53 protein-coding genes (2 of these 53 running past the window's edge) are annotated in these 55,694 nt (G+C 71.6%); 27 read left to right on the top strand and 26 right to left on the bottom strand.

Annotation, left to right across the window (positions count from 1 at the left end; genetic code table 11):
* The 7 genes from ACWCQM_RS02485 to ACWCQM_RS02455 all read left to right on the top strand — a co-directional run.
* A protein-coding gene (locus tag ACWCQM_RS02485) for a family 2B encapsulin nanocompartment shell protein (protein WP_450913517.1) crosses the window boundary here: on the top strand, positions 1-535 show its 3' end. 872 nt of this gene lie to the left of the window's left edge; only the last 535 of its 1,407 coding nucleotides appear in the window; its start codon lies off the left edge, out of view; the stop codon is at positions 533-535.
* Positions 536-630: 95 nt separating this feature from the next.
* Positions 631-1,674 (top strand): family 2 encapsulin nanocompartment cargo protein polyprenyl transferase, encoded by a 1,044-nt coding sequence (locus tag ACWCQM_RS02480; protein WP_450913516.1) that lies wholly within the window; start codon positions 631-633, stop codon positions 1,672-1,674.
* 94 nt (positions 1,675-1,768) lie between these two features.
* Positions 1,769-2,365 carry a GNAT family N-acetyltransferase gene (locus tag ACWCQM_RS02475; protein ID WP_450913515.1) on the top strand — a complete coding sequence of 199 codons (597 nt, stop codon included), beginning with the start codon at positions 1,769-1,771 and terminating at the stop codon, positions 2,363-2,365.
* A gap of 78 nt (positions 2,366-2,443) precedes the next feature.
* The gene (locus tag ACWCQM_RS02470; protein ID WP_450913514.1) at positions 2,444-3,112 is read left to right on the top strand and encodes a DUF6304 family protein; all 669 of its coding nucleotides are present in this window, start codon (positions 2,444-2,446) and stop codon (positions 3,110-3,112) included.
* An 84-nt stretch (positions 3,113-3,196) separates the two neighbouring features.
* On the top strand, positions 3,197-4,201 hold the full coding sequence (locus ACWCQM_RS02465; protein WP_450913513.1) for an NAD-dependent epimerase/dehydratase family protein: 1,005 nt from the start codon (positions 3,197-3,199) through the stop codon (positions 4,199-4,201).
* A gap of 9 nt (positions 4,202-4,210) precedes the next feature.
* Positions 4,211-4,564: a DUF952 domain-containing protein gene (locus tag ACWCQM_RS02460; protein WP_450913512.1), complete on the top strand. Its 354-nt coding sequence runs from the start codon at positions 4,211-4,213 to the stop codon at positions 4,562-4,564.
* The gene (locus ACWCQM_RS02455; protein ID WP_450913511.1) at positions 4,561-5,442 is read left to right on the top strand and encodes an SDR family oxidoreductase; all 882 of its coding nucleotides are present in this window, start codon (positions 4,561-4,563) and stop codon (positions 5,440-5,442) included. The genes ACWCQM_RS02460 and ACWCQM_RS02455 overlap by 4 nt, the downstream gene beginning before the upstream one ends.
* A gap of 126 nt (positions 5,443-5,568) precedes the next feature.
* Here ACWCQM_RS02455 and sodN read toward each other — a convergent pair whose 3' ends face one another.
* Positions 5,569-5,964, bottom strand: coding sequence for a superoxide dismutase, Ni (sodN, locus tag ACWCQM_RS02450; protein WP_033298259.1), 396 nt, complete (start codon positions 5,962-5,964; stop codon positions 5,569-5,571).
* Positions 5,965-6,144: 180 nt separating this feature from the next.
* Between sodN and sodX the strand changes: the two genes are divergently transcribed.
* A complete protein-coding gene (gene sodX, locus ACWCQM_RS02445) occupies positions 6,145-6,582 on the top strand; it encodes a nickel-type superoxide dismutase maturation protease (protein ID WP_450913510.1) in 438 nt (145 codons plus the stop codon).
* On the opposite strand, the gene ACWCQM_RS02440 is transcribed toward sodX, so the two are convergent.
* Positions 6,486-7,115: a CGNR zinc finger domain-containing protein gene (locus ACWCQM_RS02440; protein ID WP_450913509.1), complete on the bottom strand. Its 630-nt coding sequence runs from the start codon at positions 7,113-7,115 to the stop codon at positions 6,486-6,488. The genes sodX and ACWCQM_RS02440 overlap by 97 nt on opposite strands.
* A 102-nt stretch (positions 7,116-7,217) precedes the next feature.
* Between ACWCQM_RS02440 and ACWCQM_RS02435 the strand changes: the two genes are divergently transcribed.
* From ACWCQM_RS02435 to ACWCQM_RS02425, 3 genes are all read left to right on the top strand, one after another.
* The gene (locus ACWCQM_RS02435) at positions 7,218-7,973 is read left to right on the top strand and encodes a class I SAM-dependent methyltransferase (protein ID WP_450913508.1); all 756 of its coding nucleotides are present in this window, start codon (positions 7,218-7,220) and stop codon (positions 7,971-7,973) included.
* Between the two features lie 135 nt (positions 7,974-8,108).
* Complete coding sequence (locus ACWCQM_RS02430) at positions 8,109-8,600, top strand: SigE family RNA polymerase sigma factor (protein ID WP_450913507.1); 492 nt, start codon at positions 8,109-8,111, stop codon at positions 8,598-8,600.
* A complete protein-coding gene (locus tag ACWCQM_RS02425; protein ID WP_450913506.1) occupies positions 8,597-9,376 on the top strand; it encodes a hypothetical protein in 780 nt (259 codons plus the stop codon). Before ACWCQM_RS02430 ends, ACWCQM_RS02425 begins: the two co-directional genes overlap by 4 nt.
* Positions 9,377-9,456: 80 nt before the next feature.
* Here the strand turns inward: ACWCQM_RS02425 and ACWCQM_RS02420 are convergent, their stop codons facing one another.
* From ACWCQM_RS02420 to ACWCQM_RS02410, 3 genes are read right to left on the bottom strand one after another with little or no spacing between them, the layout of a single operon-like run.
* A complete protein-coding gene (locus tag ACWCQM_RS02420) occupies positions 9,457-10,218 on the bottom strand; it encodes an amino acid ABC transporter ATP-binding protein (protein ID WP_450913505.1) in 762 nt (253 codons plus the stop codon).
* The gene (locus ACWCQM_RS02415) at positions 10,215-11,156 is read right to left on the bottom strand and encodes an amino acid ABC transporter permease (protein WP_450913504.1); all 942 of its coding nucleotides are present in this window, start codon (positions 11,154-11,156) and stop codon (positions 10,215-10,217) included. The genes ACWCQM_RS02420 and ACWCQM_RS02415 overlap by 4 nt, the downstream gene beginning before the upstream one ends.
* Before the next feature lie 29 nt (positions 11,157-11,185).
* Positions 11,186-12,145 carry an ABC transporter substrate-binding protein gene (locus tag ACWCQM_RS02410; RefSeq protein WP_450913503.1) on the bottom strand — a complete coding sequence of 320 codons (960 nt, stop codon included), beginning with the start codon at positions 12,143-12,145 and terminating at the stop codon, positions 11,186-11,188.
* A gap of 522 nt (positions 12,146-12,667) precedes the next feature.
* Between ACWCQM_RS02410 and ACWCQM_RS02405 the strand changes: the two genes are divergently transcribed.
* From ACWCQM_RS02405 to ACWCQM_RS02385, 5 genes are all read left to right on the top strand, one after another.
* Positions 12,668-13,894 (top strand): NAD(P)-dependent malic enzyme, encoded by a 1,227-nt coding sequence (locus ACWCQM_RS02405; RefSeq protein WP_450913502.1) that lies wholly within the window; start codon positions 12,668-12,670, stop codon positions 13,892-13,894.
* A 149-nt stretch (positions 13,895-14,043) separates the two neighbouring features.
* Positions 14,044-15,009, top strand: coding sequence for a zinc-binding dehydrogenase (locus ACWCQM_RS02400; RefSeq protein ID WP_450913501.1), 966 nt, complete (start codon positions 14,044-14,046; stop codon positions 15,007-15,009).
* A complete protein-coding gene (locus tag ACWCQM_RS02395) occupies positions 15,006-15,551 on the top strand; it encodes a GNAT family N-acetyltransferase (protein ID WP_450913500.1) in 546 nt (181 codons plus the stop codon). Before ACWCQM_RS02400 ends, ACWCQM_RS02395 begins: the two co-directional genes overlap by 4 nt.
* Before the next feature lie 31 nt (positions 15,552-15,582).
* Entirely contained in the window at positions 15,583-15,792 is a 210-nt protein-coding gene (locus ACWCQM_RS02390; protein ID WP_073745141.1) for a helix-turn-helix domain-containing protein, read from the top strand.
* Positions 15,792-16,364, top strand: a complete 573-nt coding sequence (locus ACWCQM_RS02385; RefSeq protein WP_450913499.1) for a Clp protease N-terminal domain-containing protein — start codon at positions 15,792-15,794, stop codon at positions 16,362-16,364. Before ACWCQM_RS02390 ends, ACWCQM_RS02385 begins: the two co-directional genes overlap by 1 nt.
* A gap of 460 nt (positions 16,365-16,824) precedes the next feature.
* On the opposite strand, the gene ACWCQM_RS02380 is transcribed toward ACWCQM_RS02385, so the two are convergent.
* Both ACWCQM_RS02380 and ACWCQM_RS02375 read right to left on the bottom strand, forming a co-directional pair.
* Positions 16,825-17,799 (bottom strand): helix-turn-helix transcriptional regulator, encoded by a 975-nt coding sequence (locus tag ACWCQM_RS02380; RefSeq protein WP_450913498.1) that lies wholly within the window; start codon positions 17,797-17,799, stop codon positions 16,825-16,827.
* Position 17,800: 1 nt separating this feature from the next.
* On the bottom strand, positions 17,801-18,658 hold the full coding sequence (locus ACWCQM_RS02375; protein WP_450913635.1) for a DUF4097 family beta strand repeat-containing protein: 858 nt from the start codon (positions 18,656-18,658) through the stop codon (positions 17,801-17,803).
* Positions 18,659-18,823: 165 nt separating this feature from the next.
* Between ACWCQM_RS02375 and ACWCQM_RS02370 the strand changes: the two genes are divergently transcribed.
* The gene (locus ACWCQM_RS02370; protein WP_450913497.1) at positions 18,824-19,681 is read left to right on the top strand and encodes a hypothetical protein; all 858 of its coding nucleotides are present in this window, start codon (positions 18,824-18,826) and stop codon (positions 19,679-19,681) included.
* On the opposite strand, the gene ACWCQM_RS02365 is transcribed toward ACWCQM_RS02370, so the two are convergent.
* From ACWCQM_RS02365 to ACWCQM_RS02345, 5 genes are all read right to left on the bottom strand, one after another.
* Positions 19,682-19,864: a DUF6104 family protein gene (locus ACWCQM_RS02365; protein WP_003961784.1), complete on the bottom strand. Its 183-nt coding sequence runs from the start codon at positions 19,862-19,864 to the stop codon at positions 19,682-19,684.
* A 90-nt stretch (positions 19,865-19,954) separates the two neighbouring features.
* Complete coding sequence (locus ACWCQM_RS02360) at positions 19,955-23,758, bottom strand: multifunctional oxoglutarate decarboxylase/oxoglutarate dehydrogenase thiamine pyrophosphate-binding subunit/dihydrolipoyllysine-residue succinyltransferase subunit (protein ID WP_450913496.1); 3,804 nt, start codon at positions 23,756-23,758, stop codon at positions 19,955-19,957.
* 257 nt (positions 23,759-24,015) lie between these two features.
* Entirely contained in the window at positions 24,016-25,092 is a 1,077-nt protein-coding gene (locus ACWCQM_RS02355; protein ID WP_450913495.1) for a HAMP domain-containing sensor histidine kinase, read from the bottom strand.
* Entirely contained in the window at positions 25,089-25,826 is a 738-nt protein-coding gene (locus ACWCQM_RS02350) for a response regulator transcription factor (protein WP_014154105.1), read from the bottom strand. Before ACWCQM_RS02350 ends, ACWCQM_RS02355 begins: the two co-directional genes overlap by 4 nt.
* A 232-nt stretch (positions 25,827-26,058) precedes the next feature.
* A complete protein-coding gene (locus tag ACWCQM_RS02345; protein ID WP_450913494.1) occupies positions 26,059-26,742 on the bottom strand; it encodes a spermidine synthase in 684 nt (227 codons plus the stop codon).
* Positions 26,743-27,120: 378 nt separating this feature from the next.
* On the opposite strand from ACWCQM_RS02345, the gene lon reads away from it, so the two are divergent.
* Positions 27,121-29,550, top strand: a complete 2,430-nt coding sequence (lon, locus tag ACWCQM_RS02340; protein ID WP_450913493.1) for an endopeptidase La — start codon at positions 27,121-27,123, stop codon at positions 29,548-29,550.
* A gap of 95 nt (positions 29,551-29,645) precedes the next feature.
* Here the strand turns inward: lon and ACWCQM_RS02335 are convergent, their stop codons facing one another.
* Positions 29,646-30,398 carry a polysaccharide deacetylase family protein gene (locus ACWCQM_RS02335; RefSeq protein ID WP_450913492.1) on the bottom strand — a complete coding sequence of 251 codons (753 nt, stop codon included), beginning with the start codon at positions 30,396-30,398 and terminating at the stop codon, positions 29,646-29,648.
* Positions 30,399-30,577: 179 nt separating this feature from the next.
* A complete protein-coding gene (locus ACWCQM_RS02330) occupies positions 30,578-31,423 on the bottom strand; it encodes a lysozyme (protein WP_450913491.1) in 846 nt (281 codons plus the stop codon).
* A gap of 253 nt (positions 31,424-31,676) precedes the next feature.
* On the opposite strand from ACWCQM_RS02330, the gene ACWCQM_RS02325 reads away from it, so the two are divergent.
* A complete protein-coding gene (locus ACWCQM_RS02325; RefSeq protein ID WP_450913490.1) occupies positions 31,677-32,159 on the top strand; it encodes a MarR family winged helix-turn-helix transcriptional regulator in 483 nt (160 codons plus the stop codon).
* Between the two features lie 89 nt (positions 32,160-32,248).
* Here the strand turns inward: ACWCQM_RS02325 and ACWCQM_RS02320 are convergent, their stop codons facing one another.
* On the bottom strand, positions 32,249-33,034 hold the full coding sequence (locus tag ACWCQM_RS02320; protein ID WP_450913489.1) for a hypothetical protein: 786 nt from the start codon (positions 33,032-33,034) through the stop codon (positions 32,249-32,251).
* A 370-nt stretch (positions 33,035-33,404) separates the two neighbouring features.
* Between ACWCQM_RS02320 and ACWCQM_RS02315 the strand changes: the two genes are divergently transcribed.
* Genes ACWCQM_RS02315 through ACWCQM_RS02295 form a run of 5 tightly spaced genes read left to right on the top strand, consistent with a single transcriptional unit; the run spans position 33,405 to position 39,177 of the window.
* Positions 33,405-36,386: a nitrate- and nitrite sensing domain-containing protein gene (locus ACWCQM_RS02315; protein ID WP_450913488.1), complete on the top strand. Its 2,982-nt coding sequence runs from the start codon at positions 33,405-33,407 to the stop codon at positions 36,384-36,386.
* Positions 36,383-36,862 (top strand): roadblock/LC7 domain-containing protein, encoded by a 480-nt coding sequence (locus ACWCQM_RS02310; protein WP_450913487.1) that lies wholly within the window; start codon positions 36,383-36,385, stop codon positions 36,860-36,862. Before ACWCQM_RS02315 ends, ACWCQM_RS02310 begins: the two co-directional genes overlap by 4 nt.
* Positions 36,859-37,272, top strand: a complete 414-nt coding sequence (locus tag ACWCQM_RS02305) for a DUF742 domain-containing protein (RefSeq protein ID WP_073745173.1) — start codon at positions 36,859-36,861, stop codon at positions 37,270-37,272. The genes ACWCQM_RS02310 and ACWCQM_RS02305 overlap by 4 nt, the downstream gene beginning before the upstream one ends.
* A complete protein-coding gene (locus ACWCQM_RS02300; protein ID WP_450913486.1) occupies positions 37,253-37,903 on the top strand; it encodes a GTP-binding protein in 651 nt (216 codons plus the stop codon). Before ACWCQM_RS02305 ends, ACWCQM_RS02300 begins: the two co-directional genes overlap by 20 nt.
* 35 nt (positions 37,904-37,938) lie before the next feature.
* Complete coding sequence (locus ACWCQM_RS02295) at positions 37,939-39,177, top strand: styrene monooxygenase/indole monooxygenase family protein (protein ID WP_073745177.1); 1,239 nt, start codon at positions 37,939-37,941, stop codon at positions 39,175-39,177.
* A 68-nt stretch (positions 39,178-39,245) separates the two neighbouring features.
* Here ACWCQM_RS02295 and ACWCQM_RS02290 read toward each other — a convergent pair whose 3' ends face one another.
* The 5 genes from ACWCQM_RS02290 to ACWCQM_RS02270 form a co-directional block, all read right to left on the bottom strand.
* Complete coding sequence (locus ACWCQM_RS02290; protein WP_450913485.1) at positions 39,246-40,400, bottom strand: NlpC/P60 family protein; 1,155 nt, start codon at positions 40,398-40,400, stop codon at positions 39,246-39,248.
* A 187-nt stretch (positions 40,401-40,587) separates the two neighbouring features.
* Positions 40,588-43,236: an outer membrane protein assembly factor BamB family protein gene (locus ACWCQM_RS02285; RefSeq protein WP_450913484.1), complete on the bottom strand. Its 2,649-nt coding sequence runs from the start codon at positions 43,234-43,236 to the stop codon at positions 40,588-40,590.
* A gap of 71 nt (positions 43,237-43,307) precedes the next feature.
* Positions 43,308-43,583, bottom strand: coding sequence for a hypothetical protein (locus ACWCQM_RS02280; protein ID WP_073745183.1), 276 nt, complete (start codon positions 43,581-43,583; stop codon positions 43,308-43,310).
* Between the two features lie 24 nt (positions 43,584-43,607).
* Entirely contained in the window at positions 43,608-44,369 is a 762-nt protein-coding gene (locus tag ACWCQM_RS02275; protein WP_450913483.1) for a TetR/AcrR family transcriptional regulator, read from the bottom strand.
* A gap of 35 nt (positions 44,370-44,404) precedes the next feature.
* The gene (locus ACWCQM_RS02270; RefSeq protein WP_450913482.1) at positions 44,405-45,340 is read right to left on the bottom strand and encodes an AurF N-oxygenase family protein; all 936 of its coding nucleotides are present in this window, start codon (positions 45,338-45,340) and stop codon (positions 44,405-44,407) included.
* 189 nt (positions 45,341-45,529) lie between these two features.
* On the opposite strand from ACWCQM_RS02270, the gene ACWCQM_RS02265 reads away from it, so the two are divergent.
* Together ACWCQM_RS02265 and ACWCQM_RS02260 are read left to right on the top strand one after the other, a co-directional pair.
* Positions 45,530-46,642: a ferritin-like domain-containing protein gene (locus ACWCQM_RS02265; protein WP_450913481.1), complete on the top strand. Its 1,113-nt coding sequence runs from the start codon at positions 45,530-45,532 to the stop codon at positions 46,640-46,642.
* Between the two features lie 63 nt (positions 46,643-46,705).
* Positions 46,706-47,596, top strand: coding sequence for an ADP-ribosylglycohydrolase family protein (locus tag ACWCQM_RS02260; RefSeq protein WP_450913480.1), 891 nt, complete (start codon positions 46,706-46,708; stop codon positions 47,594-47,596).
* Between the two features lie 25 nt (positions 47,597-47,621).
* On the opposite strand, the gene ACWCQM_RS02255 is transcribed toward ACWCQM_RS02260, so the two are convergent.
* The 6 genes from ACWCQM_RS02255 to ligD all read right to left on the bottom strand — a co-directional run bounded on the left by ACWCQM_RS02255 (position 47,622) and on the right by ligD (position 55,279).
* A complete protein-coding gene (locus ACWCQM_RS02255; RefSeq protein WP_450913479.1) occupies positions 47,622-48,695 on the bottom strand; it encodes an amidase family protein in 1,074 nt (357 codons plus the stop codon).
* 151 nt (positions 48,696-48,846) lie between these two features.
* On the bottom strand, positions 48,847-50,304 hold the full coding sequence (locus ACWCQM_RS02250) for a peptidoglycan D,D-transpeptidase FtsI family protein (RefSeq protein ID WP_450913478.1): 1,458 nt from the start codon (positions 50,302-50,304) through the stop codon (positions 48,847-48,849).
* Complete coding sequence (locus ACWCQM_RS02245; RefSeq protein ID WP_450913477.1) at positions 50,301-51,689, bottom strand: FtsW/RodA/SpoVE family cell cycle protein; 1,389 nt, start codon at positions 51,687-51,689, stop codon at positions 50,301-50,303. The genes ACWCQM_RS02250 and ACWCQM_RS02245 overlap by 4 nt, the downstream gene beginning before the upstream one ends.
* Before the next feature lie 83 nt (positions 51,690-51,772).
* Entirely contained in the window at positions 51,773-52,090 is a 318-nt protein-coding gene (locus ACWCQM_RS02240; RefSeq protein ID WP_450913476.1) for a zinc-ribbon domain-containing protein, read from the bottom strand.
* The gene (locus tag ACWCQM_RS02235) at positions 52,087-54,213 is read right to left on the bottom strand and encodes a HEAT repeat domain-containing protein (RefSeq protein ID WP_450913475.1); all 2,127 of its coding nucleotides are present in this window, start codon (positions 54,211-54,213) and stop codon (positions 52,087-52,089) included. The genes ACWCQM_RS02240 and ACWCQM_RS02235 overlap by 4 nt, the downstream gene beginning before the upstream one ends.
* 172 nt (positions 54,214-54,385) lie before the next feature.
* A complete protein-coding gene (gene ligD / locus ACWCQM_RS02230; RefSeq protein WP_450913474.1) occupies positions 54,386-55,279 on the bottom strand; it encodes a non-homologous end-joining DNA ligase in 894 nt (297 codons plus the stop codon).
* A gap of 59 nt (positions 55,280-55,338) precedes the next feature.
* On the opposite strand from ligD, the gene ku reads away from it, so the two are divergent.
* On the top strand, positions 55,339-55,694 hold the 5' portion of the coding sequence (gene ku / locus ACWCQM_RS02225) for a non-homologous end joining protein Ku (RefSeq protein ID WP_450913473.1). 751 nt of this gene lie beyond the right edge of the window; only the first 356 of its 1,107 coding nucleotides appear in the window; it begins with the start codon at positions 55,339-55,341; the stop codon falls past the right edge of the window.

The following is a 55,694-nucleotide window of genomic DNA, read 5'->3' as shown; positions in this document are numbered from 1 at the left end:
GCGTGAGCGCCAGGAGCACGAGCTCATCAACAACAGGGAGTTCGGACTCCTCAACAACTGCGACTACGGACAGCGGCTCCAGCCGCACGAAGGAGCGCCCGGCCCCGACGACATGGACGAGCTCCTGTCGAGGCGGCGCGGATCGAAGCTCTTCCTCGCGCATCCCCGGGCCATCGCCGCCTTCGGCCGCGAGTGCAACAAGCGCGGCCTCGTGCCGGAGACCGTCGAGGTCGGGGGACAGCATGTGTCCGCGTGGCGCGGGGTGCCGATCTTCCCGTGCAACAAGATCCCGGTCACCGACGCCCGCACCACGTCGATCATCTGCATGAGGACCGGTGAGGAGGACCAGGGAGTCATCGGACTCCAGCAGAGCGGAATCCCGGACGAGATCGAGCCGAGCCTCTCGGTTCGCTTCATGGGCATCGACGAGCAGGCGATCATCTCCTACCTCGTCACGGCGTACTACTCCGCCGCGATCCTGGTGCCCGACGCCCTCGGCGTCCTGGAGAACGTGGAGGTGAGCCGCTGGCGGTGACGCTCCCCGGGGCCCGGGCGGTGCCCGCCCGGGCCCTGGAAGGCCGAGGCCGCGACCAAGGTGCCCCGAGGCGCCCGGAAGGAGTGACCGTGACCATGACCAGTACGGATGCCGCGATGGAGGGGCGCAAGGCCGCCGTGCTCCTGGAGCACACCCGCAGTGCCGTCGACCCGCATCTCAGAGCAGCCGTCGAATCCCTGCCCGGGGCTATCCGCCGGGTCGCCATGTACCACTTCGGATGGCAGAACGCCGACGGAACGCCCGCGTCCGGCCAGGCCGGCAAGGCCATCAGACCCGCGCTCGTGCTGGCCGCCGTCCGTGCGCTGGGCGGCGACCCGGAGGCCGCGATGAGGGCGGCCGTCGCCGTCGAACTCGCGCACAACTTCACCCTGCTCCACGACGACGTCATCGACGAGGACACCACCCGTCGTCACCGGCCCACGGCCTGGGCGGTGTTCGGTGTGCCGGACGCCGTCATCACGGGCGACGCCATGCTCGCACTCGCGCTGCGGCTGCTGGCGGACGACCCGGACCCCGCCTCCGTGCAGGCCTCCGTGCGGCTCGCCACCTGCATCGTCGAGCTCTGCGCGGGACAGCAGGCCGACTGCGCACTGGAGGAGCGTGGCCCGGAGGACGTCACGCTGGACGAGTGCCAGGCCATGGCGATGGCCAAGACGGGCGCCCTGCTCGGCTGTGCCTGCGCCATGGGCGCCCTCTACGCCGGGGCGGACGAGCGGGTGGTGCGGGCCATGGACGGCTTCGGCCGGGAGGCGGGCCTCGCCTTCCAGCTCATCGACGACCTGATCGGCATCTGGGGGGACACCGACCGCACGGGGAAGCCGGCCGGGGCGGACCTGACCGCCCACAAGAAGTCGCTTCCGGTGGTCGCGGCGCTCACCTCGGGCACCCCGGCCTCGGACGAGCTGGCGGCGCTCTACAGGGGCGCCATGAACACACAGGAGGAGGTGAGGAGGGCTGCCGACGCGGTCGACCGGGCCGGCGGACGGGACTGGGCCCAGACCGCCGCCGCCGACCGGATGGCCCGAGCGGTCCACCATCTGTCCGTCGCGGTGCCCGGCACGGCCGCTGCCGGAGATCTGCTGGCCCTGGCCGAGTTCGTCACCCGCAGAACGCACTGACCGTGGGCGCCCGTGACCGGTACCGGCCCACAACTCTAGTATTCCCAAAGTCAGTTGGGTCAACGACAGGGAAGCGATGGGGGTGGGGCCGGTCATGGGCGTACGGATACGCCAGGCGGACGGGCGGGACAGGGACCAGGTCGTAGGGATTCTGGAGGAGGCGTTCCACGACGATCCGGTGAGCAGCTGGGTGTTCCCGGCCGAGGACCACCGGCGGGCGGTGCACGGCAAGTTCCTCGGCGTGTTCGTCGACGTCACGCTGGATGAGGGCCGAATCGACCTGCTGGAGGACGGCACCGCCGCCGCCCTCTGGCTCTCGGTGCCCGCCGGCGCACCGGAGGAGGAGGACGACACCCCCGCGCTCATGAGGGAGACGGCCGACCCCGACAACGAACGGGCGGAGCTGGTGGGCAGACTGACCGGTGCCGTCCATCCCCACGACCGCGCGCACGCCTACCTGTTGATGATCGGTGTCCGTCCTGAGCGCCAGGGGGAGGGACTCGGAGTGGAGCTGATGAGAGGGGTCCTGGAGCGGTGCGACCGGGAGGGGACCCCTGTCTATCTGGAGGCGAGCAGCGAGCGCAGCCGCGGTCTCTACGAGCGGCTCGGTTTCACCTTCATGGGACGGACGGTCGACCTCCCGGAGGGCCCTGCCATGTGGCCCATGTGGCGCGAGCCGAAGGCCTGCTGACCGGGAATCGGTCAACCGACCGGCAAAGGGGAGGGTGCCGCCGGGAAGGGGCGGGGGCACGGGCTACAGTCCCTGCTCATGACAGATGAGTCGTGGGCAGGCTGGTACCGGGACCGTCATGGTTCCGCGGCCGTCGTTTTCACCACGGACGGGCAGCAGCTCCGTATCCGCGTCCGGGGTACGGACTTCGAGGGCGAGAGCTTCGACGCGCTCGGCCCGGTGGCCGGCGCACAGGTCCAGGACGGGGTGTTCGACCTGGTGGACGGTGTGCTCGGCGACTGTGTGCTGGAGTGGGACCTCCCGCTCCCGGTCCTCGTGTCCGGCACGGTCCGCCAGGCCACGCTCGGGTGCCTGCTGTCGCTGCGCAGGGCCGACCCGGACCTGTATCTCGCGCTCCATCTGGACGGCGCGGTCTACGAGTCCAACCGCGCCGAGGGTGACTTCGCCGCCGCGCTGGCCACGGTCCAGCGGATCCTGCCGCCGGACATGCATCTGCAGACCTGCATAGCCTGCGCCTTCTCCGACTACTTCCCGGCTCCGGTCCGGGGGCTCTCCGGCGGGCTCGCCTGCTTCCGCGGCGTGAAGGACGCCTACCGCGATGTGGCGGGCGGCGAGGATGTCGCCGGACTGTGGGACCGGCGCACCGGGTTCGTCCAGGAGATATGGAGCTGCCGGGAGTTCGAGCCACGTCCCGCACACGGCGCGGGCACGGGGCACCGGGGAGCCTTCCCGCTCGAACACGCCTGAAAGGGCCGCGGGCCCGGGAGTTCCCCGTTCTGCCGAGGGCGAGTTCCCGTTTCCCCCGTGCGCGGCGAGGGGCACGCTCACCGCATGAAGCTCTTGATGCTGGGCGGCACCGAATTCGTCGGGCGCGCCGTCACCGAAGCCGCACTCGGCAGGGGATGGCAGGTCACGGTCTTCCACCGCGGCCATCACGCACCACCCGCCGGGGCGCGCACGCTCACCGGCGACCGGACGGAGGGAGCGGCGGGCCTCGCAGCGCTCGCCGACGGCACCTGGGACCTGGTCGTCGACACCTGGAGCGGCGCGCCCTCGGCCGTGAGGGACGCCGCCCGGCTGCTGTCGGACAGGGCAGGGCACTACAGCTATGTCTCCAGCCGGTCCGTGTACGAGTACCCGGCCGCGGCGGGGCTCGCGGAGGACGGGCCGCTGGTCGCGGGGGCCTCCCCGGACGACGGCCCCGACGTCCCGTACGCCCTGGCCAAGCGGGGCGGGGAGCTGGCGGCCCAGGACGCCTTCGGGGACCGGGCACTGCTGGCCCGGGCCGGGCTGATCCTCGGCCCGGGGGAGAACATCGGCCGCCTGCCCTGGTGGCTGACACGGATCGCCCGGGGCGGTGACGTGATCGCGCCGGGACCGCCCGGTGCCGGACTCCAGTACATCGACGCACGCGACCTCGCCGACTGGCTGCTGGACGCCGCGGCGAGCGGACTCGGCGGCGCGTACAACACGGTGAGCCACCCGGGACACACCACCATGGGCGAGCTCCTGGACACCTGCGTCCGTGTCACCGGCGCCCGCGCCCGGTTGCGCTGGACCGACCCCGAGGTGCTCCTCGCTGCGGGCGTCGAGCCGTGGACGGACCTGCCGGTCTGGCTGCCCGCCGGGGAGCTCCACGACACCCTGCACCGCGGCGATGCCACCAAGGCGCACGCCGCCGGCCTCCGGTGCAGGTCCGTCGGCGCGACCGTCGCCGACACCTGGGCCTGGCTGTCCGGGAGAGGAGGCGCGGCCCCGCAGCGGCCCGACCGCCCGCCCGTAGGTCTCGACGCGCGGACCGAGGCGAAGCTCCTCGCCGCGCCCGGCAGCGCTTAGCGTGGCCCGATGACCGGACAACTGCTGCACCTCACGGAAGAACCCCTGTGGGAGGCCGCCCGCAGGGCGGGGACGTACGAGATGTCGACCAGGGGCCGCACCCTGAGCGAGGAAGGATTCATCCACTGCTCGCTGCCCCATCAGCTCCCCGCAGTGGCCCGGGCGTTGTACGGGACCGACGGCCAGGGACTGGTGGTGCTGGTCATCGACGAGGCCCTGATCCCCGCTCCCGTGCGCTACGAGGCCCTGCGGCCCGGCGGCGAGGAGTTCCCGCACATCTACGGCCCGCTGCCGACCAGCGCGGTCGTGGAGGTGCGCCCCTGGCCCTGGGCCGCGGCGCACGAGGAGGACGAGGCACGATGACGGTCCCTCTCGTAGCGGTGACCGGCGCGAGCGGAGCGGTCGGCGGCCGGGTCGCGGCGCGGCTGGCCAGGTCCGGCGCCCCCGTGCGGCTCCTGGGCCGGGACCCCTCGCGGCTGCCCCGGCTGCCCGGCGCGGTCGTCGCGCCTCCCGCTCCGTACGGCGACGGTGAGGCCATGCGCCGCGCACTCGACGGCGCGCACACCCTGTTCCTCGTCTCGGCGCACGAGAGCCCCGGCCGGGTCCTCGAACACACCACGGCGGTGGACGCGGCGCTCGCCGCGGGCATCGAGCGCATCGTCTACGTGTCGTTCCTCGGCGCGGCACCCGACGCGACGTTCACGTTCGCACGGGACCACTGGCACACCGAGGCGCACATCCGGGTGGCGGGCGTGCGCCACACCTTCCTGCGGGACAGCTGGTATCTGGCCGCCCTCCCCGCGATGACGGGCGCCGACGGGGTCCTGCGCGGGCCGGGCGGCGAGGGGCGGGTCTCCGCCGTGGCCCACCAGGACATCGCGGACTCGGCGTCAGCGGTCCTGCTGGACGGAGGAACCGGCCACGACGGCACAGCGTACGACCTCACGGGCCCCGAGGCGTTCACCCTCGCGGAGGCGGCCGAGGAGCTGAGCCGGCGCACGGGCCGCACGATCCGGTACGTCCCCGAGACGCGGGAGGAGGCCTACGCCTCCCGCGCCCACTACGGCGCCGAGGACTGGGAGGTGGCCGGCTGGGTCACCTCCTACGAGGCGATCGCCGCCGGTGAGCTGGAGACCGTCTCGGACGCCGTTCCCACCCTCACCGGCCACCCGGCGCAGAGCCTGGCCGGCTACCTCCAGGAGAACCCGGACAGCTACCGCCACCTCCTGCCGGACTCCTGAGCGTTCCGGGGCGGGAAACACCGCACCCGGCCCGCCTGGACGCCGTTCTCGGCGGCCTGCGGGCCGGGTGCGGACCGGTAGGGAGTCCGACCAGCGAAATCGCGGGTCAGACGGCCTTACCAGAGATCAAGCCTTCTTGGTCTCCCAGAAGATCTTGTCGATCTGGGCGATCAGGTCCAGAGCCTTCTGGCCCGTGGCCGGGTCGTTCGAACCCTTGGCCGCGGAGAGCGCCTTCAGGGTGTCGTTGACCAGCTGGTGCAGCTCCGGGTACTTCTCGAAGTGCGGGGGCTTGAAGTAGTCGCTCCAGAGCACCGAGACGTGGTGCTTCGCGAGCTCGGCACGCTGTTCCTTGATCAGAACGGCGCGCGTGCGGAAGTCCGCGTCCTCATTGGCCTGGTACTTCTCCTGGACGGCCTTGACGGACTCCGCCTCGATGCGGGCCTGGGCCGGGTCGTACACACCGCAGGGCAGGTCGCAGTGGGCGCTGACCTTCACCTTGGGGGCAAACAGGCGGGAAAGCATGGAGCTGTCCTTCCTCGTGATCGTCTTCTCAGGTGGGACATTACTCCGTGGGAAGCCGCTTTTAGCGGCTGCCCCCTTGGGCTTAGGCCAAAAGTCCGGGGTGAGGACGGGACCGCCGGCCGAAAAGACGGACGGTGCGCGCGGCGGTGTACTGGAGGATGGACCCGGGAGGTGCCACACATGCCGGAACCGGTGCAGGGAGCAGGGAGCGGGCGTGCGGAGCGCAGGCCGTTCCAGGTGGTGGAGGTGACGGGGCCTTCGATGGTGCCCACGCTCTACCACGGGGACTGGCTGCTCGTGCAGCACGGGGCGCCGGTGCGCCCGGGGGACGTGGTGATCCTGCGTCACCCGTTCCAGCAGGATCTGCTGGTCGTCAAGCGGGCCGCCGAGCGGCGCGGCAAGGGCTGGTGGGTGCTGGGCGACAACTCGTTCGCGGGCGGCGACAGTACGGACTACGGAGCCGTCCCGGAGGAGCTCGTCCTGGCCAGGGTGCGGGCCCGCTACCGGCCGCTGAGGAAGGATCAGCGATCGGTGCTCGGACTGCTGGGCTGGGCGGCGTCCGCGGTGCGCCGGGTCTCCCCGGAGCGGTCCGTCTCCAGGCGCTTGCGGGCCCGGTAGGCCGCCACGTTGGCCCGGGTGGCGCAGCGGTCCGAGCAGTAGCGCCGCGAGCGGTTGGTGGAGGTGTCGAGGTAGGCGTTGCGGCACGGCGCCGCCTCGCAGAGGCCGAGCCGGTCCACGCCGTGCGAGGTGAGATGGAAGGCCAGGCCCATTGCCGCGATCGCGGCGAACCCCGCTGTCGCGTTCGACGGGTGGTCGGCCAGATGCATGTGCCAGTCCGGTTCGCCGTCCTCGTCCCGGGTGTCGTGGCCGGAGATCTGCGGGCTCACGGGAAACTCCAGCAGCAGCGAGTTGAGCAGGTCGACCGCCAGGGTCGCCTCGCCGCCGTCGGCCGCCTCGAAGACCGCGCGCAGCCGCGCCCGTACGGACCGGAAGCGGGTCACGTCCGCGTCGGTCGCACGGCGGGCCGCCTGCTGGTTGGCACCGAACAGCTCACGCACGGACTCGACCGTCGTGAGGGAGTCCTTGCCACGGGCCGGCTCCTCGGTGTTGACCAGACGCACGGCGTAGTCCGAGTAATAGGCCAGTTCCACTTGTAGTCCTTACGGCGTCGGTCTATGGTCGCTGTGTCGACCAGTGTAATGGGCGGTCGTGCTTAACGAGACTTACACATAGAGATACAGGTGGAGGTTCGGATGACGGCGACGGGCACCGACTGGCAGTCCTGGCAGGAGAGCTGGGACCGGCAGCAGGAGTGGTACATGCCGGACCGCGAGGAGCGGTTCCGGGTGATGCTGGACATGGTCGGGGCCGTCGTGGGGCCCGAACCGAGGGTGCTCGACCTCGCGTGCGGTACGGGCAGTATTACGGACCGGCTCCTCAAGAGGTTCCCGCAGGCCACCAGTACCGGTGTCGACCTCGACCCCGCGCTGCTCGCCATCGCCCGGGGCACCTTCGAGGCCGACGACCGGGTCACCTTCGTCACCGCCGACCTCAAGGACCCCGGCTGGACCGAGTGTCTCCCGCACACCTCGTACGACGCCGTGCTCACCGCCACCGCCCTGCACTGGCTGCACACCGAACCGCTCGCGGCGCTGTACGGGCAGATCGGCGGCCTGGTCAGGGACGGCGGGGTGTTCATGAACGCGGACCACATGATCGACACCGACACCCCCCGCATCAACGCGGCCGAGCGCGCCCACCGGCACGCCGTCATGGACCGGGCGAAGGCCGGCGGTGCCGTGGACTGGGCCGAGTGGTGGGCCCTGGCCGCCGAGGACCCGGCCCTCGCGGCGCCCACGGCCGAGCGGTTCGTCATCTACGGCGAGCACGCGGACGGCGACATGCCCTCCGTCCAGTGGCATGCCCGCACCCTGCGCGAGGCGGGCTTCGCCGAGGCGCGTGCGGTCTGGTCCTCCCCCTCGGACAGTCTGGTGCTCGCACTGAAGTAGGCGCGCGCGACCGGGGAACGAGGGGCGGCTCCGGCCGCCCCTCATCCGTTTCCCCTTCCGCCGCAACCTGTCGGCCGTCCCGCCGCACTGGAAGGGTGAGACGGTCCGCGCCCGCGGACCCGGAGAGGGGCGCCGATGACGCGGATCGACGACGACGCCGCGCTGCACGCCTTCGTGGAGAGCAGACGCACGGCGCTGTTCCGCAGTGCCTACCTGCTGTGCGGCGACCGGCACGAGGCCGAGGATCTCGTCCAGACGACGCTGGTCAAGGTCGTGCTGGGCGGCAGGAGGCATGGACGGCTCGACAACATCGAGGCGTACGCGCGCAAGACCCTGGTCAACACCTACATCGCCGCACGCCGTCGCTTCTGGCGGCGGGAGCGGCCGTACGGCGAACTGCCCGACACCGTCGGCGACCAGGCCGACTCGGACACCGGCCTGATGGTCCGGGCGGCGCTCGCCCGGCTCACGGTCCGACAGCGGGCGGTGCTGGTGCTGCGCTACTGGGAGGACCTGAGCGTCCAGGCCACGGCCGAACTGCTCGGGATGCGGGAGAGCACGGTCAAGAGCCACACGGCACGGGCACTGGCGGCGCTGCGCGCCGAGATGGCGGAGGAACTCGTATGAACGACGTACGCGACCTGCTGGGGCGGGCGGCCGATGACGCGGGACACCCCGGGCTCACCACCGAAGCGGTGTACGACAGGGCGGGGAGGGTGCGCAGACGTCGTCGCGCCGCCGTCTCGGGGGCGGCGCTGGCCGTCGTGGCGGCGGGAGTGGTCGCGTTGCCCGGCTTCACCGCCGGGCCGGGGACGGAGCAGACCTCGGTGGCGGCACCCGCAGAGAAGAGCGGCACGGACAGGGCCGGGCGGCTGACCGCGCTGCTGCCGTCCGGCGTGGGGACCGTCGAGCAGGTGTCCCTCGCCGTCCTGATCAAGAACGCCACCCCGGAGCAGGCCGAGGAGACGTACGTCGGCCCGCTGGACGGGCAGTACTCCGTCCGCAGGGACGGTGGCGTCGGCTTCCTCACCCTCTCGTACATGCCCCGGGCACTGGTCGCCAAGAAGTACGGGGCCGACCCCGCGGCCGACCTGTGCGTCGTCCGCGGGAACGAGCCGCCCCGCGCCGACTGCGTACGCGAGGAACTGCCGGACGGCCGGATCCTGACCATCTGGCACGACTCCATGGACTACAGCGACGGCGGCACCCCGCAGTGGGGGCCCGAGTTCACCGCCCGCCTCGCCCTGAAGGACGGATCGCTGCTGGCCGCGCGTTCCAGCACCGGTTACGAGGGGGACAGGTCGCAGGGGCCGCTGCTCGACAGCCCGCCGCTGGACCGGGGGCAGCTGCGTGACCTGATGCTGCGCCCGGAGCTGCTGCCGGCCAGGGGGACCGCGAAGTAGCGGGCGGCACGGGGAGGGACGACGAGGAGGGCGGTACGGACCGGGTCCGTACCGCCCTCCTTTTCGTCTCCGCGCAGGTGCTAGAGCACCTTCGACAGGAACGACTTCGTCCGGTCGTGCTGGGGACTGGTCAGGACGTCGCGCGGGTGGCCGGACTCGACCACGACGCCGTCGTCCATGAAGACCAGCGCGTCGCCGACCTCGCGGGCGAAGCCCATCTCGTGGGTGACGACGATCATCGTCATCCCCTCCTCGGCCAGTCCGCGCATGACGTCCAGGACGTCACCGACCAGCTCCGGGTCGAGCGCGGACGTCGGCTCGTCGAAGAGCATCAGCTTCGGCTCCATGGCCAGGGCGCGGGCGATGGCCACCCGCTGCTGCTGCCCGCCGGAGAGCTGCGAGGGGTAGTTCTTCGCCTTGTCGGACAGGCCGACCCGGTCCAGCAGACGTTCCGCGCGGGCCCGGGCGACGGCCTTGGTCTCGCCCTTGACCTGGATCGGGGCCTCCATGACGTTCTCGATGGCCGTCATGTGCGGGAACAGGTTGAAGCGCTGGAAGACCATGCCGATGTCCCGGCGCTTCAGAGCGACTTCGCTGTCCTTGAGCTCGTAGAGCTTGTCGCCCTTCTGGCGGTAGCCGACCAGATCGCCGTCGACGTACAGCCGGCCGGCGTTGATCTGCTCCAGGTGGTTGATGCACCGCAGGAACGTCGACTTGCCGGAGCCGGACGGGCCGATCAGGCAGAAGACCTCACGGGGGGCGACCTCCAGGTCGATGCCCTTGAGGATGTGCGCGGGGCCGAAGGACTTGTGGACGCCCTCGGCCTTCACCATGGCGGTCATGCGGCGCCTCCCTTCGGGCGGCCCAGCGACAGCATGGTGGCCCTGATCTTCTGGAACGGGGTGTCCGGCAGGCTGCGGCTGGAGCCGCGGGCGTAGTGCCGCTCCAGGTAGTACTGGCCGACACTGAGCACCGAGGTGAGCACCATGTACCAGGCCGCGGCCAGGAAGAGCATCTCCACGGTGGCACCCGAGGTCTGCGAGACGTTCTGGGTGGAACGCAGCAGTTCGGTGTACTGGACGGCGACCGCGAGTGAGGAGGTCTTCAGCATGTTGATGACCTCGTTGCCCGTCGGCGGCACGATCACGCGCATCGCCTGCGGGACGACGATCCGGCGGAGCGTCTTGCCGTGGCTCATGCCCAGCGCGTGCGCCGCCTCGGTCTGCCCCTCGTCGACCGACTGGAGGCCGGCCCGGCAGATCTCCGCCATGTACGCGGCCTCGTTGAGCCCGAGACCGAGCAGCGCGCAGAGGAACGGCGTCATGAAGGACGACCACTCGTCCTTGTAGACCGGCCCGAGGTTGATGTACTCGAAGACGATGCCGAGGTTGAACCAGACCAGCAGCTGCACATAGACCGGGGTGCCGCGGAAGAACCAGATGTAGCCCCAGGCTATGGAGGTCGTCACCGGGTTCTTGGACAGCCGCATCACGGCGAGCACGATGCCCAGGACGACACCGATGATCATCGACAGGACCGTGATGATGACGGTGTTCTTGACGCCTTCGAGGATCTGGTCGTCGAAGAAGTAGTCCGGGATCGCGTTCCAGTTGATGTCGCCCTGCGCGAACGCGTAGACGAGCGAGGCCAGGAGTCCGAGGGCGACGATCGCTGAGACGTACCGTCCGTAGTGGCGCACCGGGATGGCCTTGATCGCCTCCGGCCCCGCCGACGGGGTGGGCGGGGTGGCCGCCGGGTCCGCCTTCTTGATGTCAGTCACAGATGATGCCTTTCAGCGCCGGAACCCGGTCAGGACCCGCCGTTGATCTTGGCCTCGGTGACCGCGCCGGCCTCGACGCCCCACTTGGCGATGACCTTGTCGTACTCGCCGTTCTTGATGACCGCGTTCAGGGCCGCCTCGATGGCCTTGGTGAGCTCGTCGTTGCCCTTGGCGACGGCGATGCCGTACGGGGCCGCCTCGACCTGCTCGCCGACCAGCTGGAAGTCCTTGCCGCCGCCCGAGGTCTTCACCGCGTACGCCGCGACGGGGAAGTCGGAGGAGCCGGCGTCGGCGCCACCGCCGCGCAGCCGGGTCTGGGCCTCCAGGTCGTTGTCGAACGCCTCGATGGAGATCTTGCCCTTGCTGCCGCACTTGGCGCTCTCGGCCTTGGCGAGGTCGTGGGAGACCGTGCCGCGCTGCACGACCAGCTTCTTGCCGCAGAGGTCCGACCAGGCGCTGATGCCCTTGTCGTCGCCCTTCTTCGTGTAGATGGAGACGCCCGCGGTGAAGTAGTCGATGAAGTCGACGCCCTCGCCGACCTTCTTCTTCGTCTCGGAGTCGACACCCTCCTGGCGGTCCTTGGTGTCGGTCATGGCCGACATCGCCAGGTCGTAGCGCTTCGAGCGCAGGCCCGTGAGCAGGGTGTCGAAGGTGCCGTTCTCGAAGACGAACTTCACGCCGAGCTGCTTGCCGAGGGCGTCCGCGAGATCGGGGTCGATGCCGACCGTCTTGCCGGACTCGTCCTTGAACTCCACCGGCGGGTAGGCGATGTCCGACCCGACCTTGATCTCACCCTTGTCCTTGATGGCCTTGGGGAGCAGGTCGGCGAGCGGCGCGTCCTTCGTGGCGGCCGCGCCGGACTCCTTGGTGCTCGCACTGTCGGTCTGGTCGCCGCACGCGGTCAGCAGCAGGGTGCCGGCGACCGCGACTGCGCAGACCGCGGCAATCCGGGACTTCGCGGACGTACGGCAGAGGGTGCTTGCGGTCATGATCGGAATCCTCCGGCGGTGAGGGAATGCTGGTCAGGCGGGCAAGCACGCACCTTCGAGTGTCGCCACCTTGTGTGATTAGGGCATCTTGCCATTCGGACTCGCCCATTCAGGGGGCCGGTCATGTCAAAATCGGGTAACGGGCGACCCCCGAACCTCAACGGCGTGGCACGGCAAGGCCGGACCATCTGCTGAAAAGCGAGCACTCCTCCGGAGAATCTCCGGTGCGTCTCAGTCTTCGGACGGCCTTTGTGGTCCTTAGTGGACTTGTCCAGATATTCGGCTATGAGTCATGTCACCGAGTCGATACCGACTCGTAAGAGGACCGGTCCGTCCGGTAAGAAAGACCTTTACACCCCTCATCCGGGGCTCAGGGCGCGTGTGCGGCGCGCCCGCGCGTATGTGACTCCCCTGCCGGAGCGGGCCAACCGCTCAGTGCCGGGAACGTACGCGGTGCCCGCCCACCCCTCCTCAACCAGGAGTGGCCACCCTCAACTGATGAAGACTTAAGGGGTCAACACAATGGCAGCGGAGATCGTCAATCCTCGCAGCGACAGCACGACGCACGACACGGCCGGGACCATCGGGGCGGACGAGCCCTTCGATCCGGCCTTCGCCCTCCACCGCGGCGGGAAGATGGCCGTGCAGGCCACCGTTCCGATCCGCGACAAGGACGACCTGTCCCTCGCGTACACACCCGGCGTGGCGAAGGTGTGCAGCGCCATCGCCGAGAATCCCGAGCTCGTCCACGACTACACCTGGAAGTCGCAGGTCGTGGCCGTCGTCACGGACGGCACCGCCGTCCTCGGCCTGGGGGACATCGGTCCCGAGGCGTCCCTCCCCGTGATGGAGGGCAAGGCGATTCTGTTCAAGCAGTTCGGCGGGGTCGACGCGGTGCCGATCGCGCTCGCCACCACCGACGCGGACGAGATCGTCGACACCGTCGTGCGGCTCGCGCCGTCCTTCGGCGGGGTCAACCTGGAGGACATCTCGGCGCCCCGGTGCTTCGAGATCGAGCGAAAGCTCCAGGAGCGGCTGGACATCCCGGTCTTCCACGACGACCAGCACGGCACGGCCGTGGTGACCCTCGCGGCCCTGCGCAACGCGGCCAAGCTGTCCGGCCGGACGCTCGGCGACCTGCGCGCCGTCATCTCCGGCGCCGGCGCGGCCGGTGTGGCCATCGCGAAGTTCCTGCTGGAGGCCGGGATCGGTGACGTCGCCGTCGCCGACCGCAAGGGCATCGTCAGCGGTGACCGCGATGACCTCACGGACGTCAAGCGCGAGCTGGCGGAGCTCACCAACAGGGCCGGCATCACCGGTTCCCTGGAGCAGGCGCTCGCGGGCGCCGACGTCTTCATCGGCGTCTCCGGCGGTACGGTCCCCGAGGCGGCCGTGGCCTCGATGGCTCCTGGCGCGTTCGTGTTCGCCATGGCCAACCCCGACCCCGAGGTCCACCCCGACGTCGCGCACAAGTACGCGGCCGTCGTGGCGACCGGACGGTCGGACTACCCGAACCAGATCAACAACGTGCTGGCGTTCCCCGGCATCTTCGCGGGCGCGCTCCAGGTGAGGGCCTCCCGGATCACCGAGGGAATGAAGATCGCTGCGGCGAACGCGCTGGCGGACGTCGTCGGCGACGAGCTCGCCGCGGACTACGTGATCCCGTCGCCGTTCGACGAGCGGGTCGCCCCGGCCGTCACGGCCGCGGTGGCCGCCGCCGCCCGTGCGGAGGGTGTGGCCCGGCGCTGACGCCCGGCCGGGGCGGGGGGTGACGCGGTCCGCGCGACCGCGTCCCCCCCCGCCCTTTCCCGTGTCGGGGCGCCGCCCCACGCGAGCTGGGGCGTGTGTCACACCATCGAACGGTTACGTCACGGCGCGTCACGTCCTATCGTCGTGCCATGTTCGCCGCCTACGCAGCCCGCATCGACCGTGACCGGCCCCTCGACGGACTTGAGCTGGGGGAACGCCCCGCACCCGAGTCCCGGCCCGGGTGGACCACCGTCCAGGTCAAGGCCGCGTCCCTCAATCATCACGACCTCTGGTCCCTGCGCGGGGTGGGCCTCGCCGAGGACAAACTGCCCATGATCCTCGGCTGCGACGCCTCGGGGATCGACCAGGACGGCAACGAGGTCGTCCTGCACTCCGTCATCGGCCAGACGGGACATGGTGTCGGCCCGGACGAGCCGCGGTCCATCCTCACCGAGCGCTATCAGGGCACCTTCGCCGAGCAGGTCACCGTCCCCAGCTGGAACGTGCTGCCCAAGCCCAGGGAGCTCACCTTCGAGCAGGCCGCCTGTCTGCCCACCGCCTGGCTCACGGCGTACCGGATGCTCTTCACCAACGCCGGTGTCCGGCCCGGCGACTCCGTTCTGGTGCAGGGAGCGGGCGGCGGTGTCGCCACCGCCGCGATCGTGCTGGGCAAGGCCGCGGGGCTCAGGGTGTTCGCCACCAGCCGTGACGAGGGCAAGCGCAAGCGTGCGGTGGAACTGGGCGCCGTCGAGGCGTACGAGCCGGGAGCGCGGCTGCCGGGGCGCGTCGATGCCGTCATCGAGACCGTGGGGGCCGCGACATGGTCCCACTCGGTCAAGTCTCTGAAGCCTGGCGGCACCCTGGTCATCTCGGGTGCCACCAGCGGGGACCGGCCCTCGCACGCCGAGCTGACCCGGATCTTCTTCCTGGAGCTCAAGGTCGTCGGCTCCACGATGGGCTCCAAGGACGAGTTGGAAGACCTGTTGTCGTTCTGCGCGGCCACCGGGGTGCGGCCCGTCATCGACGAGACCCTGCCGCTGGACCGGGCTCGCGAGGGCTTCGAACGCCTCGCCGCCGGGGACCTGTTCGGAAAGATCGTCCTCACCACGTCATGAGGGCGGCCGCGGAACTGCCGACGCCGGAAGGGTTCCTGCTGCGCCCGTGGCGGGCCGAGGACGCTCCTGCGGTGCTCCACGCCTTCGGGCCCGAGGAGATGGCCCGCCAGGCGGGCAGGTCCGTCACGACCATGGCCGAGGCACAGGACTGGGTCGCGGCCCGCGAGGAGGAGCGGGCAGCGGGCTCCGCGTACACATGGGCCGTCGTCCGCGACGGGGTCCCGCTCGGGTCCGTGGCCGTGGCGGCGGTGAACCACATCCACGACACCGGCTGGGTCTCCTACTGGACCGTCGAGGCGGCGCGCGGGAGAGGCGTCGCGTTGGCGGGCGTACGGACGCTGGCCCGCTGGGCCTTCGGCGAACTGGGCCTGTACCGGCTGGAACTCGGACACCGGACGAACAACCCCGCCTCCTGCTCCGTCGCCCAACGGGCCGGCTTCATCGCCGAGGGCATCGACCGGCAGAAGCTCCGCTACGGCGACGAACGCTTCGACGTGGAGCGGCACGCCCGTCTCGCCTCCGATGATGTCAACTTCGATTGACAGGGGCCGAGCGTCAACGTAGGTTGACGTCATGACCGAAGCAACGGATCTCGCCGCACGCGCCGGTGACCACGACCCGCGCGTCGGGCTGCGGGCCGTCGCCGCGCTGCGGCGGCTGCTGGAGCAACTCGAAGCCGTCCAGGTGAGAAGCGCCCGCGCCAAGGGGTGGTCATGGCAGGAAATCGCTGCCGAGCTGGGTGTCAGCAGGCAGGCCGTGCACAAGAAGTACGGGAGGCATTGATGTTCGAGCGATTCACCAAGGGTGCCCGCGCCACCGTGACCGGTGCGGTGACCCATGCCGAGCGGGCCGGATCGGACTCCGTCACCGAGGAGCACCTGCTGCTCTCCCTGCTGGACCAGGAAGGCAGCCGTGCCTCCTTCGCCGTTGCCGCCCTCGGGCTCACCGACCGCCGAGCCTCGATCGAGGCGGCCCTGGCGGAAGCCCGCCGCCGGGGTGGGCTCACCAAGGCGGACACCGAGGCGCTGGCCGGCATCGGCATCGACGTCGGGGCGATCGTGGCCCGGGTCGAGGGGGAGCACGGCGAGGGCGTCCTGGCGGGCGACCGCCGGAACCGCCGGTGGTGGTCGGGGCACCGTGCCTTCACCGGGGGAGCGAAGAGCATCCTGGAGAAATCCCTGCGCATCGCCCTCGGCCGACGCGATCGCTTCATCGGCGAGGAGCATCTGCTGCTGGCCCTGACGGCCCGACCCGGTGTCGTCGCCGATGTGCTCGCCGACCACGGCGCGACATACACGACGGTGGAACGCGCGCTCTACGGCACCGGAGGCCACGGCCAGGCCCTGGCCGGCTGATCCCGGACCGGACCGTCCCGGCCGACTGCCCGCCCTCGGCCGGCTGATCCCGGGCCTGCCCGGACCGGCCCGTCCCTGGCTGGCTGCCCGCCCTCGGCCGGCTGATCCCGGGTCGGCCCGTCTCTGGCCGGCTGATCCCGGACCGGCCCACCCCGGCCGGCTGATCCCCTGCTTGGCCGTCCTGGCCGGCCGGCCGGGGCTCGCCCGCCCTGGCCGACTGGCCCGGGGGCGCGACTGGCCTCCGGGCCAGTCCGTCTTGGCCAACTGGCCGCCGAGGCTTGCCAATCCCGGCCGGCTGGCCTCCGGGCCCGTACGCGACTGGCCTCCGGGGGCCTGTCCGTCCCGCGGCCACTGCCCTTCGGGCGCGTACGTCCTGGCCGGCTGGCCCCGGGGCTCACCGGCCCCGGCCAACTGGTCCCCAAGCCCGTCGGCCCTGGGCGCCCCCGGCCCCGCCCCGCCCTCAGGAGCCGCCGGAGGTGCCCCTCGGCCGGTCGGCGGGGTCCCGCAGCAGTCTGCCGATCTGTGTCGCGGCCGTGGCCAGATGGCGGCGGGCGTCCGTGAGCTGGGACTCTGTCAGCCCGTGGTCCCTGGCCGCGTCCCGGATGTCGTCGCGGAAGCGGTCCAGCAGGCGATCCAGGTCCCGGGCGGGATCGCCCGTGCTCGTGGCGTCGGCGGCCCACTCGACATCCGGCTCCTCGGGGGCCGGCCTGGTGTAGTGCCAGGCGCCGGTGCTCGCGAAACTGCCGAGCTGGCCGGTGATCTCGGCCAGGCCCTCCCGTACGCCCTTCGGCCAGTCGCCCCGCGCGAAGTGCTCCTGGACCTGGCGCGCGGCGGTCTGCATCTGCTCCCGCGCCTTCTCGTGCGCCTCCTGAGCCTGACGGCGCGCCTGCTCGGCGTCCTCACGGGCCCTGCGCGACTCGTCCTTCGCCCTGCGGGCCTGCTCCTTCCACTCCTGCTTGGCCTTGCGCAGCTCCTCCTTCGCCGTGCGCCATGCCTCGTTGTCCGCGAAGCCGGCGTCCCAGCCGCCCCCCTGGGCACCGGAGGTCTGACGGGACTCGGAAACCGCCGCACGCATCTCCTTGCGGAGCCGGCCCGCCGCCCCTCGCACGTCCTCGCGGATCTCGGAGGCCAGGTCGGAGACCGACTCGCGGATCTCCAGCTCCAGATCGGCCAGCTCGCCGCCCCGGCCCGCCAGCTCGGCCCGGCCGGCATCGGTGATGGAGTAGACCTTGCGGCCGCCCTCGGTGGCATGGGTGACCAGACCCTCGGCCTCCAGCTTGGCCAGCCGGGGATACACGGTGCCCGCCGACGGTGCGTACAGCCCCTGGAAGCGCTCCTCCAGGAGCCGGATCACCTCGTACCCATGGCGGGGGGCCTCGTCCAGCAGCTTCAGGAGGTAGAGGCGCAGACGGCCGTGGGCGAAAACGGGGGGCATGTCAGAGCACCTTTCCGGTCGGCTCGGCGTCGTGTGCGTGGTCCTGGGCGGGTGGGCGGCGCAGCAGGGCGATCGAACCCGAGACGGTGGTCGCCCTCAGCTTGCCCGTGCCCGCGCCCAGTGTGCCGGTGATCTTCTTCGCCCCCCACTGGCCGCCCACCCGGAGGTCCTCGAAGGCGTTGGAGACGGCGCCGCTCGCGGTGTTCGCCTCCACCTTCGCGTCCGCCGGGTGCGGCAGCCGGATGGCGATCTCGCCCGAGACCGACGTCAGCCGGATGTCCGTCGGCTTCGGTGAGGTGTCCAGATCGAGCACCATGTGGCCGCTGACGGACTCGGCCCGGACCGATGTGCCGGCGCCTTCGATGACCGTCAGATCACCCGAGACGGACTGGAAATGGAGGTCGCCCGTGACGGACTGGGCCTCCAGATTGCCGGACACGGTCTCGGCCCGGACCGCGCCGGGCAGGCCCACCAGGGTGCTGTCGCCGGAGACGCCGCGGAGCTCGGTGCGGCCCCGGACTCCCGAGACGACCGCTTCGGCGCTGACCGCTCCGACCTCCACCGTCGCGCCCGCCGGCACGGCGAGGGACACCTCCGCGCGGCGACGTGGCTTCTTGCGGTCGAGCCAGGTGAGCAGGCCGCGCCACGCCAGGTCCTCGTAGGTGACGGTGAGGGTGCCGCCCTCCTGGGTCACGATCAGCGGGGGCCCGTCGATCTCGGACACCTCCAGCCGGGCGGTCGGCTCGTCGGTGCCCACCACATTGACCACGCCGTCGACGATGCGCACATGGAGCGCCGTCACGGGGTCGTCGAAGGTGAGCTTCTGCGGCTCGGCGACCGTCCACGTCGACTCGGGCATGGATCCGACCTCCCACTGGGTGGAACGACGCAACATATCGCGTCTCTTTCCAACACGATATATCGTGGATCGGGGAAGTCAAGGCTGAATCTGAAGAGGGATCAGGGGGGTGGGCGGGGAGGCGAAATGGTTCATAGCTGGGCAAATTGCCCTAGCGTGTGAGGCATGACCGCGACACCCGTGGGTGCCCTGCTCCTCTGCCGGGCCGAACCCGAGACCGTACGGCCCGTGGCCCACCTGCTCCAGGAGCGCATGCTGCTGATGCCCGCCGGGGACGGCTGGAGCGTGCTCGTCCCCGAGGGAAAGCCCTGGCGGACGGACGCGCACGGGAGCGGACCGGCGGCCGGAGGAGGCGCCGAGCCCGTCGACCGGGTCGTCGGCGGCTGGGCCACCGCTCTCGCGGTGGGCTCGACCTGGCCGGTGCTCGCCCTGTGGTGGGACGGGGACCGCTCCGGCTACACCCTCGCCTCGGGATTCCGCCGCCCCGTCGGATACATCTGGCTGGCCGACGGCACCCCCGCCGCCGAGGACGAGGCCATGCGCACGTTCGCGGCCCGGCTCGGCCTCGACCCCGTACAGGACGTCCAGGAGCTGGAGGCACTCACCCGCGCGGACCCCGACGCGGACGCCGATGCCCGGCTGCGCGGGCTGATCGTCGTGCTCACCCGGGCCGGAGTGGCGCTGCCCCAGGGGCTCTCGCCCGGCGAGCCCGCCGACCGGCTGCGCTCGGTCGCAGGCGTCCACTCCGGGGCGGAACACATCGAATGGGCCGGCTGGCGCGACGCCGTACGCGTGGAGCTCGACGCGGTGGAGAGCAGCGGGCTGGGTCCCTGGATGCTCGGCCCGAGGGCCCGCGCCGTGGCGACCGCGCAGGTCGCGGCCGGTCTGCCGCTCACCCTGTGGGGCGCACGCCGGCGCAGCGGCGGCTGGGTCGCGGCTGGCCTGGTCCTGCTCGTGCAGGGCGTTCTGGGGCTCGCCTACAACCGCTTCAGATCCACACGGACAAGCGGTCCCGGAAGGTGACTACTCGTCCTCGTCCTCGTCGTCCAGCCGCGCCAGCCAGGTCGCGAGGCGCTCGACGGGCACCTCGAAGTCGGGGTTGAGGTCGACGAACGTACGGAGCTGCTCGGCGAGCCACTCGAAGGTGACCTCCTCCTCGCCGCGCCGCTTCTCCAGTTCCTCGATGCCACGGTCCGTGAAGTACATGGCTCAAGAATAACGAGCCCGGACAGCCCGAGGGCCCGGCCCCGCGAGATGCTCGCGGGGCCGGGCCCTCCGGTGTCGTACAGCCGCTGATCAGGCCTCGAAGACCTCGGCGACCAGCTGGGCCTGCTCGGCCTGGTGGCGCTTGGCCGAGCCGACCGCCGGGGACGAGCCGTGCGGACGCGAGATGCGGCGCAGGCGCTCACCGTGCGGCACATCGGCGCCGACGGCCAGGTCCAGGTGGTCGATCAGGTTGAGCGCGATGAACGGCCACGCACCCTGGTTCGCCGGCTCCTCCTGCGCCCAGAGGTACTTCTCGGCGTTCGGGTACTTGGCGATCTCGGCCTGGATCTCGGCACCCGGCAGCGGGTACAGGCGCTCGAGACGGATGATCGCCGTCTCGGTGTCGCCCCGCTTCTCGCGCTCGGCGTCGAGGTCGTAGTAGAGCTTGCCGGACACGAAGACGACCTTGCGGACGGCCTCGGCCTTGACCGACTCGTCGCCGATCACCGGGCGGAAGCCGCCGGTGGTGAACTCCTCCACCGCCGACGCGGCCGCCTTGAGGCGGAGCATCGACTTCGGTGTGAAGACGATCAGCGGCTTGTGGTGCGGGTTGTGCACCTGCCACCGCAGGAGGTGGAAGTAGTTCGACGGGAGGGTCGGCATCGCGACCGTCATGTTGTCCTGCGCGCACATCTGCAGGAAACGCTCCGGACGGGCGGACGAGTGGTCCGGGCCCTGGCCCTCGTAGCCGTGCGGGAGGAGCAGCGTGACGCCGGAGGTCTGCCCCCACTTCTGCTCGGCCGAGGAGATGAACTCGTCCACGACGGTCTGGGCGCCGTTGACGAAGTCACCGAACTGGGCCTCCCAGATCACCAGGGACTCCGGGCGGGCCAGCGAGTAGCCGTACTCGAAGCCCATCGCCGCGTACTCGCTGAGCAGCGAGTCGTAGACGTTGTAACGGGCCTGGTCGTCCGAGAGGTAGAGCAGCGGGGTGTAGTCCTCGCCGGTCTTCTGGTCGACGAGGACCGCGTGGCGCTGGCCGAACGTGCCGCGGCGGGTGTCCTGGCCGGCGAGCCGGACCGGGGTGCCCTCCATCAGCAGCGAACCGATGGCCAGGGTCTCGCCCATGCCCCAGTCGATCGTGCCGTTCTCCACCGAGGCGGCGCGGCGCTGCATCTGCGGGAGCAGACGCGGGTGCACGGTGATGCCGTCGGGGATGTTCACCTGGGACTCGGCGATCAGCTTCACGACCTCCGAGGTGACCGCGGTGTTGACCGAGACCGGGAACTCCGCCTGGACGTCCGGGACATGCGGCTGGGACGGCGCCGAGGTGGCCTCGCGGACCTCCGCGAAGACCTTCTCCAGCTGGCCCTGGAAGTCCTGGAGCGCCTGCTCCGCCTCTTCCAGCGTGATGTCGCCGCGACCGATGAGCGACTCGGTGTAGAGCTTGCGCACCGAGCGCTTCTTGTCGATCAGGGTGTACATCTGCGGGTTGGTGAACTCCGGGTTGTCGCCCTCGTTGTGACCGCGGCGGCGGTAGCAGATGAGGTCGATCACGACGTCCTTGTTGAACGTCTGCCGGTACTCGAAGGCGAGCCGCGCGACGCGGACCACGGCCTCCGGGTCGTCGCCGTTGACGTGGATGATCGGCGCCTCGATCATGCGCGCCACGTCCGTGGCGTACATCGAGGAGCGCGAGGACTCCGGGGCGGCGGTGAAGCCGACCTGGTTGTTGATCACCACGTGCACGGTGCCGCCGGTGCGGTAGCCGCGCAGCTGCGACATGTTGAGCGTCTCGGCGACGACGCCCTGGCCCGCGAAGGCCGCGTCGCCGTGGAGCGCGACGGGCAGGACCGTGAAGTCCGTGCCGCCCTTGTTGATGATGTCCTGCTTGGCGCGGGCGATGCCCTCCAGGACCGGGTCGACCGCCTCCAGGTGCGAGGGGTTGGCGGCCAGCGAGACCTTGATCTGCTCGCCGTCCAGACCGGTGAAGGTGCCCTCGGCGCCCAAGTGGTACTTGACGTCGCCGGAGCCGTGCATCGACCGCGGGTCGAGGTTGCCCTCGAACTCCCGGAAGATCTGCGCGTACGACTTGCCGACGATGTTCGCCAGGACGTTCAGCCGGCCGCGGTGGGCCATGCCGATGACGACCTCGTCGAGGCGGGCCTCGGCGGCGGAGTCGATGACCGCGTCGAGCAGCGGGATGACGGACTCGCCGCCCTCCAGCGAGAAGCGCTTCTGGCCGACGTACTTCGTCTGCAGGAACGTCTCGAACGCCTCGGCGGCGTTGAGGCGGCGCAGGATCCGCAGCTGCTCCTCGCGCTCCGGAGCGGGGCGCGGACGCTCCACCCGGTCCTGGAGCCACTTGCGCTCCTTCGGCTCCTGGATGTGCATGAACTCGATGCCGGTGGTGCGGCAGTACGACTCACGCAGGACGCCGAGGATGTCGCGGAGCTTCATCATCGTCTTGCCGGCGAAACCGCCGACCGCGAAGTCCCGCTCCAGGTCCCACAGGGTGAGGCCGTGCTCGGTGATGTCCAGGTCGGGGTGCTTGCGCTGGCGGTACTCCAGCGGGTCGGTGTCGGCCATGACATGGCCGCGGACCCGGTAGGAGTGGATCAGTTCGAAGACCCGCGCGGCCTTGGTGACGTCGTCGTCGTGCGAGGCGTCGATGTCCTTGAGCCAGCGGACCGGCTCGTAGGGGATGCGCAGCGCCTTGAAGATCTCGTCGTAGAAGTCGTTCTCGCCGAGCAGCAGCTGGGCCAGGACGCGCAGGAACTCGCCGGACGCCGCACCCTGGATGACCCGGTGGTCGTACGTCGAGGTCAGGGTCATGACCTTCGAGATGCCGAGCTTGTTCAGGGTGTCCTGGGAGGTGCCCTGGAACTCCGCCGGGTAGTCCATCGCGCCGACGCCCATGATGAGGCCCTGTCCGGGCATCAGGCGGGGCACCGAGTGCACGGTGCCGATGCCGCCGGGGTTGGTCAGCGAGGCGGTGACACCGGAGAAGTCGTCCATGCCGAGCTTGCCGACGCGGGCGCGGCGGACGATGTCCTCGTACGCCTGCCAGAACTCGAAGAAGTTGAGCGTCTCGGCCTTCTTGATGGCCGCGACGACCAGCTGGCGGTCGCCGTTCGGCTTCACCAGGTCGATGGCCAGACCGAGGTTGACGTGCTCCGGCTTGACCAGGGTCGGCTTGCCGTCCTTCACCGCGAAGGAGTAGTTCATCGACGGCATGGCCTTGAGGGCCTGCACCATCGCGTACCCGATGAGGTGCGTGAAGGAGATCTTCCCGCCGCGGGCGCGCTTGAGGTGGTTGTTGATGACGATGCGGTTGTCGAAGAGCAGCTTCACCGGAACGGCGCGGACGGACGTGGCCGTCGGCAGCTCCAGGGAGGCGTTCATGTTCTTCGCGACAGCGGCCGAGGGGCCGCGCAGCGTCACGAACTCGGGGCCCGCGGGGGCCTCTGCCGGCGCTTCCGCCTTCGCGGCGGCCGGAGCTGCCTTGGCGGGGGCCGCCTTGGCGGGGGCCGCGGGAGCCTTCGCGGGGGCCGCTGCCTGCGCCGGAGCGGTGGCGGCAGGCTTGGCCGGGGCGGCGGGCGCGGCCGGGGCCGGCGCCGGAGCGGGGGTTTCCGCGGCGGTGGCGGCCGGAGCCGGTGTCACCGCTCCCGCGGGTGCGGGTACGGGCTTGTCCGCCGTGCCGGACGTGCCCGGCTTGTAGTCGGCGAAGAAGTCCCACCAGGCGCGGTCGACCGAATTCGGGTCCTGGAGGTACTGCTGGTAGATCTCGTCGACGAGCCACTCATTGGGGCCGAAAGCGGCGGCCGGGTTCGACCCGGAGCCTGCTTCTTGATCGGTCGAGATGCTCGAGTTACTGGGGGACTGAGACGACACGGCGGCAACCGCCCTCTTCCGCTTCACAAGGTGATGGACAGCGGAAATCAAGGCTACGCCTCCCTGGCCGTTACGTGCAGGCCGGGCCGGTCTTCGTCGTGCACATCACATCGGAAGCCGGGTTTCGGCGCATGAAATGGCGGGAAACAAGCAGGGTTCCGCTGCCCTTCGGTACGCAGGGCCGGTGCTACGGCCCCTTGGACCGTATCTCTTTCCTGGACCAGGAGAGAAGGGGGCCCAGATCTTCGAACACCAGGTCAACCCAGTGGTTGAGGGTTCCCCGGAAGAGTGACCTGAATCCGGCAACCACGGGAAGATTCAGCCACACCGATGCGCCCGCCGTGCAGGTCCACCGCCCAGCGGGCGATCGCCAGCCCGAGTCCCGTGCCTCCGTCGCTGCCCGGACCGTGCGGGGACGGAGCCTGGCCGCGGTTGAACCGCTCGAAGACCCGGTGGCGCTCCGCCTCCGGGATGCCGGGGCCCTCGTCGACGACTTCGAGCTCCAGCGACTCGGGACGGTCCCCGCGCCGCGCCAGCACCGTGACCCGGCCGTGGGGCGGGCTGTGCTTGACGGCGTTGTCGATCAGGTTGGCGACCACCTGGTGCAGCCGCTCCGCGTCCGCGTACGCCGTCAGCTCGGGCGGCGACACGTCCAGGTGCAGATGGACGTCCGTACGCGAGTGGTTGCCGGAGCCGGAGGAGAGCCGGCGGTGGGAGGCGGCCAGGTTCGCCTCCTTGAGCACTCCCGACAGATACGGCCAGACCTCGAAGCGGCGGGCCTTGATCGCCACCACTCCGTTGTCCAGCCGCGAGAGGTCGAGCAGGGTCTCCACCAGTCTGCCGAGGCGCTCGGTCTGCTTCAGAGCCGTACGCATGGTCTCGGGATCGGCGGCGGACACCCCGTCCACCACGTTCTCCAGCACGGCTCTGAGCGCGGCGATGGGTGTGCGCAGCTCGTGCGAGACGTTGGCGACCAGCTCCTTGCGGTGCCGGTCCTCCGCCTCCAGATCGTCCGTCATGCGGTTGATCGTCTGAGCCAGGTCCCCCAGCTCGTCACGCCGCCCCGCGCCGCTCACCCGGCGCGTGTAGTCGCCGTGCGAGATCGAGCGCGCGACGGCGCGCATCTCGTCCAGCGGGGCGGTCAGGCCGTGCGCCACGAACTGGGTGATCAGCAGCGTGGCGATGACCGAGAAGACCGTGATGAACCGGAACTCGGTCCTGGTCCGCAGGGCGACGATGAGCAGACCCGTCGTGATGAACACGGAGATCACCACGAGGGTGCCCAGCTTGGCCTTGATCGAGAAGGGCCGCAGTCCCGAGCCGGGCCGGGTCATGGCGCGGGGGTCTCCAGGGCGTAGCCGACACCGTGCACGGTACGGATCCGTTCGGCGCCGATCTTCCGGCGCAGGGCCTTGATGTGGCTGTCGACCGTACGGGTCCCGGAGGCGTCCGCCCAGTCCCAGACCTCGGCCAGCAGCTGCTCCCGGGACAGCACCGCGCGCGGCGTGTTGGCCAGGCAGACCAGCAGGTCGAACTCGGTCGGGGTGAGGTGGACGTCGTCGGCGCGCACCCGGACCCTGCGCTGCGCGTGGTCGATCTCCAGCTCGCCGAGGCGCAGGATGCCGCTGCGCGGCGTCACGGCGGCCAGCGCGGCCCGCTCGACCCTGCGCAGCAGGACGTGGACCCGCGCGGCCAGCTCCCGCATGGAGAACGGCTTGGTCATGTAGTCGTCGGCGCCGACCCCGAGCCCGACCAGCATGTCCGTCTCGTCGTCGCGTGCGGTGAGCATCAGCACCGGCACGGGGCGCTGGGCCTGCACACGACGGCAGACCTCCAGGCCGTCGAAGCCGGGAAGCATGATGTCGAGCACCATCAGGTCGGGCTGCCAGGCCTCGGCCGCGTCCACGGCCGCGGGCCCGTCCAGTGCGGTCTGCACCAGGAAGCCCTCGGCCCGCAGCCGGGCGGAAATGGCGTCGACGATTGTCGCGTCGTCCTCTACCACCAGCACCCGGCGCTGAGCCCCGGGGGTGGCCGCGACGCCGTTGTGGGTGGTGTGTGTCTGTTCCATCGCCCCGCCCCTGCCCGTTCTCGCGGAGGCCATTCCCCCGGAGGCACGGTTATCGCTTGTGGATTTCGTCGGTGATCCCTTGTGCCGCCAAGCAGCGTAAAGGCAGAGGACGCCTCTCGGCTACGCAGGGTGTTGTCCGTCGTGAAGGTGTTACCCACGGGATAGGGACAGATCGGCGGACTCGCGGGCCGTGATCCTTGGCGGGACGGGGGTGCGCATACCGGGTGGGGGTTCAGCCGTCCCGCAGTGCGAGATGGACCACGTCCGGCACACCTCGGGCAACGGCTACTTCTTCAGTCCTTACCGCGTGGAATCCGGCATTCCGCAGTGCTTCCTCGAAGTCCGGGGACGGCTGCGCGGACCATACGGCGAGCACTCCTCCGGGCGTCAGACGCGCTCGGCAGGCCGCGAGGCCGGTGGCGGAATAGAGGCTTCCGTTGTCCTCCGTGACGGTCCAGTCGGGGCCGTTGTCGATGTCCAGACACAGTGCGTCGTAACGCTCCGTGGTCGTACGGAGGTGGGCGACGAGGTCGGCGCGGAGGATCGCGGTCCGCTCGTCGGAGAGCGCCGCGCCGGAGATCCGGCCGAGCGGCCCGTCCAGGTGCCAGTCCACGATGGCCTCCTCCCGCTCCACGACCGTGATCCGGCCCCAGCGCGGCTCGGAGGCGGCACGCACCAGCGAGAACCCGACGCCGAGCCCGCCGATCAGCACGGTCGGGCCCGGCCGCCCGGCGGGCAGGGCGGCGAGCGCGGCGTCGACGAGCAGCCGCTCGGAGCGCCCGTCGGAGGTGTCCATCAGGAAACACCCGTTGGCGATGATCTCGAAGTCCTCGCCGCGCTCACGCAGGACGACCTCGCCGAACGGTCCCTCCCGCCGGTCGAGGACGACGGGGCGGCGGGTGTCTGTGGCCGGCATGGCGGGTCTCCGGTCTCCGGTCGGCGGTTCCGAGGCGGCCCATCCTTCCTCGCGGCAGGGCCCGCGGGCCAGTGAATTCCGCGGTTCCCACCCTCCGGGGCGGGCGATCCGGCAGCCCGTCGAGGGCCCGGCCCCCGAAGGCGCGGTCAGGGATGTCCGGACCCGCCCCCGGGGGAAGGGGAAGGCGGCGGGAATGGCGGCGGCCTCCGGGGTGCTGCCGTAGAAGCAGGCGTCGCGTCGGGCCGGCCGTGAGCGGATCGTCGCAGGTGGAGCCCGGTGGCCCGGTTGATCGCTCAGGGCGAACACGGCAGGGGGAACATTCAGAGGCTCACAAGCATTGAGCCCACATAGCTCAACTTGCCTGCCGAAGGGGAGATCATGACTGCAGAGTCCAACGCGTCCAGGGCGTCCACTCCGATCGACCTGCCCGTGCTGCCGCTCGACGACGAGGTCGTACTGCCGGGCATGGTGGTCCCGCTCGACCTGTCGGACGCGGAGGTGCGTGCCGCGGTCGAGGCGGCGCAGGCCGTCGCCCGGCCCGGAGGCGGCAAGCCCGAGGTGCTGCTCGTGCCTCGCATCGACGGGAACTACACCGGGACCGGCGTCCTGGGCACCGTCGAGCAGGTCGGGCGGCTGTCGGACGGGGACCCCGGCGCTCTCATCCGCGCCCGTGACCGGGTGCGGATCGGGGCCGGAACCAGCGGGCCCGGGAACGCGCTCTGGGTGGAAGGCACCCGGATCGAGGTCTCGCTGCCCGACCCCCTTCCCGGCTCGGTCACCGAGCTGGCCAGGGAGTACAAGGCGCTGGCCACCAGCTGGCTGAAGAAGCGCGGTGCCTGGCAGGTCGTGGACCGGGTGGAGCAGATCGAGGACATCTCCGCGCTCGCCGACAATTCCGGGTACTCGCCCTTCCTGACCACGGCCCAGAAGGTCCAGCTGCTGGAGACCACCGACCCGGTCGCCCGGCTGAAGCTCGCCATCCAGTGGCTCGGGGAGCACCTCGCCGAGCAGGACGTCGCCGAGTCCATCGCCAAGGACGTCCAGGAGGGCGTCGACAAGCAGCAGCGCGAATTCCTGCTGCGGCGCCAGCTCGACGCCGTACGCAAGGAGCTCTCCGAGCTCAACGGCGACCCGGAGGACGAGTCCGACGACTACCGCGCACGCGTCGAAGCCGCCGATCTTCCCGAGCACGTCCGTGAGGCCGCGCTCAAGGAGGTCGACAAGCTGGAGCGCGCGTCCGACCAGAGCCCCGAGGGGTCCTGGATCCGGACCTGGCTGGATACCGTCCTCGAACTCCCGTGGACCGAGCGGACCGAGGACGCGTACGACATCCGGGGCGCCCGGGCGGTCCTCGACGCCGAACACGCCGGCCTCCAGGACGTGAAGGAGCGCATCACCGAGTACCTCGCGGTGCGCAAGCGGCGCGCCGACCGGGGCCTCGGCGTGGTCGGCGGGCGGCGCGGCGGTGCCGTGCTCGCGCTGGTCGGTCCGCCCGGAGTCGGCAAGACCTCGCTCGGGGAGAGCGTCGCGCACGCCATGGGGCGCAAGTTCGTCCGGGTCGCGCTCGGCGGTGTCCGGGACGAGGCGGAGATCCGGGGCCACCGGCGCACGTACGTGGGCGCGCTCCCGGGGCGGATCGTGCGGGCGATCAAGGAGGCCGGTTCGATGAACCCGGTCGTCCTGCTCGACGAGATCGACAAGGTCGGCTCCGACTTCCGGGGCGACCCGGCAGCAGCACTGCTCGAAGTGCTCGACCCGGCGCAGAACCACACCTTCCGTGACCACTACCTGGAGGTCGAACTCGACCTCAGTGACGTCGTGTTCCTGGCGACGGCCAACGTCCTCGACGCCATCCCGGAGGCCCTGCTCGACCGCATGGAGCTGGTCACGCTGGACGGTTACACCGAGGACGAGAAGGTCGTCATCGCCCGGGACCACCTGCTCCCGCGCCAGCTGGAGCGGGCCGGTCTGGAGAAGGACGAGGTGGGCCTCGACGAGTCCGCCCTGCGCAAGCTGGCCGGCGAGTACACCAGGGAGGCCGGGGTGCGGAACCTGGAGCGGGCCGTCGCACGGCTGCTCCGCAAGGTCGCGGCCCAGCACGAACTGGGTGAGCGGGAGCTTCCGTTCACGGTGTCCGAGCAGGACCTGCGGGGTCTGATCGGCCGGCCCCACCACGTGCCCGAGTCCGCCCAGGACCCGGCCGAGCGCCGTACCGCGGTGCCCGGTGTGGCCACCGGGCTCGCGGTGACCGGGGCCGGCGGTGACGTGCTCTTCGTCGAGGCGTCGCTGGCCGACCCGGAGACCGGGGCCTCGGGGCTGACCCTGACCGGCCAGCTCGGCGACGTCATGAAGGAGTCCGCGCAGATCGCGCTGAGCTTCCTGCGGTCGCACGGCGCGGAGCTGGAGCTCCCGGTCGCGGACCTCAAGGACCGGGGTGTGCACATCCACTTCCCGGCGGGCGCGGTCCCGAAGGACGGCCCGAGCGCCGGCATCACCCTGACGACCGCGCTGGCCTCGCTGCTCTCCGGGCGGCTGGTCCGTACGGACGTGGCGATGACCGGTGAGGTCTCGCTGACCGGACGGGTGCTGCCGATCGGCGGCCTGAAGCAGAAGCTGCTGGCCGCGCACCGGGCGGGTATCACCACCGTGGTGATCCCCCAGCGCAACGAGGCCGATCTCGACGACGTCCCGGCCGAGGTCCTGGAGACCCTGGAGGTGCACCCGGTGACCGATGTGCGCCAGGTCCTGGAGATCGCGCTGGCCCCGGCCTCGGCCAGGCTGGAGGAAAGGATCCCGGCCGCCGCGTAGGCGCCATGCTGTGACGGGCGTGGCATCACGCCGACGGCCGGTACGGACGGCCCGTCCTCCTGCGGGAGGGCGGGCCGTTCCGCGTGCGGAGCGGGTCAGGGGCGGTAGACCGTGCCGGGCTCCGGCTCCGCCGGGGCCATCAGCTGGGGAACGGTCACGAAGGTGTAGCCGCGCCGCTTCAGCGTGTCGATGATGCCCGGCACCGCGGGGACCGTCCCCTCGTAGATGTCGTGCAGCAGGATGATCCCGTCCCTGCCCGCCTGGTCGAGCGTCCGCTTCCTGATCAGGGCCGAGTCGTTCGTCGAGAAGTCCTTGGCGGTCGTGCTCCAGAGGACCTGGGACAGCCCCAGCTCCTTGCTGATCCCGGAGACCGTGTCGTCGGTGCGGCCCTGCGGCGGGCGCATCAGCCGTGGCTTCGTGCCGGTGATCGCCGCTATCGCGTCCTGGGTCCTCTTCAGCTCGGCGCGTATCTCATCGGGCTTCCGGTCGGTCAGGATCTCGTGCGACCACGTGTGGTTGGCGACCTCGTGGCCCTCTGCCGCGATGCGCCGCACGGTGTCGGGGTGCTTGAGCACATGGTCCCTGCCCAGCAGGAAGAACGTCGCCGGCACCTTCTTCTCCTTGAGGATGTCCAGAAGCCGCGGGGTGTCCTTCCCCGGCCCGGCGTCGAACGTCAGGGCGATGCACTTGGCCTTGCGGCAGTCCACGGAACCGAACGACCCCTTGGCGTCGGACGCGGCCTCGGCACGCGCCGAACCGGGTGCCGTGGTCTGCGTCCCGCATCCGCCGAGCGCGAGTGTGAGGGCCGTCACCAGGGCGGCGGCCAACCCCGTACGCGAAGAAGACATCTTTCCGGGCACAACAGACACAGCGCGTCACTCCCCAACGGCTCGGCCGCACACCGGTGGTGTGGCACGCCCCGACTATACATAGCGTGTATACGCACCATGCATAGTGGGTCGCGGGCAGCGCTGAGCCCCGGCGACCTGGGGCTCGTCACCGGGGCTCGGTACCGCGTCGTGCGAGGTCAGCCGTTGGCGAGTGCCACCACGCGGTCGAGGGCGCCGTTGAAGTGGTTGTGGTCACCGACCGTCGGGCCCGACGAGGTGTACTGCCACATCGTGTAGAAGCCCCAGCCGGCCGGGAGTTCACCGACGGTGGTGTTGTAGCGGGCCACCCAGAGCGGGTTGGTGGCGCCGAAGCCCGCGTTGTTGCCCGTGCAGTCCTTCCACCAGCTGGTCGCCGTGTAGATCACCGCGTCGCGGCCGGTGCGCGCCTTGTAGGTGTTCACGAAGTCGCGGATCCAGGCGACCATGCCGGCCTGGGTCTTGCCGTAGCACTGCGCGCCGTACGGATTCCACTCGATGTCCAGCACTCCGGGCAGGGTCTTGCCGTCCCTGGACCAGCCGCCGCCGTTGTCCACGAAGTAGTTCGCCTGGGCGGCGCCACTGGTGGTGTCCGGAGTGGCGAAGTGGTAGGTGCCGCGGATCATGCCGACGTTGTACGAGCCGGTGTACTGCTGGGTGAAGTACGTGTTCTTGTAGTACGTCCCCTCGGTGGCCTTCACGTAGGCCCACTTCACGCCGTTGTTCCACAGCGTCGACCAGGCGACGTTGCCCTGGTGGCTGCTGACGTCCACACCTTCCGTCTGGACCGCCGCCGCACCTATCGGGCTGCCGCCGCTCTTCTGGCCGTCATGGGCGATCACGCCCTGGCCCATCCTCGCCGTACCCCGTTCGGGGATGACCTCGGTGTCGGCTGCGGACGCGGCGCCGGGCAGCGTGAACAGCAGGGCGAGTGCGGCGAGGAGCGTGCCCGCCGCGGTGAGGCGGGAGCGGCGGGATGTGGGGGTTCCGGATCTGTGCACGGGCATTGCGTGCCTCCGAGGGCTCGGTGGGGAGAGCTCATGGCCCAGGAGCGGGGTGCGGGACGCCCCTGGGGTACGTGCGCCATGGTGTGGACATGCCACCCTTGGCACTCATGACGCTACGCACGTAGACCCGCCCTCCGGAAGGGGGCCTGGCAGCTGCCGGAGGTCTACGCCTGCGAAATACTGGCCCAGCTGCGGTGATGACCGGAGTTGAAAGAAATTTTCATCGGCTGGAAAGCTTGTGAGGGGTGCTGACGTGCACGGGAGCGGAAGCGGCGGTGAACCGGGCGCGACGGCCGGAAGTGGTGTGGACCATGAGTTCCTCGCGCTGGAGCGTGAGTTGGCGGTCTTCCTGCGCCGGGCGCGAGCCAATTCGGGGGAGGTGGCGCGCGAGGTCCACCCGGACCTGGAGGCCGCGGCCTACGGGCTCCTCGTGCGGCTGGAATCCGCAGGACGGCAGCGCGCCACGGATCTCGCCGCCTACTTCGGGGTGGGCAAGGCGACCATGAGCCGCCAGCTGCGCGCCCTGGAGTCGCTCGGCCTGGTCGCCAGGGAGACCGACCCGGCGGACGGCCGTGCCTCGCTCGTCCATCTCACCGACGAGGGCCTCGCCCGCTTCCGCAAGGTCCGGGACGCCCGCCGCGGGCGCTACGCCCGCAAGCTCGCCGGCTGGGACCGTGGCGAGGTCGCGGAACTCGCGCGTCTGCTGCACCACTTCAACGAGCGCGCGGGGGAGTGAGGCGGGTGCCTTCCGCCCCGGAGAAGCGGGAGGCACCGAGGGGTGGGAGCCCCGAGGGGCGGGGAGGGCCCGGCGGGTGCCTGCCCGTCTCAGAGCTCCACGAGAACGGCCGTCGCGTCGTCGTGCGCCTTGCCGCGGCGCAGATGTACGCGCTCGGTGTCGGCCCGCTCCAGCTCCCTCACCCGGTCGATCAGCCCCTGCGGTCCCGACTTCCGCAGAACCTCCAGGGTGGCCGTCCAGTCGCCCTCCCGGGACTTCTCCGTCCAGCGGCTCGCCCCGTCGGTCAGCGCCGCCAGTGCCCGGACCTCGTCCCGGGGCGTCTCGCCCGTCACCGCGCGTGACGCCACCGAGGGGTCGGCGGCTGCGGTGAAGAAGCCGCCCTCCTTGTTCCGTGCCCGTGCGTCCGCGATCTCCTCCGACGCGAGCGAACCCGGAGGCAGCCGGTCGAGGCGGTCGTCGAGCAGTGGCGTGACCGTGCCGTCGGCCGCCTCCAGCAGCAGGACGGAGTCGGAGAGCACCAGGTGTTCCACCCGGAGGTCGTCCCAACGCGCGAGGACCACCGTCGCCTGAGGAGTGCGAGGGTGAGAAAGGTCACACTGGGAACGATGCGTGTCGGCGGTGTGCCGAATGGACAACGCGAGGATCTCCGCCAGCGTCAGATCCCGCCGCGAAGCGGACAGTTCGACCAGGGACCCCCCGAGCCTCGTGGTGAACCACGGGACCGAGTGCACACAGCCGTCGCTGCCGCTGGGCGGCGTGACTCCGTCGAGCAGAATCAGGCAGCCTCCCTGGCCGCCTGCGGGGACGGCGGCCGACGCCCAGTCCTCGTTGGGGCGTTCGGGACTCCCGGGCTCGGTGGCGAGTTCGATGCGCATCCGGTCAGTCTGCACCAAGCCTTCACGGGGCCTGCACGATCCCGCTGTTGGACCGTACCAGCAGGTCAGAGTGGCGCGGCCGGCGGAACGCGGGGCTCCGCGCATATGCGGGCGGGCATACTGCCAAAGGCTGGCCGGAAGTTCCACCCGGCCGTCCATGCATGGCCGTCGGCGCCCGTGGGGAGACTTGTTCGCCAACTCCGGAGTGATGTTCACTCCTTCGAGTGGCGGAGCGGTTGATGCACGGCCCCCTCTCAAAAGCGCTGGAATGGTCGGAAGCCGTACGGCGCCCATCAGGGTGGGGTGTCCATTTAAGTGACCGTGCGTCACCTCTGCTTCAAGGGCGGACGAGTCAAGATTGCGAGCACCGGTGCAGAAGAAGCGGCCTCGGAGCAAGGACAGCACGCGCGAGGAGTCCGGGGCGACGCCCCAGGCAGCGGGTGCCTCCAAGCGGACCGTGAGGGTACGCAGCCGGCTCGTCGCCGGCGTCGCCGTCGTAGGGATCACCGTCATAGCCGCAGGCGCCCCCGCGGCCCTCGGCGCCTCATCCGATCTCAACGAGTCACAGAGCCTGGTGACGCTCGCCGAGCTGAACCAGCAGGCGATCACGCTCGCGCACTCCCTCGCGGACGAGCGCGACGAGGTGATCGCGCGGATCGCGGCCGGCCGCGGGACCGATGACACCGCCGAAGGCTCCACGAACCCCGCGGCCCGCGTCGACCAGCAGGTGGGCGAGATCCGGGAGGCCGCCCCCGCGGCGCTGCGCCGGGACCTCTCCACCATCCCCTCGATCCGCCGCACCGCGCTCACCGGCAAGGGCTCGGCGATGGACGCCTACCAGGCGTACTCCGAGGTCATCGCGAAGCTCCACGGCATCGCCGACGAGCTCGCCGGGAAGACCCCGCCCCGGGCCGCGGACGCCACCCGCGCCCCGCTCGCCCTCGGCGGGGCGGTGGAGCAGGCCGCGGCCACCCGGGGGCTGCTGCTGGCCGCGCTCGCCGTGCCCGGCACGGAGCCGCAGGAACCGCAGATCGACCCGTTCACCGGCCTGCCCGTCCAGAGCCAGGACGAGGGCAGCGACGAGGACGACCGCAACCGCGACGAACTGAGCGCCGCCGCCCAGCAGGCCCGGGTGCGCGAACTCGCCTCCCTCGCCGAGTTCGACCAGGCGGCCGGGACGTCCGCCCGGGACAAGCTGAGCTCCACGGTCACCGGCTCCGAGGTGACCCAGGCGGAGAAGTACCTCACCCGGCTCACCGACCGCCCCGAGCTGTCCGACTCGGACCGCGCCACCGACCCCGAGAAGCTCGAAGCCGCCCTCTCCGCCCGGATCGACCGCATGCGCGGTGTCGAGTCCGCGCTGGGCACCGCGCAGGTCCAGCGCCTCGAAGGGCTGCGCGACGACGACGTCACCGCGCTGGAGCTCCGCCTCGCCCTGCTCGGTGGCTGCCTGCTGATCGCCATCGGCGTCTCCACCGCGGTCGCCCGCACCCTCACCCAGCCGCTCGCCGTCCTGCGGATCGGCGCGGGGCGCATCGCCGCCGACCCCGAGACCGCCGAACCGGTCCGCTACACCGGACGCAACGACGAGTTCGCCCAGGTCGTACGGTCCATCAACGCCCTGCACGGCAAGCTGCACGGGCTGCACCACGGCGTCACCGGTCAGCTGGAGAGCCTCCAGACCGAGCGCGGCGAACTCATCGCGGGCCGGGAGGCCCTCACGCTCCAGCGGGCCGAACTCCAGGTCCGGGTCGCGGAACTCAGCGGTCAGCTGGAACGGCTGAGGAACACGGTCCACCACACCTTCGTCAACCTCTCGCTGCGCACCCTGGGCCTCGTCGAGCGCCAGCTCGGAGTCATCGAGGGACTGGAGGAGCGCGAGCAGGACCCGGAGCGCCTCGCCACGCTCTTCAAGCTCGACCACATGGCCACCGTCATGCGGCGGCACAGCGAGAACATGCTGGTGCTCGCGGGCACCGAGCACGGCCAGGGGCACTCGAACCCGATCCCCCTCGTCGACGTGCTGCGCGCCGCCGTCAGCGAGATCGAGCGGTACGAGCGGGTCACCATCCAGTCCCTGCCGCCGCACGCCCAGGTCGCGGGCTTCGCCGCCGACGACCTGAGCCACCTGGTCGCCGAACTCCTGGAGAACGCCACGTCCTTCTCCCCGCCCGACTCCCATGTCGAGCTCTCCGGCTGGCTGCTGGAGACCGGGGAGGTGATGCTCTCCGTGCAGGACGAGGGCATCGGCATGTCGGCGGTCCGGATGAGCGAGCTCAATGCCAGGCTGGCCGACCCGGCGTCCTTCGAGGCGGGCGAACAGACCGCGGACGGGGCCGGGCTGGGTCTTCAGGTGACCTCGCTGCTGGCCGCCCGCCACGGTGTACGGGTCCAGCTGCGCGAGCAGAAGGGGAGCGGGGTGACAGCGGTCGTCGTCCTTCCGCAGGCACTCCTGCCCAAGGCGCCGCCCACGGCGTCCCCGCCGCCCGTGCAGATGCCCGGGGACGCGCCCACGCTGAACCTCCCGGGCTCGGTCGCCGAGGCCAACTCCAACGCGCTGCCCGCTCGTTCGTCCGGGTCCGGTGGCGATCCGCTGATCGCCGCGGCCGAGAAGACCCTGCGCGAGGCGGGAGGGGCCGGGACCGAGACCGCCCCCGCGTCCGGCCCCGTCCCGGAAGCGCCGGAAGCGGCCCAGGCCCAGGCCCAGGCTCCGGCCCCGGCCGCCGGGTCCACGGTTCCCGTGGAGTCCGAGGCCGAGACCACGATGCAGGTCCGGCTGCCCCTCCAGCAGACCGCCGAGCCGAGCGGCCCGCCCGAGGCACGGAGCCCGCAGGCACCGGCCCCGGACGCCCAGGCCCCCGAGGCACGGAGCACGTACCCCCAGGGACCGGACGCGCCGAGCCCGTACGCGCAGAGCCCTGACCAGCCGAGCCCGTACGCCATCGGCCCCGACCGCCATGAGCGGGCCGCCGACGCCGGCGCCGTGACGGCACCCGCCGCCCCCGAGGCCGACGCCCTGCCGGGCCCCCGGCAGCCGCTGACCGGCCTGGGCGAGGAAGTGCCCGACCCGGCGCCCTCGCCGGCGCGCCTCACCGACAAGGGGCTGCCCAAGCGCACCCCGAAGATCACGGCGCCGCCCTCGGCACCGGCCACCGAGCGCAAGGGAACGCTGGACAAGGAAGCCCTGCGCCGCAGGCTCGGAGGCTTCCACCAGGGCGCCAAGGACGGGCGGCGCGACGTCGAGGCGGAGATCGCCGAGAGCGCCCCACAGACCGACCAAACCGAGCTGACCGACCGTAACGACGGTCGAATCGATGAGACGGGGGACACAGTCGAGGAGGCACGCAGTTGACTGCGCCCAGCACATTCGGGCTGAGCACCGAGGCCCGGAACCTTCACTGGTTGCTGAGCAATCTCGTGGAGGAGGTGCCAGGGGTCCACTCGGTCACCGTCGTCTCGTCCGACGGACTGATGCTGCTCTCCTCGGACCCCGGTCTCGCCTCGGCCAAGGCAGCGGGAGGCGCGGGAGGCCCGAGGGGCTCCAGTGCCGACCTCGCCACCATCGTCTCCGGCATCGGGTCCCTCACGATCGGTGCCGCCAAGCTGATGGACGGCGGCGGCGTCAAGCAGACGATGGTCGCGATGGACGAGGGCAGCGTCTTCGTCATGTCGATCAGCGACGGTTCCCTGCTCGGTGTGCACGCCACCCCCGACTGCGACATGAGCGTCGTCGCCTATCACATGGCGCTCTTCGTCGGTCGTGCAGGACACGTACTCACCCCCGAACTCCGCAGTGAGCTGCGCAAATCGATGGAGAGCACCCAGTGACGTCAGCTGCTGAACCCGTACGAAAACTCCCCGTCAGGGGCGCAGACCGCAAGGCCGCACGGGTCCGCCCCTACTCCCTCACCGGCGGTCGCACCCGCTTCGGGCACGTCCTGCTCGTGGAGACGTTCGTTGCCGCGCTGGAGGCTCCTGAGGAGCGCCGCGAGCTGACGAACGGCAACCTCGCCTCGCGCGTCATGCCGGAACTCCGCGCCATCGTCGAACTCTGCCGCCGTATGCGTACGGTGGCCGAGATCTCGGCCCTGCTCAAGATGCCGCTCGGTGTCGTCCGGGTGCTGCTCAGCGACCTGGCCGACCAGGGAAAGATCCGCGTGTACGGAACCGGTCATGGAACCGGCCAGCCCGACCGCGCGCTGCTCGAAAGGGTGCTCAATGGACTCCGCCGTCTCTGAGGCGCCGCTCTTCACTCCGCGCCGGCGGGACGCGCAGGAAGCGCCCGCCGAGCCGGTCCAGGCCTGGCAGCTCGACCACACCCGTGCGCCGATCGCGACGAAGATCGTGGTCGCGGGCGGATTCGGCGTGGGCAAGACGACATTCGTCGGCTCGGTCTCCGAGATAACCCCGCTGCAGACCGAAGCGCTGATGACGCAGGCCAGTGAGGAGACCGACGACCTCACGGCCACTCCCGACAAGGTCACGACGACCGTCGCGATGGACTTCGGCCGTCTCACGCTCGACGACGACCTCGTCCTGTACGTCTTCGGCACCCCCGGTCAGCAGCGCTTCTGGTTCATGTGGGACGACCTGGTGCGCGGCGCGATCGGCGCCGTCGTCCTGGCCGACACCCGGCGGCTCGCCGACTGCTTCGCCGCGCTCGACTACTTCGAGAGCTGCGGCCTGCCGTACATCGTGGCCGTCAACCACTTCGAGGGATCGCCCGGTTTCGAGGAGGGCGACGTCAGGGAGGCCCTGACGATACCGCCGCAGGTGCCTGTTGTGATCATGGATGCGCGTAAGAGGATCACGGTCGTCGAGTCGCTGCTCGCCCTGGTGGGCCACGCGCTCGACGTCGCGCCCGAGTAGACAGACGCACCCAGTACACGTAACGGAGAACCGCGATGCGGAAGATACTCATAGTCGGAGCCGGCCAGTCCGGGCTCCAGCTGGCCCTCGGACTCCAGTCCCGGGGATATGAAGTCACCCTGATGTCCAACCGCACGGCGGACGAGATCCGGTCCGGCCGGGTCATGTCGACGCAGTGCATGTTCCACACGGCTCTCCAGCACGAGCGCGACCTCCAGCTCAACTTCTGGGAGTCGCAGGCCCCGCAGATCGAGGGCGTCGGCGTCTCGGTCGCCGGACCGGACTCCTCGCGCGTCATCGACTGGGTCGGCAAGCTGGACGGTTACGCGCAGTCCGTCGACCAGCGCGTGAAGATGGCCGGCTGGATGGAGACCTTCGCCCAGCGCGGCGGGCAGCTCGTCATCCACGGTGCCGCCGTCTCCGACCTGGACTACTTCTCGCGTACGTACGACCTGGTGATGGTCTCGGCCGGTAAGGGCGAGCTCGTCTCCATGTTCGGCCGGGACGCCTCGCGTTCGCCGTTCGACGCCCCGCAGCGTGCGCTGGCCGTCGCCTATGTGCACGGTCTGGGCCCCCGCCCGGAGCACCCGGAGTTCGACGCGGTGCGCTGCAACCTGGTCCCGGGCGTCGGCGAACTCTTCATCATGCCGACGCTGACGACCTCGGGCCGTGCCGACATCCTCTTCTGGGAGGGCATCCCCGGCGGTCCGCTGGACGCCTTCCAGGGCATCAAGGACCCCTCGGAGCACCTGGCCAAGACGCTGGAGCTCATGGAGCAGTTCACGCCGTGGGAGTACGCGCGCGCCACCAAGGTCGAGCTGACCGACGCCAACGCCACGCTGGCGGGCCGTTACGCCCCGACCGTCCGCAAGCCCGTCGGCAGGCTGCCCGGTGGGGGCCTGGTGCTCGGCGTCGGCGACGTGGTCGTGGCCAACGACCCGATCACCGGCCAGGGTTCCAACACGGCCTCCAAGTGCGCGCACTCCTACCTGCACTCGATCCTCGAACACGGCGACCGTCCGTTCGACGAGGAGTGGATGGAGGCCACGTTCGAGCGGCACTGGGAGAACACCCAGCACGTCGTGAAGTGGACGAACGCGATGCTCGGCCCGCCGCCGGAGCACGTCCTGAACCTCATCGGCGCCTCCGGGCAGCTCCAGCCCGCCGCCGACCGGTTCGCCAACGGGTTCAACAACCCCGCGGACTTCGACAACTTCTTCTTCGAGCCCGAGAAGACGAACGCGTACCTCGCCTCGCTCACCGGCGCCGCCTAGGACCACGGCCCGCAGGGCCACGTGGTGATCCGTGGGCCGTCCTCGGACGGCCCACGGACGGCCGGCCCTCACGCCTCCGGCGCGTCGTAGCCGTCGTCCGTCCCGGTGCGGGCGTCCTCGGGAAGCTCCGGCAGCGTGTACGCGCCCAGGGGTTCGGCCCCCGGGTCCGGGCGGACCGCGCCCAGCAGCGGGTTCGAGGCGAGGGGGGAGACCTTCACCTTCGCTCCGGGCCGCGGCGCCTGCACGACGAGACCGTTGCCGATGTACAGCGCCACATGGGTCGCCTTCGGGAAGTAGACCACCAGGTCCCCGGGGCGCAGCGACCCGACCGGGACCCTCGGCAGCTCCCGCCACTGTTCCTGCGAGGTCCGCGGGATCGTCAGCCCCGCGTCGGCCCAGGCCTGCGAGGTGAGCCCGGAGCAGTCGAAGGAGTCCGGCCCCTCGGCCCCCCAGACGTACGGCTTGCCGATCTGCTCGATCGCGTACGCGACGGCCTCCCCGCCCTCCTTCGACGGCGGCCGTACGGAGCTGAGCGCCCCCGAGGCCGTCAGCGCGTCCTGGGCTTCGCCGATGGTCTTCTCCTCCAGCGCGGCCAGCGCGGCGATCTGTTCGTCCGACAGCGAGGCCAGCATCGCCTCGATGCCCTTCAGCCGGGTCCGCACGGTGTCCCGCTGCTCCTTCTGCCGCGCGGCCAGCACCCGTTGCCTCTCCCGTACGGCCCGGGACCTGGCCGCCAGTGTCTCGGCGTGCCTCTCCGCGCCGGTGAGCCGCTCGACCACGGCGGCCCGGCCCGCCAGGGCGCGCTCGATGACATGGCTCTGCTCCAGGGCGCGCGACGGGTCGTCGGCGAGCAGCAGCCGCAGATAGACGGAGAAGTCGGTGCTGCCCTGGTACTGGTCGCGTGCCAGCCGGCCCGCGTCCCTGCGGCCGGCCTCCAGGGCGGCGCGGGCCCTGGTGAGCTCGGTGCTGAGCTTCGCGGCCTCGGCGGTCCGCTTCTTCAGCTCCTCCTCGGTGCCGTTGTAGAGCTCGCCGGCCTCCTCGGCCTGCTGGTAGAGCGTCTGCAACTGCTTCAGCAGCCCGGCGACGCTTCCCGGCGCGGTCCCCGACTCCGTCCCGGCGGCCGGTGCGGGCTCCGGACCCGCGGGTTCGGCGACGGCGGGGCTCGCGGCGACGACCGCGGCCAGTGCCGCCGTGCAGAGGGTTCGCGCGAGTCGGCCTGACACGACATCACCTCCGGTGACGAAGGCGATGCCGAATTAATCGGAATAGCCTACAAATGGACGGATTTCATCCATCCGGTCACCCGGTGCCGTGTGATGCAAGGACCGTCCGGCGTGCCGCCCGGGGTACGCCCCTAACGGCCGACGCCCGGACGGCCCGACGCCGGCCGGGACCCCGCACCCCGGAGGCTCATTCCACGGGGAGCGCGTAGAAGGCCCTCTCCCGCTGGACGACCGCCGTACTCTTCGAGGCCAGCACCCGGTAGGGGGCGCTCACCGTGGCGCCCTTCGGGTCCTGGGCCCCGATGTCCTGGAACTTCCACAGCCGCCGCCCGTCCTCGGCGGCGAACGCGGTCACCTGTGTCGTGTCCGCCGCGAGCAGCGTCTTCCCGCCCCCGCCGAGGGTGAGCGCGGGCGCCCCGCCTCCGAGCGGCACCTCGGTGGACCGCCGCCAGAGCAGCCGTCCCGTGGCCCGCTCGACCGTGCCGACCTCCTGGTTGCGGTTCGTGATGTGCAGCAGCGTCCCGGCGGGCACCGGCGTCCCGAAGACGGACGACGCGGTGCCGTTGAGCGTCCAGACCGGCTTCCCCGTGCCCGTTTCGAAGGCCTGCAGATCGTCGCCGACCCCGGCGTAGAGCCGGCCGCCCGCGTCACCGGCGGCCCCCGCGCCCGGTGCGACCATGCCGAACTGCCGGTTCCACAGCAGCTTTCCCGTGGTGCGGTCGAAGCAGCGGAAGAACGCCTTGCCCTTGGCCGCCGCGACATCGGCGGGGGTGAGCGTGACCGCGTCCTGGCGCACGACGAGGTCGGCGTCCCGTACGGCGATGAGCCGGTAGGCCGGGGTGCCGGGCGCCCGGCCCGCCGGGACGGCGATGCGCCAGAGCTCCTCGCGCCGCGCGATGTCGTACGCGAAGAAGTAGGCCTTGGCGACCTGGGTGTCCTTGCCGGGCTTCTGGCCCTTCTTCGGCTTCGGCGCCTTCACCGTGACGGTGTGGGAGCCGGTGAACCAGAGGACGGAGCCCGACAGTCCGGTGAACGGCGCCACCTTCATGCCCGGTACGCCGGTGAACTGGTCGGCGTAGCGCACCCGGTGCCTGATCCGCCCGTCCTCGGGCGACAGCCAGAGGAACTCGGACGGGGTCGCCAGGAAGCAGAGTCCGTCGCTCGTCGCCAGGACGGTCTGGGCGCCCGCCGCTTCGGCGCGCTCCCAGCGCTTGCGGCCGGTCTTCAGGTCCACTGCGGTCGCGCCGTCCGTGTCCGTCAGCACCAGCAGTTCGTCCCGCCACAGGCCCGCGGTGAGCGGGGCGGGCCCGGAGGCCGGGTGGGTGTAGATCCACCGGGGGTCCGGCGCCCGCCCAGGAGCGGTGAGGCGGGGCTCGGCCTCGGGCTTGTCGTCACCGGCGGCAGCGGGCTCGTCGGACCCGACGGCGGCCACGGCGGCCCCGCCCAGGAGCAGCCCGGCCGCCCCGGCGGCGACGGTGGTCAGCAGCGCCCGCCTGCTGGTGGCGGGGGCGGGCTCGGGCGCGGTGGCCGGGGCGGCGCCCGGCAGGGGCTGCGGCAGTGGGGCCGGCGCACTCCCCGGCGTGGCGGTGGCGGGGTAGGCGTAGCCGTACGGCGCGGAGGGTGCCGGGGGCAGGGCGGGGGCCGGTGCCTGTGGGGGTGCGGCGCCGGGGAGTTCGCGGGGGAGCGCGAGCTGGGCGGTCGCCCGGTCGGACTGCGGGGGGCGCGCCCCGGTTCCGAGGAAGCGGGTCGTGCGGCTGTCCTCGCCGATGTCGCCGGTGCTCTCCCCGGGGGACTTGCCGGCCTCGGGGGAGCCGGCGCCCGCGAGTGCCGCACTGTCCTCGGGAACCCCGCCGCCCGCGACGGCCGTACCGTCCCCGGGCGAACCGCCTTCCGCGGGCGCCGCGCCGTCCCCGAGCACCTCGTCCTGGACCGGCGGCTCGCCCCCGGGCTCCAGGGCGTGGGCCCGCGCGGACTGGTCCGCCACGGCCGCCGAGAGCGTGGCGGGGAGCCAGCCGCCCTTGGCGAGGCCCGCCGCGCCCTCCAGTGCCAGCTCCGCCGCGACCGCTCCCGCGCCGGGCCGGTCGGCCGGGTCCTTCGCCAGGCAGCTCGCGATCAGCGCCCGCAACTCATCCGGTACGGAGCCGAGTTCGGCCGAGCCGTGCGCGATCCGTTCCGCCGCCCCGTCCACGGGCCCCTCGGCGAGCGGGGTCGTCCCGGTCGCCGCGTATGCCAGGAGCAGGCCCAGGACGAACAGGTCGGATGCCGGACCCACCTCCTTGCCCGCGACCTGCTCCGGGGTGAGATATCCGAGCCGCACCGAGAGCTGCCCGCCCTCGCGCGCCTCGGCGTGGACCGCCGCGCCCAGCGGCCCGAACGCGGTCAGCCGGGGCCCGTCCTCGGCCAGCAGCACCGTCTCCGGCGCCAGCCCGTGGAGCACCGCTCCAGTGGCGTGCACCCGGGAGAGGGTCTCCGCCAGGCCCGCGCCCAGTATCCGCACGGCACGCTCGGGCAGCGGCCCCGCGAAGCCGATCGCCTCGGCGAGGGTCACCGCGGGCACGTACGCCGCGGCCGTCCACAGCGCGTCGTCCTCGGGTGCGGCGAGCGGCGGCTGCACCCAGCCCCCGGCCAGGCGCTCCGCGATGCCCGCCTCGGACCGGAAGCGGCGCCTGAAGGCGGGCGCGGCGGCGAGGGCGGGCCGCGCCGCGGTCACCACGGCGAGCTCGCCGCCCTCCGTGCCCCGGGCGAGGAAGTGCACCGCGCTCGCGCTCTCGCGCAGGCGTGCCAGCGCGGTGTACGGGCCGAAGCGGCGTGGATCGTCCTGACGCAGCGCCTCCATGGCGCACCCCCCTTGTCACCGTGCCCTCGGCACCTGACCGTCGATCTTACGGGCGGGGGCGCGCCCATCGCTCAGGACTCGCTGCGGGGCTTGGTCCAGGGCCACTTGGGCGTGAAGCGTTCGCGTCCGCCGGGCACGAACTCGTAGAACCAGCCGCGCTGGATGCCGAGCCGCTTCGAATATCCCGCGGGGGTGCGCCGGTAGGCGTACACGGTGGCGGGGCCGCCGTCGGCGTCCGGCACCGGGACCTCGTACCACTTGGGCGGATGGCCCGTCGGCCCGAGCAGGACGGGCAGCACCCGGCCGTCCAGGGGGCCGCCGCGGAAGGACGTGTTCTCACTCTTCACCGGGCCAGTCTGACCCAGGAGAGGTCAGCCGGGCGGCAGCAGGTGCGCCGCCCGGCCCGCCACCGGGATGATCAGCGTCGCGAGCCGTCCGGCGGGGCCGTCGGCGGTCTCCTGGCTCAGCAGGTCCGTCACCACCGCCGCCGTCTCCTCGTCCGAGGCGGCGGTGGCCGCGAGCAGGGCCATCAGATGGTCCACGAGCCAGCCCCGCAGGTCGGCGGCGGCGGGCTGCTTCTGCTCGTCCAGCCAGATCAGGGACGCCGCCTCCACGGCGGCGATCCAGGTCCGCACCATCATCCGCAGCCTGGGCCCCGCGGGGGTCAGCCCCGGCCCGCTGCCCCGGCCGAGATGGAGCAGGATCTGTTCGGCCGCCGACCTGCGCACACCGTCGACGATCGTCGTCGTACGCGAGGTCTCGGCCACGCTGCCACCGCGCAGCAGCGCACTGAACCCGGCGTCGTGCTGGTCGACGAAGCCCAGATAGCGGTCCAGGACCCGGCCCACTCGCTCGGTCGGGGGACCGGCCTCGGGCTCCGAGAAGCAGAGGGTCAGCTGCTCCGCGGCCGACCCGAGCGCCGCTTCGTACAACTGCTGCCTGCCGCCGGGGAAGTAGCGGTAGACCAGCGGCCGGGAGACCCCCGCGGCGGCGGCCACCTCGTCGATCGACACGTCGTCCGGCGCCCGGTGGGCGAAGAGCGTCAGCGCGGCGGCGAGCAGTTGCGCACGGCGTTCCTCGACACCGAGCCGACGGTAGGCGCGGGCCGGAGGTGCTGCGGGTGCGGAGGTCATGCTCCGAAGCCTAAGCGCTGCCTCCACCGGCCCGCCTAGGCCAGCAGTCCCGAACTCCTCCACAGCCTGCGTCCCATCCCGTTGAGCACCCCGATGTCGTCGAAGAAGTCCGTGAGCCGCTTCGCCCCCGTCTGCATGACCTCGGCGCGGTGGCCGCTCGCCTTCACCTGGGCGACGGCCTCGTGGCGGTTCAGCCCGACGTTGTCGTACACCTGCGGGTTGACGAAGCAGACGGAGAAGATGCGCGCGGCCTCCCCGGAGCTCAGCCTCGTCATCCGGCGCTCCCAGGCCGGCGCGGTCACCATCTGGCGGCGCAGTTCCTCGCGTGCGTACCGCACATGCCGTGCCTCCTCGACGACATGGATGCGGGTCACTCCGCGTACGAGCGTCTGGACCCGCTCGTCGGGGAAGGTGAGCCGCTGCATCCAGTCGAGGATCTCCTCGCCCAGCAGCGTCGCGGCGAACGAACCCGGGGTGGTGGAGACGGTCTTCAGCACCCGTGCCAGGTTGTGGTAGCGCGGCGGCACCGGATAGCTGGGGGCGCCGCCCCACTCGATCATGCGGGCGAACATCATCGAGTGCCGGCACTCGTCCGCTATCTCCGTGAGCGCGTACCGCACGTGCTTGCTCGTCACGGACTTGTCGTAGATGTGCCGCACCAGCAGCTGCATCAGGATGATCTCGAACCAGATGCCCAGCGAGGCCAGGGACGCCGCCTCGTGGCGCGACAGCTCCATCCGCTGTTCCTCGGACATCTTCCGCCACAGTGGGGTGCCGTAGAGCGAGACCAGCTCCGGCGGCCAGAACCACTTGCCCTCCTCGACGGGGGAGTCCCAGTCGAGGTCGGTGTCCGGGTCGAAGGAGTGCTTGGCCGAGGCTTCGAGCAGGCGGACCGCGACCTGCTCGCGGTCCTTGAGGGGGCCGAGCGCGTCGCGCAGCACCTGGATGTCCTCGTCGGTCACTGGCGTCATGGCTGGGGCACCTCGCAGAAGGGGTTACCGGCGGTCAACTTTGTGCTCATGGACGATGAGACTGCCTGTCAGCAAGCCAGTCAATCCCCTGTGCGCGACTTGTTGACTGTGCGTCTACCAGCGTGTGAACCTGCCAACTGACGCCAGCACCACGGAATGCACGATCCTCGCCAGGCGAAGGAGCTGCCCGTGTCGACACACGACCTCTACATCACCGCGCCCCCCGCGCCGACATGGCAGGTCCCTGCCACAGGCGCCGCCCGGTTCAACTGGGACTACGACGACGGCCGCGAACGCCTCCTCGCCCTCTACCAGAAGGGCAAGGACAAGCAGTGGGACGGCAACAAGCGCATCGACTGGAGCCTGGAGGTCGACCCCTTCGACCCGCTCGGCACCCCGGACGAGGCCCTGCCGCTCCACGGAACCCCGCACTGGGCGAAGATGACCGAGCGGGACCGGGGCGAACTGCGCAAGCACTACACCTCCTGGCAGTTCAGCCAGTTTCTCCACGGTGAGCAGGGCGCGATGGTCTGCGCCGCGCGGATCGTGGAGTCGGTCCCCGACCTGGACGCGAAGTTCTACTCCGCGACCCAGACCATGGACGAGGCGCGGCACGCGGAGATCTACGGCCGCTTCCTGCACGAGAAGGTCGGGATGCTCTACCCGGTCAACGACAACCTCCAGGGCCTGCTGGGCGACACCCTGCGCGACTCCCGCTGGGACATGCCCTACCTCGGCATGCAGGTCCTCATCGAGGGACTCGCGCTCGCGGCCTTCGGCATGATCCGCGACACGACGACCAAGCCGCTGCCCAAGCAGATCCTCGCCTACATCATGCAGGACGAGGCCCGGCACGTGGCCTTCGGGCGGATGGCGCTGCGCGACTACTACAAGCAGCTGAGCGACGCGGAACTGCGCGAGCGCGAGGAGTTCGTCATCGAGGGCTGCTACCTGATGCGCGACCGGCTCAGCGGCGTCGAGGTCCTGGAGAACTTCGGCATCGGCAAGCAGGAGGCCAAGGACCTCTCCGAGCACTCCGAGTACCTCCAGCTCTTCCGCAAGCTGCTGTTCAGCCGGATCGTCCCCTGCGTCAAGGACATCGGCCTGTGGGGCGAACGGCTCCAGAAGGCGTACGTCGACATGGGCGTCTTCGAGCTGGGCGACTCCAACCTGGACCTGCTGATGGCCCAGGACGAGGAGATCGCCGAGCAGCTCGACCAGGAGCGCTTCGCGCAGGAGGAGCAGGCCCGCGTGGCGGAGGTCGAGGAGGCGGTGGCCGAGGGCGGTGCCCCGCAGGACTGAGAGCGGCGGCCCGCCCCTGGAAAAGGAGAGGTACATCCCCGGGGGCGCGGACAGGATGGGGGCATGAACTCCATCACCGGTACAGGGGATCGCACGGCGGCGCGGCGCAGTCTCGAAGCGCTCGCGCTCGGAGACGCCTTCGGGGAGCGGTGGTTCCCGCTGTTCCGGCCGCCCCGCCAGGCGTACGCCGAGGTGCGGGCGCGCCGCACCCCGCACGAGCCCGTGTGGAACTGGACCGACGACACCGCCCTGGCGCTCGCCCTGCAGCGGGTCCTCGACGAGTACGGGCAGGTGGAGCAGGACCGGCTCGCCCTGTACTACGCGCTGGCCTACGACGCGGACCAGGCCCGGGGTTACGGGCACGGCATGCACATGCTGCTGCCGGCGCTGCTGTCCTCGCCGGCGGACTGGCGCACCCTGGCGCCCGGGCTGTTCGACGGCGGCAGCCTGGGCAACGGCGCCGCGATGCGGGTCGCGCCGCTCGGGGCCCGTTTCCACGCCGACCTCGGGCACGCCGCCGAGCAGGCCACGCTCTCGGCGGTCGTCACCCACTCCCATCCCGAGGGTGTGGCCGGGGCGGTGGCGGTCGCGGTGGCGGCGGCACTCTCGGTGCGCGGCGAACTGGAGCTCGGGGCGGTCGCCGGGCGCACCCCCGAGGGGGCGGTGCGCGACGGGCTGCTGCGCGCCGTGGAGGTGCCGTTCGCCACGGAGCCCTGGAAGGCCGCCGACCTCCTGGGCAACGGGCAGCGGATCAGGGCCGACGACACGGTGCCGTTCGCGCTGTGGACCGCCGCCCGGCACCCCGGCGACCTGGAGGCCGCCCTCTGGGCGACCGCGGAGGGGTTCGGGGACGTGGACACGACGTGCGCCATCACCGGGGGCGTCGTCGGGGCCGCCACGGGGGTGGAGGGCGTACCGGCGGAGTGGCGCGCGCGGCGCGAACCACTGGACTGAGCCGGGCGGGCGGACGCAGGCCGGTTCAGCCGGCCCCGCGCGGGCGTGGCGCCGGGAGGACGCGTTCCATCGCGCGGGCCATGCCGAGCAGCGCCGCGTCCGTCCCCCGGCGGGTCACCAGCTGGAGGCCGGCCGGGCAGCCGTCCGGTGTGAAGCCGGCGGGCAGGCTCGCCGCCGGATGGCCGCTGAGGTTGAACGCCCAGGTGAGGGCGGTGGAGTAGACGTCACCCGGCCCCTCGTGGCCGTGCGGCGGGGTGGGCGCGACCGGGCTGAGCAGCAGGGGCACCCGGGCGAGGAGGGCGTCCAGCGCACGCCCGTCGGCGCCCTCGCGCCACTCGGCCGAGGCCGTCGTCCGTCCCGCGCGCACCGCCGCCCAGGTCCGCGCCGGGTCCGTCAGTGCGCAGGAGCCGGGCAGCAGGCGCACCACTCCCGAGGCCACCAGCCGGTCCACCGCCTCCCGCGTCACCCGGGCGACGTCCGGGTCGACGGTGGCGAAGCCCAGGTCCGGGCTGTAGACGGCCGGAATCGGGAGCCGCGCGGGCCGTGGCTCGTATCCGTCCAGGACATGGCGGAGGAAGGACTCCGCCCGTGCGGCCGAGCTCGCCAGCACACCGGGGGAGGCGAGGCCCGTGCGGTCGGGGGAGGGCAGCAGTCCCGTCGTCGTCTTCAGGCCGAACACCCCGCACCAGGCCGCCGGGATGCGTACCGACCCCGCGCCGTCGCTGCCCGTCGCCAGCTCCACCATGCCCGCGGCGACCGCCACCGCCGATCCGGCCGACGAGCCGCCCGGGGTCCGGTCGGGCCGCCAGGGGTTGACCGTAGGGCCGTGCGCGCCCTGCCCCCAGGTCTGCCAGGCCGTGCCCGGGCCGGGCACCGAGGTCGCGCCGACCGGGATGCCGCCCGCCGCGATCAGCCGCCCGGCGGCGTACGAGCGGATGCCGGCGCGGCCCTTCACGGCGAACGGCAGCCCCGCGAGCGGCAGCCGGGACGCTCCCTCCGCCCGGCGCCGCGCCTCCTCGTGCCAGACCTCCGTGAACGCGCACAGCTCCGGGTCGAGCTCGTCGATCCGGGCGAGGGACGTTTCCAGAGCCGATGTCATGCGACCCAGTCTCGGCTGCCCCGGAGGAGCCCCGGCGCGAGGCCCCACGAGGCCCGGCGCGAGGCCCCGACGAGGCCCGGCGCGAGGCCCCGACGAGGCCCGGCGCGAGGCCCCCACTAGGCGCCGGGCGGCGCCCCCCCGGGGGCCGGTCTCAGTCCTCCAGCGCCGCCTCCATCACCGCCCTGGCGATCGGGGCCGCGTTGCCGCCCCCGCTGATGTCCGCCCGGTTCGCCGACGCGTCCTCCACGACCACCGCGACGGCGACCGCCGGGCGGCCGGTGTCCGGTGCCTGCGCCCAGGAGATGAACCAGGCGTACGGCGTACCGGAGTTGTCGACCCCGTGCTGGGCGGTGCCCGTCTTGCCGCCGACCGTCACGCCGTCGATCGCCGCGTTCGTGCCGGTGCCGTTCTCCACGACGTCGACCATCATCCGCTGGAGCTGCTGCGCCGTCGCCGGGTTCATCGCCCGGTCGTACGAGTCGGGGCCCGGACTGCGGACCGTGTCGCCGTCGTCGGTGGTCACCCGGTCCACCAGCTGGGGGCGCTTGAGATCGCCGCCGTTCGCCACCGCCGAGGCCACCATCGCCATCTGGAGCGGGGTCGCCGTCGTGTCGAACTGCCCGATCGAGGACTGCGCCAGCTGGTCGTCGCTCATGTCCGAGTCGAAATTGCTGCGGGCCACCCGGGACGGGATCTTCAGGTCGTTGTCGTTGAAGCCGAACCTGCCGACCGCCTCCAGCATCCCGTCCAGCCCCACCTGGACGCCGAGATGGGCCATCACCGTGTTGCAGGAGACCCGGATCGCCTCCGCCAGGGACGCCTTCTCGCACCCCCTCGCCTCGTTGGGCAGCGTCGTCGAGGTGCCCGGCAGGACGTACGGGGACGGGGTGTCCGTGTCCGCGTCCGGGTCGGTGACCACCCCCGCGTCCAGCGCCGCCGCCGCCGTCACGATCTTGAAGGCGGAACCGGGCGGATAGGTCTGCCGGATGGCCCGGTTGAGCATCGGCTGACTCGCCGAACCGTTGAGCCGCGCCCAGGCGTCGGTCACGGCGGAACCGGTGCCGGAGAGGACCTCCGGGTCGTACGAGGGCGAGGAGACCAGCGCCAGGATGCGCCCGGTGGCCGGGTCCAGGGCGGCGACCGCGCCACGCCTGCCGTCCAGGCCCTCGTACGCCGCGCGCTGCACCGAGTCGTCGATGGTGGTGACGACGTTCCCGCCGGGCTGGCGGCTCCGGGTGATGTCGCCCCAGAGGGGCAGGGGGGCCAGGATCGGGTCGGTGCCCGAGAGGATGCCGTCCTCGGCGTTCTCCAGCAGCGTGGTGCCGTACGTCTGCGAGGCGTAACCCGTCACCGGCGCGTACAGCGGGCCGTGCCGGTAGGTGCGTTCGTACGCCAGCTGCTCGCCGGTGTCCTTCGAGCCGGTGACGGACTCGTCGCCGACCATGATGTTGCCGCGCGGCTGGTCGTAACGGTCGATCGTGGTGCGGCGGTTGGCGGAGTTCGAGTTGAGCTCGTCGGCCTCGAAGAGCTGGACGCGGGCGGCGTTCGCCAGCAGGGCGACGAGCAGCAGCAGGCAGAAACCGGCGGCGCGCCGGATGTAGGGGATCACCGCGCCTCCCCGGCGGCCGCCGCCCCGGCTGCCGCCCCGGGGGAGGGACCGGCCGAGGGATCGGGGGTGCGGGACACGTCGCTGACGCGGATGAGCAGGGCCACGATGATCCAGTTGGTGACGACGGACGAACCGCCCTGGGCGAGGAACGGCATCGCCATCCCGGTCAGCGGGATCAGCCCCATCACGCCGCCCGCGATCACGAAGACCTGGAGCGCCAGGATCGAGGCGAGGCCGATGGACAGCAGCCGCCCGAACGGGTCCCGCAGCGCCAGGCCCGCTCGGAAGCCGCGGGCCACGAGCAGGGCGTACAGCAGGAAGATCGCGGTGAGCCCGGCGAGACCCAGCTCCTCGCCCGCGGTGGCCAGGATGAAGTCGGACTTGGCGGCGAAGCCGATCAGGATCGAGTGGCCGAGCCCGAGGCCCGTGCCGAGCATCCCGCCCGCCGCGAAGGCGAAGAGCGACTGGGCGAGCTGGCTGGGCCCCTCGCCCGCGTCGATGGTGGCGTACGGGTCGAGCCAGTCCTCCACCCTGCTGTGCACATGGGGTTCGAACGAGCCGACGGCGAAGGCGCCCGCGGCGGCGAGGAGCAGCCCGACGGCGATCCATCCGGTCCGCCCGGTGGCCACGTACAGCATGATCACGAAGAGGCCGAAGAAGAGGAGCGAGGTGCCGAGGTCGCGTTCGAGGACGAGGACGCCGACGCTGAGCAGCCAGATCGCGACGATCGGCCCCAGCACGCGCCCGGTGGGGAGCTGGAGCTTCCAGATCCTGCGGCCGGTGTAGGCGAGGGCGTTGCGGTTGGCGGCGAGGTACGCGGCGAAGAAGACGGCCAGAAGGATCTTGGCGAACTCGCCGGGCTGGAAGGAGAGGCCGCCGATCCTGATCCAGATCTTCGCCCCGTTCACCGCGGGGAAGAAGATCGGCACGATCATCAGCACGAGCGCGGCGGCGACCGAGAGGTAGGCGTAGCGCTGGAGCACCCGGTGGTCGCGCAGCATGACGACGACGGCGATGAAGAAGGCGACCCCGAGGGTGGACCAGATCAGCTGCGTCGTCGCCGCCTGGTCCCTCGGGGTCTCCAGGTCGAGGCGGTAGATCAGCACCAGGCCCAGCCCGTTGAGCAGCACGGCGATGGGCAGCAGCAGCGGGTCGGCGTAGGGCGCGCGGAAGCGCACCGCGAGATGGGCGAGCAGGGCGAGGAGGCCCAGCCCCGCGCCGTAGCCCGCGACATCGGGAGGAACGGCGTTGTTCCGGGCGAGGCCGACGGCGGCGTAGCCGTAGACGGAGATGAGCACGGCCCCGATCAGGAGCGAGAGCTCCACCCCGCGCCGCTTGGGCAGGCGTAGCGCGGGCGGGCGTGCGTCCGCCGTCGTTGCGGTCATGCCCCGCAACGTAGCAAGAGGCGGGTGTTATTTCCCTTATGTCAGCTTCGTGGCACTCCTCGGCCGGTGATCCCGGGTGAGGGTCAGCGCTGGTAGGGGTTCTGGCCGGGCGGCGCGTAGCCGGGCTGCTGCTGACCGGCGCCGTACGGATTGCCGTCCTGCCCGCCCTGGGCCTGCGCCAGCAGCTGGTCGGCCTCCTCCTTCGCTATCTTCCGCTCCCCGCCGCAGAAGGTGCACTGGGAGACGTACGTCGTGGAGAACGGGAACAGCGGCACGAAGAACAGCGTGAACTTGGTGACCCGCTTGCGCAGGGTGTGCGCGGCGGGATTGCCGCACCAGCCGCACACCATCGTCAGGACCGCGAGCTGGTAGACGTACCCCCGCGTACCGAAAATGATCATGATGTGGTTCCTTTCCCCGTCTCTCCCGGAAGTGCCCGCCGGCAGAGCGCCAGCAGCTTCTCGTCCTCATAAGTGTCGTGACTGCCGTACCCGCCGTCCATCGCGTTGTGACGGCGTACGGAGAGGAGCTCGGCGCGCAGCACCCGCTCCGCCTCCGGGCCCGCACCGGCCGGGCCCATCCGTGCCAGGCACTCCGCGACCCTGACCCTGACGTGACGGTTCTGCTCCCATGCCGCGAGGAGCACCGGCACCACGTCGGCGGTCCGCCCCGAGACCTCCCACAGGGCGCTCGCCGCCTCGACCCGGAGCCACAGCTCCTCATGCTCCAGCAACGCCCGCAGCCGGGGCGCCGCCGCACCCGCGCGCGGGCCCAGCGCGCCCAGCGCGCTCGCCGCCGCCCGGCAGTCGCGCACCTGCTCGGCCCGCAGGCCCTCGGCCAGCACCGGCAGCACCGCGCCGGCGTCCCCGGTGACCGCCCACAGGGCCTCCGCCGCCTCGGTCGCCGCCGCGGTCCCCGGCCGCCGGATCAGCCGCCGGAGCTCCCCGACCGCGCACTCCGCGGCCGGCCCGAACGCACCCAGCGCCCGCAGCGCCGCGGTGCGCAGCCACTCACCCCGGTACTCGGGCGCCCCCCGCAGCACCCGCAGCACCTCGGGAGCGGCCTCGCCCGCGCGCAGCGCCGTCAGCCCGCAGAGCAGCGGACTCGCCCGGTCGTACGCCCCCTCGTCGAGGCCGACCTCACCCAGCCTGCGGCGCAGCACCCCGGCGAGCGGAGCGGCCCCGTCGCCCAGGCACTTGATCGCGAAGCCCACGTCGTGCGGGACCTCGGGCCTCTCCAGGGACGCCGCCAGCGCCGGAAGCACCCGCGCGTCCCCCAGCCTGGCCAGCGCCTTCACCGCCGAGCCCAGCCCGGGAGGCCCGCTCGCCCACGCCTTCACCCACGACCCGGGGTCCGCCGCCACCCGCCCGGCCAGGGCGTCGGCGGCGGGAGCGGCCAGGCCGAACAGCTCCTCCAGGACATGCGAGGCGGCCTCCGCCAGCCGGGGTTCCGGATCGGTGAGCTGCACGCCGATCAGCCGCACCAGCTCCTCGTACGCACCGCGCCAGGCCCGGATCAGCCCGCCGCTCATCCGTACGGCGTCGATGCGCTGCCAGGGATCGGGGCTGCTCAGCTGGTCCGTCAGCAGCGCCGTACGGTCCGCCACGCGGTCGTCCAGGCCGACGTGCAGGGTCCGCAGCAGATCGGCGGCCCACGGGGTGCTGCGTCCGGCGGACTCCTCGGCGGACAGCTCACGCAACTGCCCCACCAGCGTCGGAGCGGTGACCCGGTCCGCCGGGGCCTCGTCGCCGCCGGGCGGCTGGGCGGCGGACGGCTCCGGACGGGCGGGCCCGGAGCGCAGCTCCCGCAGCAGGCCGGACACCACCCGCACGACGTCCCCGGGCAGCGCGTCGGGGGCGCACCGGGCGAGCTGGGCGAGGGCCGCGAGCCGCAGCCCGGGCGGATAGGCCTCGGCGGCCAGCCGGCTCAGCCAGTCCGCCGCCTGCCCCGCCAGCCCGCGGTGGCGCAAAGCGATCCGCCCGGCGGCCTCGACGAGAGCGAGCCGCACCTCGTCGTCCGCCTCGGAGGGCAGCCGCTCCCGCAGCAGCGTGAGCACCCTGGCCGGCCGGGTGTGCAGCGTGGCCAGCGCCAGCGGGGCGGCGAGACGCACCCCCGGGTCCTCGTCCGCGACGAGCTCGAAGAAGACCGGCGAACCCGCGGACACGGCGGCGGCCGCCATCGCGTAGTTCGCCACGCCCTCGATCTCGTCCTCGTCCAGCTCGTCGAGCCCGTCCTCCTCCTCGTCCAGGTCGATGCCCCCGATGCTGGTCAGCAGCTCCACGATGCCGCCCCGGTCGCGTATGCCCGGATCCACGGCGAGCTCGAAGAGGAACGGGATGCAGGCGAGCGTGCACGCGTACACGTTGCCCTGGTGGTGGACCGCGCCGTACATCCCGTCAAGGGCGCTCTCCCGCTCCGCCGGATCGGCGGACGCGAGTCCGTACAGGAGGCCCGGCACGTCGTCGGCCGGACCGTAGGCATGCTTCATCGAGGCCCAGTCGACCTCGTCGATCCCCGTGAACACGCCACGCCCTCCCCGTGTCTTCCCTCTGCGCCCCGGGCCTGGCGGAAAACCATGTCCACGAAGCAGCGTCTGCGCAGAGTGTGCACCACGGCCAGGACAATCCACCCTCCACTTGCGGCCTTTCCTCGGCGTGCCCCGGTGCCTGTGAAGAGGCTGTGCGCATCCCGTCCGCTCAGCGCCCGGGAAGGGGCCTCGCCTGCCCGGGATCGGTCAGCGGGCCGAGCAGATCCCCGTGCCTCTCCAGCCGCGCGGCCATGTCGCCGGCCACGAAGACCAGCTCCTCCGGCGCCCGGCAGGCCTCGATCTCGTCCCAGGTGACGGGCGCGGAGACGGTGGGGCTGCCCTTCGCCCGCAGGGTGTACGGGGCGGCCGTCGTCTTGGCGGCGGCGTTCTGGCTGAAATCCACGAACACCTTCCCGGGCCGCAGCGCGCGCGTCATCCGGTGCACGGCCAGTTCGGGGAGCGCCCCCTGCGCCTGGACCGCCAGCTCCTTGGCGTACGCCGTCACCTCCTCGGAAGGGGTGGGCACCAGGGGGACCAGCAGATGCAGCCCCTTGGAGCCGGAGGTCTTCCCGTACGCGGAGAGGCCGTCCGCCGCGAGCCGCTCGCGCAGCCAGAGGGCCACCACGCAGCACTCGACCGCGCTCGCGGGCGGCCCGGGGTCCAGGTCGAACACCATCCGGTCGGCGACGGCGGGGGAGTCCTGCCGCCACTGATGGGTGTGGAACTCGACCACCAGATTCGCCGCCCACATCAGCGAGGGGAGGTCCTGCGCGAGCACCTGACGGGCGCCCGGGTCGTCGCTGCGGGGCACCGGGGCGGTCCGCACCCAGTCGGGCGTACCGGGCGGCGGGTTCTTGGTGAAGAAGCGCAGCCCTTCCGGGCCGTCCGGATAGCGCAGGAAGGAGAGCGGACGGTCCCGCAGATGAGGCAGCATCGCGTCCGCCGCCGTGGCCGCGTAGTAGTGCAGCACCTCGCCCTTGGTGGTTCCGGTGGCCGGATAGAGCACCTTGTCGAGGTTGCTGAGCGCCAGGCGCCGCCCCTCCACCTCTGTGATCGGCGTCATACGATAAGAATCACATGAAATCGTATCGATGCGGTCATGGCGTGCGTAAGGGGTGAACGGTGAGGTCCATCTGGAACGGCTCCATCTCGTTCGGACTGGTCAGCATCCCGGTCAAGCTCATGAACGCCACGGAGAACCACTCGATCTCCTTCCGGCAGATCCATGTCGCCGACGGGGGCCGCATCCGCTACCACAAAGTCTGTGAGCTGGACGAGGAGGAGATCCCCGCCTCCGAGACCGTCAAGGCCTACGAGGACGCCGACGGCACCGTGATCCCGGTGACGGAGGAGGACCTCGCCTCGCTGCCGCTGCCCACCGCCAAGACGATCGAGATCGAGGGATTCGTGCCCGCGTCGGCGATCGACCCCCTCCAGCTGGACTCGGCGTACTACCTCTCGGCCAACGGCGTGCCGGC

This window comes from Streptomyces sp. NPDC002125, assembly GCF_053593715.1.
Note: the sequence above shows the minus strand (reverse complement) of the source record. Positions and strands in the feature narration are given on the sequence as shown.

Excerpts from the sequence above, each read along its gene's own strand:
- ACWCQM_RS02460 (WP_450913512.1), top strand. The coding sequence starts at position 4,211 with ATGACCGGACAACTGCTGCACCTCACGGAAGAACCCCTGTGGGAGGCC.
- ACWCQM_RS02355 (WP_450913495.1), bottom strand. The coding sequence starts at position 25,092 with ATGACCCGGCCCGGCTCGGGACTGCGGCCCTTCTCGATCAAGGCCAAG.
- ACWCQM_RS02410 (WP_450913503.1), bottom strand. The coding sequence starts at position 12,145 with ATGACCGCAAGCACCCTCTGCCGTACGTCCGCGAAGTCCCGGATTGCC.
- ACWCQM_RS02255 (WP_450913479.1), bottom strand. The coding sequence starts at position 48,695 with ATGACATCGGCTCTGGAAACGTCCCTCGCCCGGATCGACGAGCTCGAC.
- ACWCQM_RS02430 (WP_450913507.1), top strand. The coding sequence starts at position 8,109 with ATGACGCGGATCGACGACGACGCCGCGCTGCACGCCTTCGTGGAGAGC.
- ACWCQM_RS02370 (WP_450913497.1), top strand. The coding sequence starts at position 18,824 with ATGACCGCGACACCCGTGGGTGCCCTGCTCCTCTGCCGGGCCGAACCC.
- lon (WP_450913493.1), top strand. The coding sequence starts at position 27,121 with ATGACTGCAGAGTCCAACGCGTCCAGGGCGTCCACTCCGATCGACCTG.
- ligD (WP_450913474.1), bottom strand. The coding sequence starts at position 55,279 with ATGACGCCGATCACAGAGGTGGAGGGGCGGCGCCTGGCGCTCAGCAAC.
- ACWCQM_RS02275 (WP_450913483.1), bottom strand. The coding sequence starts at position 44,369 with ATGACCTCCGCACCCGCAGCACCTCCGGCCCGCGCCTACCGTCGGCTC.
- ACWCQM_RS02335 (WP_450913492.1), bottom strand. The coding sequence starts at position 30,398 with ATGTCTTCTTCGCGTACGGGGTTGGCCGCCGCCCTGGTGACGGCCCTC.
- ACWCQM_RS02365 (WP_003961784.1), bottom strand. The coding sequence starts at position 19,864 with ATGTACTTCACGGACCGTGGCATCGAGGAACTGGAGAAGCGGCGCGGC.
- ACWCQM_RS02375 (WP_450913635.1), bottom strand. The coding sequence starts at position 18,658 with ATGCCCGAGTCGACGTGGACGGTCGCCGAGCCGCAGAAGCTCACCTTC.
- ACWCQM_RS02395 (WP_450913500.1), top strand. The coding sequence starts at position 15,006 with ATGAGGGCGGCCGCGGAACTGCCGACGCCGGAAGGGTTCCTGCTGCGC.
- ACWCQM_RS02320 (WP_450913489.1), bottom strand. The coding sequence starts at position 33,034 with ATGCGCATCGAACTCGCCACCGAGCCCGGGAGTCCCGAACGCCCCAAC.
- ACWCQM_RS02420 (WP_450913505.1), bottom strand. The coding sequence starts at position 10,218 with ATGACCGCCATGGTGAAGGCCGAGGGCGTCCACAAGTCCTTCGGCCCC.
- ACWCQM_RS02465 (WP_450913513.1), top strand. The coding sequence starts at position 3,197 with ATGAAGCTCTTGATGCTGGGCGGCACCGAATTCGTCGGGCGCGCCGTC.
- ACWCQM_RS02390 (WP_073745141.1), top strand. The coding sequence starts at position 15,583 with ATGACCGAAGCAACGGATCTCGCCGCACGCGCCGGTGACCACGACCCG.
- ACWCQM_RS02260 (WP_450913480.1), top strand. The coding sequence starts at position 46,706 with ATGAACTCCATCACCGGTACAGGGGATCGCACGGCGGCGCGGCGCAGT.
- ACWCQM_RS02285 (WP_450913484.1), bottom strand. The coding sequence starts at position 43,236 with ATGGAGGCGCTGCGTCAGGACGATCCACGCCGCTTCGGCCCGTACACC.
- ACWCQM_RS02400 (WP_450913501.1), top strand. The coding sequence starts at position 14,044 with ATGTTCGCCGCCTACGCAGCCCGCATCGACCGTGACCGGCCCCTCGAC.
- ACWCQM_RS02380 (WP_450913498.1), bottom strand. The coding sequence starts at position 17,799 with ATGCCCCCCGTTTTCGCCCACGGCCGTCTGCGCCTCTACCTCCTGAAG.
- sodN (WP_033298259.1), bottom strand. The coding sequence starts at position 5,964 with ATGCTTTCCCGCCTGTTTGCCCCCAAGGTGAAGGTCAGCGCCCACTGC.
- sodX (WP_450913510.1), top strand. The coding sequence starts at position 6,145 with ATGCCGGAACCGGTGCAGGGAGCAGGGAGCGGGCGTGCGGAGCGCAGG.
- ACWCQM_RS02300 (WP_450913486.1), top strand. The coding sequence starts at position 37,253 with ATGGACTCCGCCGTCTCTGAGGCGCCGCTCTTCACTCCGCGCCGGCGG.
- ACWCQM_RS02405 (WP_450913502.1), top strand. The coding sequence starts at position 12,668 with ATGGCAGCGGAGATCGTCAATCCTCGCAGCGACAGCACGACGCACGAC.
- ACWCQM_RS02425 (WP_450913506.1), top strand. The coding sequence starts at position 8,597 with ATGAACGACGTACGCGACCTGCTGGGGCGGGCGGCCGATGACGCGGGA.
- ACWCQM_RS02475 (WP_450913515.1), top strand. The coding sequence starts at position 1,769 with ATGGGCGTACGGATACGCCAGGCGGACGGGCGGGACAGGGACCAGGTC.
- ACWCQM_RS02245 (WP_450913477.1), bottom strand. The coding sequence starts at position 51,689 with ATGACCGCAACGACGGCGGACGCACGCCCGCCCGCGCTACGCCTGCCC.
- ACWCQM_RS02480 (WP_450913516.1), top strand. The coding sequence starts at position 631 with ATGACCAGTACGGATGCCGCGATGGAGGGGCGCAAGGCCGCCGTGCTC.
- ACWCQM_RS02350 (WP_014154105.1), bottom strand. The coding sequence starts at position 25,826 with ATGGAACAGACACACACCACCCACAACGGCGTCGCGGCCACCCCCGGG.
- ACWCQM_RS02270 (WP_450913482.1), bottom strand. The coding sequence starts at position 45,340 with ATGACGCCAGTGACCGACGAGGACATCCAGGTGCTGCGCGACGCGCTC.
- ACWCQM_RS02330 (WP_450913491.1), bottom strand. The coding sequence starts at position 31,423 with ATGCCCGTGCACAGATCCGGAACCCCCACATCCCGCCGCTCCCGCCTC.
- ACWCQM_RS02455 (WP_450913511.1), top strand. The coding sequence starts at position 4,561 with ATGACGGTCCCTCTCGTAGCGGTGACCGGCGCGAGCGGAGCGGTCGGC.
- ACWCQM_RS02435 (WP_450913508.1), top strand. The coding sequence starts at position 7,218 with ATGACGGCGACGGGCACCGACTGGCAGTCCTGGCAGGAGAGCTGGGAC.
- ACWCQM_RS02295 (WP_073745177.1), top strand. The coding sequence starts at position 37,939 with ATGCGGAAGATACTCATAGTCGGAGCCGGCCAGTCCGGGCTCCAGCTG.
- ACWCQM_RS02470 (WP_450913514.1), top strand. The coding sequence starts at position 2,444 with ATGACAGATGAGTCGTGGGCAGGCTGGTACCGGGACCGTCATGGTTCC.
- ACWCQM_RS02385 (WP_450913499.1), top strand. The coding sequence starts at position 15,792 with ATGTTCGAGCGATTCACCAAGGGTGCCCGCGCCACCGTGACCGGTGCG.
- ACWCQM_RS02240 (WP_450913476.1), bottom strand. The coding sequence starts at position 52,090 with ATGATCATTTTCGGTACGCGGGGGTACGTCTACCAGCTCGCGGTCCTG.
- ACWCQM_RS02345 (WP_450913494.1), bottom strand. The coding sequence starts at position 26,742 with ATGCCGGCCACAGACACCCGCCGCCCCGTCGTCCTCGACCGGCGGGAG.